We start from the raw sequence: 57,340 nt of genomic DNA, 5'->3' as shown, positions 1-57,340 counted from the left end.
GCCGGGCGCGACCACATTCGCGGTGATCGAACGCGAACCGAGTTCACGGGTGATGGAACGCGCCAGACCGATGACACCTGCCTTCGACGAGGCGTAGTTGATCTGGCCGGGACCGCCGCCGAGGCCGACGACCGAGCCGAGGAAGATCATTCGGCCCCAGCGGGCCCGCAGCATGGCACGGTTGGCCCGCTTGGCGCAGCGGAACGCACCGGTCAGGTTCGCATCGATGACCCTGGTGAACTGCTCCTCGCTCATCCGCATCAGCAGGGTGTCATCGGTGATGCCCGCATTGGCGACCAGCACCTCGACCGGCCCCTGCTTCTCCTCCACCTCGCTGAAGGCCGCGTCAACCGAATCCGCATCCGTCACATCGCATTTCACCCCGAACAGACCGTCCGGAACCCCCGACCCACGATGCGTGACGGCCACCTTGTGCCCGTCGGCAAGCAGACGCTGCGCGACCGCGAGTCCGATACCGCGGTTGCCACCGGTCACCAGGACCGACCGGGATGTGATGTTCGACATGAGGACCAACCTATCTGTTCGGGTTCGTGCGCCACGCCCGGGCCACACATAGGGCTCTATGGAGAACCGGGCGCGTCGCAACGGCAGGCATTGACGACTACGGCAGGCGTTGACGATAGAGCAAGCCGGTAACTACACCGGCAGCGACAACGAGCATGCCGAGCAAAAGCCATGGTCTGCTGGCATCGCCCCTGGTCATCTCATAACCGATCTGCTCTTCGAGCGTGTCGTAGACCGCGGTCAACTCGGTCAGACTCGAAGCGGTATAGAAGTCGCCGCCGGAGAGTTTGGCGATCTCGCGCAACGCATCGTCGTCGACAGGCACCTTGACGCGCTGAGCGCCCCCACCATCCTGGTCTGGAATTTCCACCGTCCCCCAGGAGGTGCCGAACGAAATCGTCGACACCGGAACGCCTTTATTCTTCGCGAGGCGAGCCGCGGTGAAACCGTGCCGTGGATTGTCGACATCCTTGTCATCGGGCACCGTCTGCTTACCGTCGGACATCAGCACGATGCGCGCGGGCGGCGGTGTTTCCGCACCACCGAGCACGGTGGCGATGGTGTCGATCGACTGCAGCGCGGTCAGAATGCCCTCACCGGTGGCGGTGCGCTCGGCGAGCTTGATGTTGTCGATGGCGGCCTTGACGGCCTCGCGGTTCGTCGTCGGCGGCACCATTACCGAGGCGGTGCCGGCGAAGGTGACAAAGCCGAGATTGATACCCGGCGGCAGTCCGTCGACGAATTCCTTACCGGCCTTCTGCGCCACCTTCAGTCGCGACGGCGGCACATCGGTCGCCTCCATGGACAGCGAAACGTCCATCACCAGAACGACTGTCGCGCGATTGCGCGCTACCTTCTTGACCGCCGTCGGCCCCGCGGCGGCGATGGTGAGGAATACGAGACCGACCAGCAGCAGCGCGATCGGCACATGCCGTATCGGACTCGGCCGCGACGGAGCGACCTTCTCCAGCAGCTCCATATTCGTGAACTGCAGCATGTGCCGGTGGCGGCTGCGCTGAACAAGGATGTATCCCAACGCGATCAGCATGACCACAGCGAGGAAGCCGAGCCAGACCAGCGCGGTGAAATGCGAAATACTCACTGGCGCGGCGCCCGTCCGCTCGGGGCGCCGAATGCATGGCGCCGGGTGGACACGAACCGGACCACATCGGAGATCCAGTCCCGGTCGGTCTGCAGGGTGAGCACCGGTGCGCCACAACTGCGCAGGGCCTGTTCGACCTGAACGCGATGACGTTCGGCGGCGGCCGCGAAATCGGCGCGAAGCGTTGGCGTCACGCTGAATTCGCGGGTGCGCCCGGTCTCGGGATCGTGCAACACCACATCACCCACATCGGGCAGCGACAGATCGCGCGGATCGAGCACCTCCACCGCGAGTAGATCGTGGCGCGCGGAGATGGCGCGCAGCGAGCGCTGCCAGTTGATATCACCGAGGAAGTCACTGATGACCACCGCGAGTCCACGCTTGCGCTGCGGGCGGCGCAAGGATTCGATCGCCTCGCGCAGATCGCCGCGCACACCGTCGCGGGCGTGCGGCGTCGTCGCGATCTCACGCAGCATCGACTGCGCGTGCACCCGGCCGCTGCGCGCGGGAATGCGGGTCAATTGCTCCCCGGTCGCGACGACAGCGCCGATCCGGTTGCCGCCGCCGCTGGTGAGGTGGGTGATCGCCGCGGCGGCCGCGACCGCGAGATCGCGCTTCTGGCACAGTGCGGTGCCGAAGTCGAGGCTGGCCGACAGATCGACCACCATCCAGGTCTCCAGTTCCCGGTCCGCGATCATCTGCCGCACATGCGGATGGGTGGTGCGGGCGGTGACCGACCAATCCATCTGCCGCACATCGTCGCCCGGCTGATACGTCCTGGCCTCGCCCGGCTCAGAGCCGGGGCCAGGAATCAGGCCGAGGTGATCACCGTGCAGCACACCGTCGAGCCGACGACGGACGGTCAGTTCCAGCGTTCGGAGCGCCGCCGTCAGCTTGGGGTCGGACAGTTCGCCCGATCGGAAAGACGGTGGTGCGTGCGGAGACATCGGCACTGGTGGAACCTCGTCGTCTGGCAAATCAGGCACAGCCGATGCCGAGGTCACTTCGGCTGGTTATTGCCGGCGGCCGGAGACATCTGCGCGACCGACGGCTGCGGCACCGCGTCCTGAGGTGCGGGCGGCTGCGGGATCGGCGACTGCCCGCCGTGCGGCCCCATGGCGGGCGGTGCGGCCGGAACGGGTGCGGACTGACCACCCGGGGCGACCGCCTGCGGTGCGACCTGCGGCAGGCCGACGGTCTGCAGCACGCGCTTGATCACGTCGTCGGGGCTGATCTCATCGGCGAGCGCGTCATAGGACAGCACAAGGCGGTGGCGCAGCACATCCGGAATCACCTCGACGACATCCTGCGGCACCACGTAGTCGCGGCCGCGGATCAGCGCCACGGCGCGCGCTGCGGCGATGATGCCGAGGCTGGCGCGCGGCGAGGCGCCGTAGGCGATCCAGCTCGCCACATCCTGCATGCCGAAATCGCCGGGCTTGCGGGTCGCCGCGATCACCCGGACCACGTAGTCGACCAGCGCATGGTGCACGAACGTATTAGCGGCCACCCGCTGCAGACGGATGAGCTCGGACGGTTCGAGGATCGGCTTGGCCTCCGGCGGGGTGACACCCATCCGGTAGATGATCTCGCGCTCTTCCTCCACTGACGGATAGTCGACGACCACCTTGAACAGGAAGCGGTCGCGCTGCGCCTCGGGCAGCGGGTACACGCCCTCGCTCTCGATCGGGTTCTGGGTCGCCATGACCAGGAACGGATCGGGCATCGGGTAGGTCTTGCCGCCGATCGACACATGCCGCTCGGCCATCACCTCGAGCAGTGCGGACTGCACCTTGGCCGGCGCGCGGTTGATCTCGTCGGCGAGCACGAAGTTGGCCACCACCGGACCGAGTTCGGTGTCGAACTCCTCGCGGCCCTGGCGGTAGATGCGGGTACCGATCAGGTCGGTGGGCACCAGGTCGGGGGTGAACTGGACGCGGGCGAACGAACCACCGACCACCTTGGCGAAGGTCTCCACCGCAAGGGTTTTGGCGATGCCTGGCACACCCTCGAGCAATACGTGGCCGCGTGCGAGCACCCCGACGAGCAGCCTTTCGACGAGCCGATCCTGGCCGACGATAACGCGCTTGACCTCGTATATCGCCTTCTCCAGGGTCTGGACGTCACGCTCCAGGGTGCTGGGTGCGGGAGCAGCGGCCTCTTTCGCCAAACTTGCCCCGCTCACACCGTCCGTCGAAGTCACCAACATCCCCGCTTTCGCTTTGGTCCTGTGCGTGCTGCCACAACTATTCCAGGTAATGGCCGCATATGCCGCAACCGGACCCGAGATCATGGCAAATCAACAGGTTCGCGGTCGGGTTCGCGGCGTGCGGCCCAGCCTAGGGGTTACCAGACGAGCCCAGGGGTCAGGTGACGATCCGCACCGCGTACGGCATGATGCCGCCCTCGCGCACCGGAGATACCCGTACCACCTCGCCGGATTGCGGCGCCTCCACCATCTTCCCGTTTCCGAGGTAGAGCGCGACATGTTCGCTGCCGTTCGGGCCCCAGAACAGCATGTCGCCGCGACTGCGCTCGGCGACGGGCACCCTGGTGCCCGCGTTGTATTGGTAGCCGCTGTAGTGCGGCAGTGAGACGCCGATACCCGCGAAGGCATAGATCATCAGACCCGAGCAGTCGAACCCGACCTTGTTGTAATCGCCGAAGCTGTCGGCGACACCGCCGTCGCGGATGCCGAGGGTCGGCCCGTCCTCGTCGCCACCGCCCCAGGCATAGATGACGCCGATCTGCGACATGGCCCGATCGACCACGGTTTCGATCGCCTCCGAGCCGGTAATGGACGGCATCGTCGGCCCGGTGACGCGCGGCCTGGTCTGGCGCGGCGGCGACGAATCATCCATTTGAATATGTGGCCGCTTTCCCGCACCTGCCTGCGCCGCCCGGTCCTTGGCGGCCTGGTCCTGGGCCGCACGTGCGGCGGCCGCCGCAGCGGCGGCGCGGATGGCGGCCTCCTCGGCCTTGCGCTGGTCGTCCCACGCCAGATAGGCCTCGCGTTGTCCTTGCAGTCCGGCCACATTCGCGCGCGCCTGGTCCAATCGGCCCTGCGCCGCCGTACGCTGGCGCAGTAGGCCCTCCCGCTGCGCCGCCTGCTGATCCTGTTCGGACTTCACCGCGGCGACGGCGTTTTCGGCGTCCGTCTTCTTCTGTTCGGCCACTGCGGCGGCCGCGTCGGCGGCCGATTTCGCTTGGCGCGCACTGGCATTCTTATTGCCCTGGGTGATCTGAGCACGCCGCAGCGAGTCGAGCACCGACTGCTGATTCTTCGATACCAGCGTGAATACCTGGGCGCGGTTGAGCGCGACATCCGGGGTGGCCGAGGACAGATAGGTGATCACGGAGTTCGCGGCGGGCCGGGTATACGCCTGCACCGCGAACTGGTCGAAGTTGCGCCTGGCCTGGTCGACCTGGATTCCGGCCTCGCTCAGTTCGCGCTGGGTCTGCACCACCGCGGCCGCGGCGGCATCGGCGGCGTTGCGGGCGTCTTGCAGATCAACCAGCGCTTTGTTGACTTCTTCGCGCTTCTGGGCGATAGCGGCGTCGAGTTCCTGCAGCTTCTGATCCGTCACCGCGACCTGGTTGATCAGCGCGCCGACCTCGGTCACTCTGGCGTCGACTTGTGCCCCCGCATCGGCGATCTGGCTATCGCTCGGGTTGGGTGGGGCAGGCGGCACGGCGGCGACCGGCCCGGCCGTGACGAGCACGGCGGCAGCAACCAGCAACCCTAGAGCGACCCACAGCGGATGCTGAGAACCGGCAACGCCGTTGTTGCGCATCGCACCTCCAAAGGACCCGATCAGACTTAACCTCACGAGCCCCCTGCGAACCATCACGCCCAGTGGTGCACAGATAGCTCTCTGAACACTCTTTCCCCATCAGCGATCATTCGAACCGTACGTCACATCATTCACCAAAGAAACTCCAGCAACAGAACTACAGCCGCGTAATTTGACTGTTGCTGAGAAATAGCCACATGAGTACGGGGGTTCGGCCGGAAAAAACAAACCGACCGGCAGGAAAGGTAACTGAGCGGATACTCGCTACGAGGTGAGATCCCGGCCGTCGCCGCGAGCCGAAACCTCTACCGGCACAGCGCGCTCGGCAGAACGGCGCGACTTCACCCAGTAGAGTCCACCGACCACCACCGCCGTGCCCACAAGCAACACGCTGGTGATCGCGGTCCACGAGAACTTTTCCGGCTGCTCGAGCCGATCGACGAAAATCTGCGCGGCCTGCGCCGAATGCCCCTGCGTGCTCTTGGACGCGTCCTCGGCCCACTCCAGTTTCACCCGGCTGATCGAATCACTGTAGGTGCCGACCCAGTCGTCGCTGAGCGCCACGACGGTTCCGTGCTCGGTCTTGCCGACCTCGGTGGCCAGGTCACGTAGATTGGAATCGTGACCTGGATTCCCGGGAATCACCACGATGCTGAGCTCGATGCCGTGGGCTCGGGCATCGGCGACGACCGCCTCGAGCGCGTCCTGATCCCTACCCTTCGGCGTGGCCACATGGTTGTCGGCCACATCCTCCTTGATCTGGGACAACGTCTTGTCGTCGATACCAGGGGGGAGTTCGGCGCGCATGGGCGTGAACACCGAGGTGTGCGAGACGGTCATCTTCCATCCGGTCTGTCGAGCCGCATCGGTACGCGAGGCGACGGGCATCCAACACTGCTGGGAGAACCGGCGCAGGCCCGCCGGTCACTCCGAACAACTCGAAAGCACAGTACGCGACGGAGTGTCGGAGCACCTTCGGGCCGCACCTCCAACGGCACCCGCGCGTTTCACAGGACAAGCGTACTGTTAGGCTCGGAGCCGCGAGGAGCCAGTGTGTTCCAGCGCTGGAATCCTCCGAACACGTAACCGTAGCGACTGCCTGCAGGTCGCTCGAAAAAACCAGCCGCGGGCACAGCCCCGCCCGCGGCCACCCTCACAGACGAGTGGAGCTGACGTGACGACAAGTATCGATACTTTCGGCGCCAAGGGCACCCTCGAGGTCGGAAGCAACTCCTACGAGATCTTCCGTCTCTCGGCCGTGCCCGGCACCGAAAAACTCCCCTACGCACTGAAGGTCCTCGCGGAGAATCTGCTCCGCACCGAGGACGGCACCAACATCACCGCCGATCACATCCGCGCCATCGCGAGCTGGGATCCGTCGGCTCAGCCGAACACCGAGATCCAGTTCACCCCCGCCCGCGTGATCATGCAGGACTTCACCGGCGTGCCCTGCATCGTCGACCTGGCCACCATGCGCGAGGCCGTCGCCACCCTCGGCGGCGACCCGGACAAGGTCAACCCGCTCGCCCCCGCCGAGATGGTCATCGACCACTCCGTCATCATCGACGTATTCGGCCGGGCGGATGCCTTCGAGCGCAACGTCGACATCGAATACCAGCGCAACGGTGAGCGCTACCAGTTCCTGCGTTGGGGCCAAACGGCTTTCGACGATTTCAAGGTCGTCCCGCCGAGCACCGGCATCGTGCACCAGGTCAATATCGAGCACTTGGCGCGCGTCGTCATGGTCCGCAACGGCCAGGCCTACCCGGACACCTGCGTCGGCACCGACTCGCACACCACCATGGTCAACGGCCTGGGCGTATTGGGTTGGGGCGTCGGCGGTATCGAGGCCGAGGCGGCCATGCTGGGCCAGCCGGTCTCCATGCTCATTCCGCGTGTGGTCGGCTTCAAGCTGACCGGTGAGATCAACCCGGGCGTGACCGCCACCGACGTGGTGCTCACCGTCACCGATATGCTGCGCAAGCACGGCGTCGTCGGCAAGTTCGTCGAGTTCTACGGCAAGGGCGTGGCCGAAGTACCGCTGGCCAACCGCGCCACCCTGGGCAATATGAGCCCCGAATTCGGTTCCACCGCAGCCATTTTCCCGATCGATGACGTCACCATCGAGTACCTGAAGCTGACCGGTCGCTCCGATGAGCAGGTCGCGCTGGTCGAGTCCTACGCCAAGGAGCAGGGCCTCTGGCACGACGCCGACAAGGAGCCCGCCTACTCGGAGTACCTGGAGCTGGACCTGAGCACCGTGGTGCCGTCCATCGCGGGTCCGAAGCGTCCACAGGACCGAATCCTGTTGTCGGAGAGCAAGACCGCCTTCCGCAAGGACATCCACAACTACACCAGTGACGCGGAGTCCGGTCCGGCCGCCACTACCCCGCACACCCACCTGGACGAGGCCATCGAGGAGTCCTTCCCGGCCAGCGATCCGGCGGTGCTGTCCTTCGCCGACGACGACGCCGTGCTGCCGTCAGCCGCGAACGGTGCGGTGGGCCGCCCGTCCAAGCCGATCAAGGTCTCCACCGAGGAGTACGGCGACTTCGTGCTCGACCACGGCGCGGTCGTGGTCGCCTCGATCACCTCCTGCACCAACACCTCCAACCCGTCGGTCATGCTCGGCGCGGCCCTGCTGGCCCGCAACGCCGTGGACAAGGGCCTGACCCGCAAGCCGTGGGTGAAGACCTCGATGGCCCCGGGTTCACAGGTCGTCAACGGCTACTACGAGAAGGCCGGTCTGTGGCCGTACCTGGACAAGCTGGGCTTCAACCTGGTCGCGTTCGGCTGTGCCACCTGCATCGGCAACACCGGTCCGCTTCCGGAGGAGATCTCCAAGGCGGTCAACGACAACGATCTGACCGTCACCGCGGTGCTCTCCGGTAACCGCAACTTCGAGGGACGCATCTCCCCCGACGTGAAGATGAACTACCTGGCCTCGCCGCCGCTGGTCATCGCCTACGCGCTCGCGGGCACCATGGACTTCGACTTCGAGAACGACGCGCTCGGCAAGGACACCGAGGGCAACGACGTATTCCTGAAGGACATCTGGCCCTCGCCGCAGGAAATTCAGGACACCATCGACCGGGTCATCTCCCGCGATATGTTCCTCGAGGACTACAAGGACGTCTTCAAGGGTGACGAGCGCTGGCGTTCGCTGCCGACCCCGGAGGGGAAGACCTTCGAGTGGGCCGAGGAGTCGACCTACGTCCGCAAGCCTCCGTACTTCGAGGGCATGCCGCAGACGCCGGAGCCGGTCACCGATATCAAGGGCGCTCGGGTGCTCGCGCTGCTCGGCGATTCGGTCACCACCGACCACATCTCCCCCGCCGGCAACATCAAGCCGGGCACCCCGGCCGCGCAGTACCTGGAGGCCAACGGCGTCGAGCGCAAGGATTACAACTCCTACGGCTCGCGTCGCGGTAACCACGAGGTGATGATCCGCGGCACCTTCGCCAACATCCGGTTGCGCAACCAGCTGCTCGACGATGTCTCGGGCGGCTACACCCGCGACTTCACCCAGGATGGTGGGCCGCAGGCGTTCATCTACGACGCCTCGCAGAACTACCAGGCCGCGGGCGTCCCGCTGGTCGTGCTTGGCGGCAAGGAGTACGGTTCGGGTTCCTCGCGTGACTGGGCCGCCAAAGGCACCTCGCTGCTGGGTGTCAAGGCCGTCATTACCGAGTCCTTCGAGCGCATCCACCGCTCGAACCTCATCGGTATGGGTGTTATCCCGCTGCAGTTCCCGGCCGGTGAGTCGGCCGCGTCGCTGAAGCTGGACGGCACCGAGACCTTCGATATCGAGGGCATCACCAAGCTGAACGAGGGTGTGACTCCGAAGACCCTGAAGGTCACCGCCACCAAGGAGAACGGCGATGTGGTCACCTTCGACGCGGTGGTGCGGATCGACACCCCCGGTGAGGCCGACTACTACCGCAACGGCGGCATCCTGCAGTACGTGCTGCGCAACATGATTCGCGGCTGAACACCTGTGCTGTAGTAGGTCCGCGCACCGCGTCACCCGCGGTGCGCGGACCTCTTCACATTGCATTGCCCGCTTCGCTCGGAGGAGCCCGCCGAAATGCCCAAAGTCAGTGATGATCACCTCGCCGCCCGGCGTAGTCAGATTCTGGACGGGGCGCGGGCCTGTTTCGCCGAATACGGGTACGACGGGGCGACCGTGCGGCGCCTGGAAGAAGCCATCGGCCTGTCGCGCGGCGCGATCTTCCATCACTTCCGGGACAAGGACGCCCTGTTCCTCGCTCTGGCCCAAGAAGATGCCGACCGGATGGCCGATGTCGCGGCCAATCAGGGTCTGGTGCAGGTCATGCGCGATATGCTCGCCCACCCGGAGCAATTCAATTGGCTCGGAACCCGTTTGGAGATCGCGCGCCGACTGCGCACCGATCCGGAATTCCGCGCGAGCTGGACCCAGCGCTCCGCCGAACTCACCGCCGCCACCCTGGCCCGCCTGGAACGCCGCAAGGCAGCAGGCGCTTTGCGCGACGACGTCCCGACCGACGTCCTCCTCGGCTACCTGGATCTGGTACTGGACGGGCTCATCGCCCGCATAGCCTCCGGCCACACCAACGAAAACCTGTCCGCGGTCCTGGATCTCGTTGAAGCCTCGGTCCGCCGGAAGGAGTGAGTCGGCCGCTGCATCCCGCGGGCGGATCGTCCGGCAGCGGCGCGAAATCCATCGTGCGCGACAGGGTCCAGGACTGACGGCAGCCGCCGGTCGCGGCGACACCGTGCGACCGCGGATACGTCACGGAATGCGGAATCTCGCCCATAATCCTCGACATGGAACTGAACGGAGCGCGCGTCCTGATCACTGGCGCGACGGGTGGGATCGGAGTCGCGATCGCCGCCGCGGTCACCGCACGGGGCGCGAACGTAGTGCTGTCCGGACGGCGAGCCGAAGCACTCGACCAGGTCGCGACCCGGTTCGGCGCGCGGGCGGTGGTCGCGGATCTCGCCGTGCCGGGTGACGCCGCGAAGCTGCTCGAGGAGGCCGGTGAGCTCGATGTCGTCATCGCCAATGCCGCACTGCCCGGTTCGGGCGACCTACTCGACTATTCGGTGACCGAGATCAATCGGGCGCTGGAGGTCAATCTGCGCGCCCCGATCTTGCTTGCCCGCCTTGCCGGTGCGCAGATGGCCGAACGCGGCAAGGGACACCTGGTCTTCATCAATTCCCTGTCCGGCAAGGCTGCATCCGGTAAGGCGGCGATGTACAACGCGACCAAATTCGGACTGCGCGGCTTCGCCTTGGCCCTGCGCGCCGACCTGCAAAGCCGTGGCATCGGTGTCTCCTCGATCTACCCGGGATTCGTCAGGGACGCGGGCATGTTCGTCAAATCCGGCGCGGCCGTACCACCAGGCGTCGGCACCCGAAGCCCGGAAGACGTCGCGAACGCCGTCGTCCGAGCGATCGAACGGAACATCGCCGAAACCGACGTAGCCCCCCTCCCGGTCCGCCTCGGCGCGACATTGGCCCTGATCGCCCCCCATCTCTCGACCCGCGTTCAGCGGCTCTTCGGAGCCGACAAGGTAATGGCCGAACTAGCCGCTGGTCATCGCGACATGCGTTGAGCCCGACGAGGGATGTGAGGCATTCCCGCGATACAGCGTCGCTCAGCTTCGTCGGCGGCACAAAAGCCGATCGTCGGCTCATATGGGCCGGTCAGTGGTGGGACAGGCGACTGAATACGATGCTGGCGCTGGTGAATCCCAGGGCGCCGAGGAGGACGCACCAGAGGAGGGCGAGCGGGGCGTGGTGGGCGGTGTCGATGGCGTTCAGGAGTCCGCGCACGGTTTCGATGATGGGGGTGGCGGGTTGGTAGTCGGCGAAGCCGCGAAGCCAGTGCGGCATGGTGGTGGTTTGGACGAAGGCGCTGCTGATGTAGGGGATGAACATGATGGCGTAGGTGAGGCCGCCCGCGGCTTCCGGGTTCTTGGCGACCAGTCCGAGGGCGACGGCGATCCAGGAGATAGCCGTGACGAACAGGGTGATGACCGCCAGGGCCGCGAGCCAGCCGAGCGGACCGGCCTGGGGCCGGTAGCCGAGTGTGAGCGCCACCATGACCGCGATCGCGATGGCCGCGAGATTACGGACAACGCCCTCGGCGACGTGGCCGGCGAGTACGGCCTGACGGAACATCGGCAGGGTGCGGAAGCGGTCGATGCTGCCCCTTGTCATATCGGTGGATACGGCGGTTGCGGTGATCGATGAGCCGAAACCCGTGCACAGCAACATGATTCCGGGCACTACATAGTCCAGATAGGGTCCACCGACATCGATGGCACCACCGAAAACGTAGGTGAAAAGCAGCATCACCAGAATCGGCATGAGCAGCGAAATGATCAGGGTGTCGCGGCTGCGCAGGGTGTGCCGGAGACAGCGGCGGAACATGACGAGGGTGTCGGCGAAGACGTCGGTCACCGGGCGGCGGCTTCGATGATATCGGCGGTGCGGGCGGCGGCGTTCTCGGTGCTCAGTGTCTTCGCGAATTCCACTGCGCGAGAGCGACTTTCGGATGTCAGCAGCGCCGCGACGCCTTGTTCCAGCCGCGCCTGTGTCAGTCGTGTGAACGGCAGATGCGCTCCCACACCGAGCCGTTCGACCTGCCCGCCCCACATCGGCTGCTCGAACGACACCGAGCACACCAAGGTCGGCAGTCCGGCGCGCAGGCTTTCGAACAGCGTCCCGATACCGCCATGATGCACCGCCGCGGCGCAATACGGAAAAACCAGGTCGTGCGCGAACGGACCCACAACCTTCACATCAGGTCCCGCCTGTGCATCGGCGATATCCAGATCACTCCATCCAGCGCTGACCAACGCACGCACACCCGAACGAGCGGACACTTCGGTAACCATCGCCAGCACCGCGGCCGTATCCCGAATTGGCATACTGCCGAATCCGAAGAACACCGGCGGTTCCCCCGCCTCGATCCACGACAGAATTCCCGCATGGTCGCCCGCCAAATCCCCAACGGCCTGTCGAGCAGCGTGATCGAGCGTCAGAAATCCGGTGAACGGCCTGCGCTCATCCCATTCTTCCGGCAGTCCCGGAACCAGCGCCGGATCGTAGATCTGCACTTCGGGAACATGCGCACGCGCCAATACCGCGGCGGTACTCGCCCGCGATTTCGGCAGTCCGAGTGTCGCGCGTAGATCGTTGAGATAGCGCATGAACACCACGCGGCGCAGATTTTCCGCGAACATCCAGGTCGCCTTATTGACGGCCGCGGGCGGATTCCACCGCGGCGGCAGCACACCAGGAAACGGATAGGCGCTATTACTCCGGCACGGGAAATAATGGAGGCTGACCAGCGGAACCCCCATAGCCTCGGCAACCGAACTGGCCCGATCCTCGGTGACAGTACTCGCCACGATCAGATCCGCGCCCGTGCAAACGTCGATGACTTCCCGATTCATCTGCTGGGCGTAATCGGCCATTTGCCGGGCGACCAATTGCATGAGCCGCAGGGTGTTGCCCGCCGCCAACGCCCGCTGTCCCGCGTCGGAACTGTAGAGCCGCTGCACATCCGGTCCGCAGGCGACGGCGGCAAGTCCGGTGGCGGTAGCGAATTCGACCAGATTCGGCGGCGCACCGAGCAGCACATCATGCCCGCGGCGGCGCAGTTCGAGTCCCAAGGCCACGACGGGCTGGACATCACCGCGGGTTCCAGTGAGCGGAATCGCTATTTTCACGGCACTCTTTCGTATCGGGGCCCTGACGCCGACCGGATAGTCCACAGAATTAAGGGCTCCGTACGGCGGCGATGTGTCAGTACAGTGCCATTGTGCACATAGCGATGTTCATGGACTACCACCCGGCCACTCTCGGTGGAGTCCAGACCGCGGTCGCTTCGCTGTGCCGTGGGCTCGAACGCGCAGGTCACCGCGTCACGCTATTCGTCGGACCGCAGCCGGGCGCCGACGAGCTCCCGAATGTGGTGCCGCTGCGCGCCGCAGGTGGCCTCGCGGTGAACGGATTCCCGGTCGTGCTGCCGACCAAGCGCAACGCCCAACTCATCGACGCCGCCTTCGCCGCACGTGGCCCGATCGACCTCGTGCACACCCACACCACCTACGGCGTAGCCATCGCTGGCATGAAAGCCGCACGCCGACACCGTATTCCACTCATCCATACCGCCCAGAGCCGCGATGACGCGTTCATCGAGAACACCTCGCCCGCACCGTATCCGGCGGCGCTGGCCCTGCGTGCACTGCACGGCCGGTTCGTACCGCACGATCAGCAGATGCCGCACCGCGCCGAAAGTCGTGCGGCACGCCATGCCTGGTGGACGATCGTCGGTCAGGCCCAAGCCGCGGATCGGGTCATCGCGCCGACCCAGCACTTCGCTGACCAACTGCTCGCGCACGGGCTGACCCGGCCGCTTCGGGTGGTATCAAATGGTGTCGATGACGATCTCATCGAGAACAGCGGCGGCACACCGGCTGTCGAGCGCGCCGCCGACGCACCACTGCGGCTGATCTGGTGCGGGCGGCTATCGGCCGAGAAGCGGCTGCTCACCGCCATCGAGGCCATGCGGTATCTCGACGACTGCACTCTCGATATCTACGGTGACGGCGACCAGCGAGCCGAGGCGGCCGCCGCCATCGCCGAGTATCGACTCGTGGACCGAATCCGTCTGCACGGCAGGGCCACTCGAGCCGAATGCCTGGCCGCCATGTCCGAAGGCGACGCACTGCTGTTCCCCTCCCATGGTTTCGACACGCAGGGCATGGTCCTGCTGGAGGCGGTCGCGGTCGGCCTGCCCATCATCTACTGCGATCCCGATCTCGATGAATCGGTTCCACCCAGGGGCGGCATTCGCACCGCCGATCCATCGCCCGTCGCGATCGCCGCCAGCATCGCCGAGCTCAACGCCGATCGCTGGGCGCTCGCGGAAATGCGTCAGATCCTCGGCAAATACGGCGACTCGGTGCGTCAGTCCCAGCACATCGGGGCGGTGCTCGAAATCTATCGACAAGCCCGGGCCGACTCCGCACGGAGCCCAGAACTGGTCATGCCACAATCGCTTTCGGAGGTTCCTACCGCACCCGGTCAGCTGCCACTGGTCGGCCACAGCCTGCGGGCCCTGCGTGGCGCTCCGGGCTTCGTCACTTCGCTGGCCGATCTCGGCCCGATCGTGCGCCTGAAGTTCGGCCAGAAGACCGGATATCTGCTCACCACACCGGATCTCGTCCGCGAAGTCGGGCTCGGTGATGCCGAACTCAATCGGGATGATCTGCGCGAGGCCATCGAGGATGTCGCGGGCGGATCGGTCAATGTCTTGCGCGGTGATGAGCACAAGCTGCGGCGGCGCATGATCTCACCAGCGCTGCGACAGAGCCGCCTTGCCGAGTACACGCGGGCGGCGGCCGATATCGCCGAAACCTGGTCGGCTAGTCTGCCTTCGGGCGGTCAGGTGAATCTGATGGATGAGGCACACGGCCTGATCCTCGACACGGTTTCCTCGACGCTGTTCACCGCCGATTTCAGCGATGACGCACGACGTGAGATCCGCGACAGTGTGCCGTGGCTGCTCAGTCAGGTTATTCTGCGCACGGCGCTCCCTCCGCAGGTGCGCCGACTGCGGCTCATTTCGAACTGGCGCTGGCGCACAAAGGCCCGACACCTGCGCACCGCCATCGGTGCGGTCATCGTCGAATACCGCCGCCGCGATGAGGATTTCAACGATGTCGTGTCGGCGCTGATCCGGCACACCGACAGCGAGACCGGTGCGACTCTGTCCGATGAGCACATTATCGATGAGGCGATTCTCATGCTGGCCGGTGGCGTCGGCTCGATGGCATCACTGACCGGCTGGCTCTGGCACGAGGTCATGCGCCGCCCACAGATCGCCGAGCGCTTGTACGCCGAACTCGATTCCGTCGTCGGAGCGGGCCGGGTGCGCGCCGACCATCTCGGCGCACTTCCGTACCTGAAACAAGTTGTGGCGGAAACACTTCGCTTCTGGGGCCCATGGATCAGCGCGGGCACCGCCGACGGCGATGTCACCATCGGCGGACTGACTGTTCCCGACGGCACGGCAATCATGTTCTCCCCCTATCTGGTTCAGCACAATAAGCGCTATTACGCCGATCCGGAATCCTTCGACCCGGACCGCTGGTCGCCCGAACGCGCCGCCGATATCGATAAGAAGGCCAACCTCTCGTTCGGCGTCGGCCGTCGCCGCTGCCTCGGCGACCATTTCGCCATGATCGAAATCGGCCTCGCCGCCGCGGCGCTGCTGGCCCGCTGGCGGCCGACACCCGACCCGAACTACACGGTACGTGCCTCCAATCGAGACTTCGTCCTGTCGCCGTCGGCGCTGCCCGTTACGCTGCATCCACGGTGAACACTTGCTTGGAGTGCACTCCAGGTCGCTAGCGTGGGTCCATGAGCAAAGTTTGGTTCATCACCGGAGTGTCACGAGGATTCGGCCGTGAATGGGCACTCGCCGCGCTGGAACGCGGGGATCAGGTGGCCGGTACGGCGCGCGATACCAGCACACTCGACGATCTCGTCGCGAAATATCCGGACAGCTTCCTTCCGCTGCGTTTGGACGTCACCGACCGGGACGGCGATTTCACCGCGGTGCAGCAGGCCGCCGAGCGCTTCGGGCGGCTCGATATCGTGATCAACAATGCCGGCTACGGCCAGTTCGGCATGATCGAGGAGCTCAGTGAGGACGAGTTCCGCGCGCAGTTGGAAACCAATGTCTTCGGCGCACTGTGGGTCACCCAGGCGGCACTGCCGATCCTGCGAGCCCAGGGCAGCGGCCACATCGTCCAGGTGTCGAGCATCGGTGGCATCTCCGCCTTCCAGAACCTCGGCGCGTACCACGCGTCGAAGTGGGCGCTGGAGGGTTTCTCCCAGGCGCTCGCGCAGGAGGTCGCGCCCTTCGGCATCCACGTCACCCTGATCGAACCGGGTGGATTCGGCACCGACTGGGCGGGCCCCTCGTCGCGGCATGCCAGCCCGCTTCCCGCCTACGATGCGGCCAGGGCCGCCCGAGCCGCCCAGCGTTCGGCGGTGCGCCAGGGTGATCCGGCCGCGACTCGCGCCGCCATCCTCGCGGTCGTCGACGCGCCCGAGCCGCCGCTGCGCATTTTCCTCGGCGAGGTGCCATTGACCATCGCTACCGCGGACTACGAATCCCGCTTGGCGCTGTGGCGCGAATGGCAGCCCATTTCCGCTGCGGCACAAGGTGATTGAGGCAGATAGTTCGAGCACGACGCCGCCGGGGAAGTGGGGATGATGGTGGACCCGTCCCCGGCGGCGCCGACTATCCGAGACCGCGCCCTCGCTGGCCGACGGCGCGGGTACAGGTCGACAAAGGGAACGACCTGTCGCCTCCCCGCCGTCGGAGGAAGTCACGGACGCCTCCATGACCCCTCGATCGAAACCCGATGACGCATCAGCGAATTCAGACTGTACGACGCGACCACCCCAATACACCGCATTTTTCGAACGAATTAGGGACTGTGACGCACGCTACTCCGCACAATGACGCAGGTAGTCACCGAAATACGCGTACCCGTCCGGCATTCTCGGACTCCAGGTACGAAATCACCCCGGGAGCGGATCAGTAGTTGGCGTTCAGATAGTTGGCGGCATGGGTCGTCCACAGGACATCCGTGCCGGGCATAGTGTGTCCGGAGTACAGAACGTGCTGGCCATCCGGCCATGGCGTCAGATAGCCGATGACACCGTTGACCGCGGCCGCATAGCGATCGAGATTGCCGATCGGATCGTTCATCAGGAAGCGCAGCAACTCGGCGAAGATCAGCGGGCCGACATTGCCGATGCGGGCACCCTCGACGAACGAGAACGGCGAAATTCCGATATCGATGATCCGCAGCGGCGAGTCACCCGGTGACGCGGTGATGATATCGCCCGGATTCGCGTACTCCTTGACATCTAGTGCGGGCCAAGCGCCGTGTTCGCCGTGCAAGCCGTAAGTCGTTGCCGGACAGAGATTGCCGACCGACTGGCCGCGTTTGCGCAGCGGGTTGGCGATATTGACGGCAAAGGCGATTTCCAGGGGCGAGCCGTCGGTGTTCTTGTACTGACCCGACCGCACCCCCTCCAGGATCTTGCTCGCGCAGATACTTCCGAGCGAATAACTCAAAAGTCCGCAGACGTTCGGCGAGTCCTGAATCGCTTTGACCCCCGCCGCGACACCGAGCCGGATCGAGGTGTCCAGCGAAGGGCCCCACAGTTCCGGGCTCGGCCCCACCGAGGCGGGCCAATCCGGCTCGAAGGCGGTGAAACGGTCGGGATCGAGCAGTTTCGTGACATCGCGCAGCATCCCGGCGGGCGTCCCATTGGTATTCCGCGGTTCACCCGTGCCGCGGAGGGTGATGATATCGATCATCACCCTATGGTGAACCGATGACCGTCGCACCACCCGAGTAGCGAACTACCTCATTTCGCGCCGCCCTCGAGGCTGCCGAGCAGTACCCGAGCGATCCGATCCAGGTCGCGACGATCCTTCGCCGAGAGCACCGACAACATCCTGGTTTCGTTCTCGGTATGCGCGGTGACGACTTTGTCGATCAGCGTGCGGCCCGCGCCGGTGAGCGCGACCCGGATGGCGCGGCGATCCTGGGCATCCGCGATGCGCCGGACCAGCCCGGCCGACTCCAAGCGGTCGAGCCGTCCGGTCATTCCGGCGCGCGACATCATCAGCGTGTCAGCGAGCACCGACGGGTTCAATTCGAACGGCTCGCCCGAACGACGCAGTGCGGCAAGTACATCGAACTCCCCGCGCTGCAGGTCGTGCGCGATGAACACCGCCTCGATATCCCGCTGCGCGACCACAAGCAGTCGACCCAGGCGTCCGATCACGCCCATCGCCTCCAACTCGAGGTCCGGCCGCTCCCGGCGCCACTGCTCGACGATCGCATCCACCGGATCCCGTTCGATCTCACCCATAGACAAGATTCTATTCGCCGTAATATAGTTCGGTAGCGAATTATCAAGCAGCGAACCGTTGGGAGTACATCGTGAACGCCACCACCGACCGCACCTTCGCCATCCGCCAGCCGCAGGATGCCGAAACCCTCATCACCCCGTCGGTCACCATGCGCCTGCTCATCGACTCGAACGAGGCTGGCGGCGCGGTCAGCCACCTGGAGGTCACCATGGATAAGGGCGCCGACGGTGCGGCGCCGCACTACCACACCAAGTCGGACGAGCTGTTCTACGTCGCGGACGGCGAACTGCAGGTACTGGCCGGAGATAAGATCGTCACCGTGGGCGCGGGCGGGTCGATTGTGGTACCCAAGCTCATGCCGCACGCCTTCGGCGCCGCCCCCGACAGCCCCGCGCGAATCCTGATCGCACTCATGCCCGCGGTGGAACGCTTCGGCTACTTCCGTCTGCTCGACCGGCTGGTCAAGGGCGAGGCCAGCTTCGAAGATCTGGCGGCATCGCAGGAGGAATTCGACAACTGGTTCGTCGAATCCCCCGAATGGTGGGCCGAGCGCAACGCCAACCGGCACGAGTGGTGAAGCGACGCAGATCTTTCGAATCCGCGAGGAGGTCGACACGTTCGACGGTACTGTCGCAGCGCAGGGGCATACGCACCGAATGCACGGCCGCCAATCCCGGGCAATATCCACCGCGCAGCACCACTCGAAAGTAGCTCAATGGTTGCCGATGCCCATTCGGGCCTGCGCCGAAAATCTTTCGGCGCAAGCGCATCCCGAGCCTGTATTCGGTTTGCCAGCGGCGGTCAAATCTCGCGATCCGAACCGTGCGAGACCCCTTGCGCGATATGATCCAGTTCCCGCTCGGGGGTCCTGGCAAATCGCGAGCAGATCGGAGAGCTCACTATGACCGACGCAATCCACCTCCCCGGTACCGGGCCGGCGGGTGACCGCGTCCCCGCGTTGCAGGGACTGCTGGTGGCCGAGTCGGAACGAGATTTCACGGTCAAAGTGACCGAAGGAACCTGGACCTTCCGTCGCGACGATGTGCTGCGGGTCCTCGACTGGACCGAAGGCGCGACCGCCGAACGCGACGGCCGCCCCGTGCTGATGGATATCCGCCCCGGCGCCACCGCCGACTTCACCCGCCGCCTGCGAATCGACCTCGTCGACCGTCCGATGACGCTGGCCGAGGAACCCTCCGCGGCGCTGGGAGATGAAGCGCTGCAACAACTCACCGCATCTTGGGCCGACAGCCTGCAACTCGCGGAGTGCTCGGGCGCCAGCGGAGCGACCTTCACCTACTGCCAAACCAAATCGCTCGCGACAAGCGACGACGGCATAAACTGCGACAGTCTCGACTGAACAGGACTGCGCATGGCGGCGCGCCGGACAGGTTCGGTCCTCATCGTCTCCGAATCCGATGATCTGCACGGCACCGCGATGGCGGCGACGTTGCGAGAACACCACGGGCTCAGCCCGATTCAGCTCGACCTGCGCGACTTTCCGCGCGAATCCGGAAGTTTCCGGCTCGATCGGCACGGCACCGGGCGATCGCTGTCGCATGTGATCGGGCTCGACGACGTCCGCTCGGTCTGGTGGCGCAGACCACATCCCGCGCAGGTTCCGGCCGGTGTGCGCGCCTCGGACGACGCCTACCGCCAAGCCGAATGCGATGGCTTCATCCAGGGCCTGCTGTGGTCGATTCCCGCGTATTGGGTCAACGATCCCGGCGCCGACCGCACCGCGAGCCGCAAAATCGTGCAGTTGGAGACCGCGCGGCGAGCCGGTTTCGTGATACCGGAAACGCTCATCACCAACGATCCGGACGAGGCGCGCAGTTTCATCGAATCACGTACGGGCTCGGTGGTTTACAAGAGAACCGGCACCGGACGCGCCGAATTCGCCGAGACCCGAATCATCACCAAGGCCGACTTCGGGCGCCTCGCGGGCATCCGCTCCGCGCCGACCACCTTCCAGGACTACGTCGAGGCGCGGTGCGATCTGCGGGTGGTGTGGATGGACGGCGTCGAATGGGCGGTGCGCATCGACTCGCAGTCGGGGGTCGGGCGGGTCGATTCCCGGCTCGATACCACCGTCGACTTCGCACCGGAGCATCTGCCGGCCTCGGTCAGCAAGTCGCTGGCCACGCTCATGGGCGCACTCGGCCTGAGCTTCGGCGTGCTGGATCTACGGCTTGGCCTCGACGGCGAGTACTACTTCCTCGAGGTCAACCCCCAGGGCCAGTTCGCGTATCTGGAGATCAAGACGGGCCTGCCGATGTTCCGCAGCCTCGCCAACCTGCTGGTCAACGGCGACGCTGCGGTGCCGGGCTATTAGCGCGCTCGATCCCCCCGGGTGTCGGCGAAACCGATTCGCCGACACCGGGATTCAGATCCAGAACGCTACTGGCTCTTGCGGCGGTTCGCACCGCCGCGACTGCGGAGTTGCACGTGTGACTCCACCAGCACGTTATGGACGAAACCGTAGGAGCGGCCGGTCGACCGGGCCAGCGATCGGATGCTGGCTCCCGCCTCGTACTGCTTCTTCAGCTGGGTTTGCAAACGGTCGCGTGATTTCCCCGTGACGCGTGTGCCCTTACCCAGTGTGGCCTTGACTTGTGTGGGCCTGTCGCTCATGGCTTCCTCCGAGTCGCCGAGCCGCGTCATTCCAGGCTAGACACTCGGGAAGCTGTGATCAACGGGTCTTTGTGATGAATATCACCGACGACGCGATCCAAGGCAGTGAAAACCCACCCCCCGCAATGAAACTCCGACCGGACGGTCCGGATCAGGCCAGCTGAATCAGCTCCAAATACTCCGCCGACCAGTGGTCTTCCTGGCCGTCCGGCAGCAAGATCACCCGTTCCGGGGACAGCGCTTCGGCCGCACCCGGGTCGTGGGTGACCAGGACAACCGCGCCCGCATAGGTACGCAGCGCATCGAGGACCTGCTCACGCGAGATCGGGTCCAAGTTGTTGGTCGGCTCGTCGAGCAACAGCACATTCGCCGCCGAGGACACCAGCCCGGCCAGCGCCAGACGGGTCTTCTCACCGCCGGAGAGGGTGCCTGCGGGCTGTTCCAGCTGCGGTCCGGAGAACATGAACGCACCGAGCAGGCCACGCAGCTCCTGCTCCCCCGCGTCCGGTGCGGCGTGGCGGATGTTCTCCCACACCGTGGCCTGATCGTCGAGGGTGTCGTGTTCCTGGGCGAAGTAGCCGATCTTGAGGCCGTGACCGGGCACGAGACCGCCCGCCGTCGGCGTCTCCACCCCGGCGAGCAAGCGCAGCAGGGTGGTCTTACCCGCGCCGTTGAGGCCGAGTACGACGACGCGGCTGCCCCGGTCGATGGCCAGGTCGACGCCGGTGAAGATCTCCAGCGAGCCGTAGACCTTGGTCAGGTTCTCGGCCATCAGCGGCGTCTTACCGCAGGCCGCGGGCTCGGGGAATTTGATCCGCGCGACCTTGTCGGCCACCCGAACCTCGTCGAGTTCGGCCATCAAGCGATCCGCGCGCTTGGCCATGTTCTGTGCCGCAGTGGCTTTCGTGGCCTTGGCACCGAGTTTTGCGGCCTGGGCGCGCAGAGCGCTGGCCTTCTTCTCGGCATTGGCGCGTTCGCGACGACGACGCTGTTCATCGGTGGCACGCGCGTCCAGGTATTTCTGCCAGCCCATGTTGTAGACGTCGGCTTCCCCGCGCACTGCGTCCAGGAACCAGACCTTGTTCACCACATCGCCGAGTAGTTCGACATCGTGGCTGATCACGATCAGGCCACCGTCGTGGTTCTGCAGGAAGCCGCGCAACCAGGTGATGGAGTCGGCGTCGAGGTGGTTGGTCGGCTCGTCGAGCAGCAGGATGGTGTCCGAGCGTCCGCCGCTGCCATCGGAGGCGGCGAACAGGATGCGCGCCAACTCGATTCGGCGGCGCTGACCGCCGGAGAGCGTGCGCAGCGCTTGGCCGAGCACACGATCGGGCAGGCCGAGGCTATTGCAGATGCGCGCCGCTTCGCTCTCGGCCACATAGCCGCCGAGCGCCGAGAAGCGCTCCTCCAGCCGACCGTATTTGCGCACCGCCTTCTCGCGTTCGGCATCATCGACCACCTCGGCCATCAGCGCCTGCTGCTTTTCCATATCGCGCAGCAGGGTGTCCAGGCCGCGAGCGGAGAGCACCCGATCGCGCGCCAGCACATCCAGATTGCCCTCCCGCGGATCCTGCGGGAGATAACCGATATCACTGGAGCGCAAAATCTTTCCGGCGTAGGGCTCGCCCTCGCCCGCCAGGATGCGCAGCGTTGTGGTCTTGCCCGCGCCATTGCGTCCGACCAGTCCGATCCGGTCGCCGGCCTGCACCCGCAGCGCAGGCCCGGGGGCCGACAGCAGGGTGCGGACTCCGGCCCGGACCTCCAGGTCCGTCGCGGTGATCACAGGCTTCTCCTACGGGTATGTGGTGCTGGTCGGTTGCTGCTCGATTGTGCGACGCGGAGGCGCACAAGAACCACCGATTTTACCCGGCTCAGGAGGTGCTCCTTACACCCGCGAGCCAGGTGTGACCGCACTAACTCTCCGATCGGCGCTAGACCGACACCCCGGCCAGGCTCGACGCGATGCTGTTGGCATTCGCGACGCGCTGACCACGGGCCTCACCGGAGCTGCGTTCGTAGTACTGATCGAACGCTGCCGCCGCCGCACCTGGCGAGGTCGCCGATGTGAGATGACTGTACGCACCCGACTCACTGCCCTTCAGCTCGTGAATCATGAAATCGACTTGGAGACTCCAGTCGGTGACGGGCCGGTGCTGGGGGTCGCTCGCGGCGAAAGCCTCGAGATTCGCCCGTCGACCACCTTCCCACTGGCAGAGGCCGATGGCTCCTTCGCCTGGGTTGTAGGCACCGGTATCGAAACCGGATTCGACTTGCATGTTGCCCAAAATGCCCGCTGCTTGCGCCGGTGTGAAGCCCTTCTTCAGGAGGTACTGGTAGATTTCGCTGGCCGTCGCTTTCTTACCGCCACTGATCGGTTGAGCACTCGCGCGGTTGCCGAGACCTGCGGGTCCGCTGCTGTTGCGACTGTTTCCACCGCTACCGGTATAGGTGGGGAACTGGTTGCCGCTACCGATCGAATTCGGGGCGCTTCCGCTGTCGGTCGACTCCGGGTCGGTGATCTTTCCAGCGTGTTCGTCCAATGCGTTGTACGCATCCTTGACAGTCTTCGCCGTTTGGTCGACCTCTTTATCGATCTTGTCGATGGTGTTCATCTGCAACTCGATGCTGCGCGGCAATGGCACATCGGTCAGATTCGGCAGATTGTCGTAACTCAGCTCCTGCTTGACAGTGGCCACCAGGCTTTTTACTTCTTTGTTCACGGTGTTGGCTACGTCGGCCGATTCCGAGGCGATCTGGGCGATATTGCTGTCCAGCGAGTTCAGATCGTCTCGATATTTTGCGTCGTCGCTTTGTTTGGCATGGTATTTCGTGACGAGCTCGCCGGACTTCAGCTGCGACTCCCCTAGGCCCTTCAAATCCTCGACGGTAATCGACTTCGCCGAGCCGTCGCCCATCGCCTTCACCAACTTCGCCAGCGTCGTCTCTATGCGGCTGATGTAGGCGTTGACGATAGGCGCATCCGGGCGCGATGGCAGCGATGTATCGATAGATGTATCGCCAGCCATTGCTCCACACCTTCCGCCGAAACCCTGTCCGGCAGCGTAATCCGATGCACTCCGACGTCTGTGGTTCGTACTCCCGGCGCTGGGAACACCGAGCTCGAGCGCTGTCCGGCGTCCGCGGGTTCGACGATCCGGCTACTGCGGTAGCGTGCCATCACATGACGACCGATCTGTTGGGCAAGAGCGCACTCGTTTCCGGAGCCAGCCGGGGCATCGGCAAGGCCGTCGCGGCGGAACTGCTTCGGCGCGGCGCCAATGTGCTGATCACCGCCCGTAAGCCGGAGCCGCTGGAGGCGGCCGCCGCCGAACTGCGGGCGCTCGGTCATCCGGGCGAGGTCAGCACGCTGGCGGGCAATTCCGGTGATCCGGACAGCCGGGCCGCCGCGGTGGGTCGGGTGGTTTCGGAATTCGGCTCGTTGGACATCCTGATCAACAACACCGGCATCAATCCCGTCTACGGCTCGCTCATGGATGCCGATCTGGAGGCGGTGCGCAAGATCTTCGATGTCAATGTCGTCGCCGCACTCGGCTATATGCAGGAGGCATACCGGGCGTGGATGCGCGATCACGGCGGTGCGGTGGTGAACGTGGCCAGTGTTGCCGGGCTCCGCTCGACCGGAGTGATCGCGGCCTACGGCGCCTCCAAGGCCGCGCTGATCCGGCTCACCGACGAACTGGCCTGGCAGCTGGGTCCGAGTATCCGGGTGAACGCGGTGGCGCCGGGCGTGATCAAGACCAAGTTCGCCGATGCGCTGTACTCGGCGGATGAGGAGCGGGCCGCGAGCGTGTACCCGATGAAGCGACTCGGCACGCCCGAGGATGTGGCGCAGCTGATCGGATTCCTGGTTTCGGATGAAGCCAAGTGGATCACTGGTGAGACGATCCGCGTCGACGGCGGATTGCTCTCGACCGGCGGAATCTGAGACGCACCAGGGTAATCCGCTGAGCAACGGCGGAAACCAACTTTCCCAAGAACATCGATGGCCGTGCGGCGAATACCGCACGGCCATCGGCATTTCTACACCCGGGCGGGCTGGCGCAGGGCGTCCGGATCGGGCAGCGACGGCGCGGACGGTCCTTCGTCGAATCCGAAGCGCTCGTGCAGCTTTTCGAGCGGGCCGGGTGCCCACCAGTTCCAGTCGCCGAGCAGCTTCATCACCGCGGGCAGCAGGAAGCCGCGGACCAGGGTCGCATCGACCAGCACCGCCAACGGCAGACCGATGCCGAACGACTTCATGAAGGTGATATCCGAGGCCAGGAATCCCAAGAAAACCAAGGAGATCAGGACCGCCGCCGCGGTGACGATTCGACCGATCTTCTCCAGGCCATGGGCAACGGCGGATTCGTTCTTGCCGGTGCGTTCATATTCTTCGAGGATTCGCGACAGCAGGAATACCTGATAGTCCATGGCCAGACCGAAGGCGACACCGAAAAGCATGACCGGCACGGTCGGCGGCAGATCGCCGGTCACGGTGAAATCGAGCAGCCCGGACAGATGCCCGTCCTGGAAGATCCAGACCAGCGCGCCGAAGGTGGCGGTGAGGCTGAGTGCGCTGAGCACGATCGCGACCAGCGGCAGTACCACACTGCCGGTCAACAGGAACAGCACGACCAACATGATGATCACGACGTACGCCAGCGCCACGGGCAGGGCCGAGGTCACCGCGTCGAGGGAATCGGCGCTCGCGGCGGCGATACCGCCGACCAACCGCTGCGAGGGTGCGGGCACCGCGCGCAACTCCTTGGCCACCCGGTCCAGCAGCGCCGGATCGCTGGTATCCGGTGTCACCGAAAGATATGCGGCATCCTTGGTTTCGAACCGCGCGTGCTGTGCCGTGGCCGGGGTGAGCTGCCCGCCGTGGGCGTAGCTTCCGGTGGCGGTGTCGACGCGGCGGACATTGTCGACTTCGGAGAGCTTCCTGGCATAGGCGTCCAGGCCGGACTTGCCGTCGGGCAGCACCACGAAAAGTCCGTTGGTGTCGGTGGCGGCGAACTCACGCTGGATGGTCTCGGTGATCTGCCGGTTGTTCATCGACTCCGGCAATGCCCGCTCGTCCGGGAAGCCGAGTTTCACACCGAGGAACGGCGTCCCGAGCAGCAACAGGAGGGCCGCGACGGCCAGACCGATCGGCACCGGCTTGCGCATGACGAATACCGCGAGCCGATGCCAGAAACCCTCCCCCGGCGCGGGACGCTGTGGACGGAAGAACCAACCCAGTTGGCCACGATCGATGCGGCTACCGAGCAACAGCAGAATCGCGGGCAGCACCGTCAGCGATACCGTGGCAGCGATCGCCGCGACCGCCAGACCCGCATACCCCATGGAACGCACCGCGAGCAGCGGGAAGAACAGCAGTCCCGACAGCGCGACCGCGACCGTGACGGCCGAGAAGGCGACGGTGCGTCCGGCTGAACGCATGGTCGCCGCGACGGCCGGAGCGGTCGCGGCGCCTGCGGCCAATTCGTCGCGGTAGCGGCTGATGATCAGCAGGCTGTAATCGATCGCGAGACCGAGGCCGAGCAAAGTGGCCACATTGGTCGCGGTGGCGGCGAGATCGGTGAACAGGGTGATCAGCCACAGCGCGCCCATGGTGATCATCACGGTCACCGCGGCGATGACCAGCGGCAGGCTGGCCGCCACCAAACCGCCGAATACGAATAGCAAGGCGATCAGGGTGATCGGGAAGGCAATGGATTCGCCGAGGACAGCGTCGGTCTCGCTCTGCTGCACCGTTTCGTGCAACAACATCGCGTAACCGCCGACGCGCACCTGCACCGGGCCGTGCGTGCCGCCGTAGCGGTCCGCCAGACCCCCGACCTTCTGGTCGACCGCACCCTCCTCGCCGAGAATGCTCGCGACGATCAGCCCCGATTTACCATCGGCGCTGCGCAGCGCGGGCGAGGAGTCCATCCAATACGACATGACACCCGCGACGCCCGGCTCATCCTCGAGTTTCAGTGCCAATTTCACTGCGGCCGTAGCTGATTCGGGATCGTCAATCGAGGTGTCGGTGTGCACGAGCAGCACGAAGTTCGGCGGCGCCTGACCGAAGGTATCCCGCAGCATCTCGGTGGCCCGGCTGGATTCGCCGCCGGGATCGCTGTAGCCCCCGCCCTGCACCTTGTCGAACAACGTCGAGCTGAGCATTCCCATCACCAGCGCAAGCCCGACAAAGATGCCGAGAATCCATGTGCTGCGCCGCGTAGCGACTGCTTGCAGGTCGCTCGAAATGGTCAGCTTGGTCAGTCCGAACACCGCCACACCCTCATCACTCGTTAAGCCGCGCCGCGTTCGCTGTCCGACGAATCCACGACGTGCCCGGTTCGCACCTGCCTGGCCACCACCCGCATCGGCAGATACTTCGGATGCACCAGGGCGCCGATCACCGTCTCTTGCACCGCGATACCGGGCATCGGACGCAGGCGCCAGCGCCCGCCGATCGTAGCAACCTGTAGGGCAACCTCGGTGAGCGAGAACGCATTTCCGGGACACTGCCGGGTGCCCATACCGAACGGCAGGTACGCGCCCTTGGGCCGGGACTCCATTGCCGCAGGCAGCCAGCGGTCCGGGTCGAATTCATCGGGGTTCGGGAAGATGGCCGGATCCCGGTGCACCGCAACGGGACACACAAGCAACATGGCGCCCTTCGGCAACGCCTTGCCGCCGAGTTCATAGTTCGCGGGCACATCGCGAACGGTCAGCCACGGGGAGTACATGCGCAGGGTCTCTGTGACGATCCGCTTGGTCAGATCGAGCCGACCGAGATCGGCGAATTCGGCCGGGCGACCGCCGAGCACCGCATCGATCTCGGCGTGGAAAGCGGCTTCCAGCTCGGGATTTCGACCCAGCTCATGGAATACCCACGACAGCGTCATACCGGTTGCCTCGGTGCCACCGACCAGGAAGTTGATCAGCTCGTCGTGCACCTGGGCATCGGTGAGTGCGACACCGTCCTCATCGCGGGCCTTGATCAGGGTGTCGAGCAGGTCGCCGTGATCCAGATTCGGATCGGCCGCCAGATCCGCGCGGTAAGCGGCGATGATCTTGCTGGTCGCCGACTTCATACCGGCGACAAGGCCGTCGAAGTGACGGTTGCTGGGCAGTGGCAGCTTGTCGATCCAGGCCGGACGGGTGACGCGGCGGGCGAGCAGCGTCATGACCGGTGTGAGCATCTCGTGTATTTCCGCGCCGGTTTCCGCGCCGAGGTCGCCGCTGAACAGCGCCCCCGCGACGGTGCGCAGCGCGAGATCGTGCATCTCTGTATTGACGACCACCATTTGACCGTCGCGCCAGGCATCGGCCTGTTCGGCGCCCAGACGCGTCATCACGGTGGCGTACTGCGCGATGCGACCGCGAGCGAAAGCAGGGGCGATCATGCGACGTTCCCGCTTGTGCTGCGGACCCGACAAGACGGTGACGCCCGCGCCGAGCAGCGCCTGCGCCCGATCGATCATCGAACCCTGATCGGACAGCCCGACGAACGCCTCGCGGATCAGCTCCGGTTCGGTGACGACATAGGTGTCGTAGCCCGGAATCTTCACCCGCACCACGGGTCCGAGATCCGACAGCGTCTGCAGGAACCGATAGGGCCTGCGGGCGAGGCGGTGGGAATGTCCGATCAGGGGTAGGGCGCCCGGTGCGGTCGGCACCTCGGCGGTGCCGGTCGGGCGGCTGGCGAGTCGGGTGGTCATCATGCGAATCTCCTGAGCGTGCATCGACTTTCGCTCGACTGCGTGGCGTCGTCCGTCGGTCATCCGCGGGCGATGACGGCGTCGACGCCGCCGACCTGTCCGACCCAGTCGACGTAGGCGGTCAGTCCGTCGGTCAGCGAGACCGTCGGCGCGTAGCCGAAATCCCGGGTGGCGGCGCTGGTGTCGTAGGTGCTGGAGACGGTCAGCGCCGCGGTGGTCCAACTTGACAGCGGCGGCGCGTAGCGCTCCCTGATCGCGGGAACCCGCCATATGGTGTCGAAAACCGCGATGGCGGCGTCGAAAACCGGTTTCGGGATGGTGCGGGTGGGTGGCGTCAGGTCCAGCGAGACGGCGAGATCCTTGACGAACTTCCATAGGTCGACGTCTTCGGGATCGGCGAGGAAGTAGGCATTGCCCGCGACCTGATCCGAGCGCGCCGCCTGCAGACAAGCCTGCGCGGCATGTTCACAATAGGTGATCGACACCAAGACGTTCTTGCCGCCGGAGAGGTCGGGCAGCTTGCCGGATTTCAACTTTCGTAGCAGCAGCGTCATCCAGCCCGAGGAACGCGGTCCCCAGATCATCCGCGGTCGCAGCGCGCAGGTCACGAAATCGGCGGTGTTGCTGGCCAGTACGAGCTGTTCGGCGGCGGCCTTGGTTTCCACGTACAGACTCTTCGGAGCACTCACGTACGGCTCGGATTCGTCGATGCCGAAGCGGTCGGTGTCATAGGAGGTCGCCACCGAGGGGCTGCTGACGAAGACGAACCGGCCGACACCGGCCTGCTGGGCGGCCTGCATCAGCCGCCGGGTGCCCTCGACATTGGCCTCCCAGAACTGCGCGCGGCCGCCGACCTCGGCGACCAGCCCGGCGCTGTGATAGACCACATCTACGCCCTTACACGCGGTGATCAGCGATTCGTAGTCTCCGAGATCGCCTGCCACCGTTTCGAGTTCGGGCACCGTCGACAGGTAGCCGAGATTGCTCGACGGCCGGACGATGGCGCGCACCTCATCGCCCGCGGCCACCGCGGCGTCGACGATATGACTGCCGAGGAATCCGGTTGCTCCGGTGACCAATGCCTTCATCGCGTCATACTCTTTCCGGCCCATACGGCCAATTCCTCGCGCCCGATCTTGGCGTTGTGCCGGATGTCGACCGGAAATCCGGGATGGGCGCGAAACACCTTGATCGGCCTGGTGAATTCGCGCTCGCGCGCGATCGACCACAGCTCCCGCTGCACCCGCGGAATCTCGGATTCCGCAACCCCGGACCGCAATTCGAAGCACAGCACCGGGATCTGCGCACCCGCCTCGCCGACACCGACGAGCGCGGTGCGGTGCACATCCGGATGGGTGTTGAAGATCTGCTCGCACTGCACGGTGAACAGGTCACCGGCCGCGGTGCGGACCCGCTGGGCCGAGCGGCCGCAGAACCACAGCCGACCGGAGTCGTCCTGCCAGGCCAGATCGCCGACGCGATGCCAGCGGCGCACAGTGCCGTCCGGTCGTGTCTCGTCGATCTTGTTGCGGGCATCGGCGGCCGGGTTGCGGTGATAGGCGCTGCTGACTTGCGCACCGGTGGCGACGATTTCGCCGATCTGCCCCTGCGGTAGCACGAGACCGTCATGCCAGGCGGGAATGTCGTCATCGGAGATGGCGATGATTCGCACCCGTGTATCACCGTCGGATTCCGCGATCGGGCGCCCGACGCACGTGCCCGCGCCTTCTGCGGTCTGCTTGCGGGTTTCGTCGAGTTCGGACCACTCGAGGGTGGTCAGCGGCAATGCCTCGGTGGCGCCGTAGGTGGTGAAGACGCGTGCCGACTCACCGAGCGCGGCTCTAACACCTTCCAGCGCATCGAGATTCGCGGGCGCACCCATCGAGATCACCCGGACCAAACTCGGCAGCCTGGTCCCGGTTCTGCTCAGGTATTCGCCGAGCGGACCGAGCAGCGCGGGCGATGCGGTGACATCCGTGGCCTGGAAACTCTGGACCACATCGGTGAGCAATGCTGGATCTGCCTTGGACACCCGCACCGGATCGACGGGCCCGAGCACCACATGCGCACCCTGCAGCAAATCGAAGATACCGAACAGCGGCACCGAGGTGAGCGAGACGAAACCTGTTGGACGACCATGCAATTGCTCGATCACCCGCAGCGAGGCAGCGAATCCGGCCCTGGTGAACTCCACTCCCTTGGCTGGTCCGGTACTGCCGGTGGTGAAGGCGATCATCAACAGATCGTCGGGCGCATGGGCCAATTCGGGTGCGACGGCACCGGCCGTCTGCCGCATGGCGAGCAACGTGTGCCCACCCCAGAACGAGCGTCCGGCCGTCACATGCAGCCGCACCGAAGCGAAGGTGCGCCGCGCCACCAACCGCACCAGATGCGCCAGCGGTATGCCGATGAACGCCTCCGCACCGACACTGCGAAAGCAATGCAGCATGCGGCGAACGCCCATACCCGGATCCACCACCACCGGTACCGCACCGACCCGGAACAGCGCGAAGATCACCGCGAACAGATCGGGATCGGGTTCGACCATGACAATGGTCTTGACACCCTTGCTGATTCCGATTCGTTCGAATGCGGCGGCATAGGCCTCGACCCGCGCGCCGAGTTCGGCGAAGGTCAGCACCGAGAAGTCGAGATCCGTTGCGCGCTGGGCACGTTCTGGATGCGCCACCGTCGGATAGCTGATGGCGGGCAGGTCGGCGCGCTGTCGGATCTGGTGCTCCAGCAGCGCGCTCAGATCCGCGATCTCCTGACTCACCCCGCACCGCCCGCGGGCACGGTGTAGCTCACGCAGCCCGCGATCGGACCCGATCCGGCGGCGACCAGGAGCAATTCGTCACCGGCCGACAGCTCACCGGCCTCGAGCAACTGGTGGTAGCCGATGATCAAGCCCGAGCTACCCCCGTCCAGTTCGCCTTTCGCTGCCTGATGCGTTCGGGCGAAACCGAATTCGCTCGCCAGGGTGGCCGCGAACTCGGGCACCGGATTATTGGTGACCAGCACACGCTGCCGCTCGCGACGTTCGGCGAGATACGAACGAACGGCGGCAAACGCCGCGCCACTGACCAATTCGGCGTAGTCGTCGGCGACATCGATGGTGATCGAGCGCTGGCCGTCGTTCCCCATAGACTTCAGATCGAGGTACCCGGCGACACCGGGATGGGTGCCGACCGCGCGCGGCAGCGGCGCCGGAATGTGCACGCGATCGAAGCCGGTGCCCTCATCGATCCCCTTGGTTACCAGCAATGCGGCACCGACCGCGGCATAGCGGAAGTCGGCCGGCGCGTGTGCGATGCCACCCGGGTGAGCATCGCTGCTGACGATCAGTACCCGCTCGACGGTGCCGTTCTCCAGCAGCCCACCCGCGGCCTGCAATGCGTTGAGTACGCCGCACGCCCCGTTGCGCAGATCGAGCGAGAAACCAGCCCGTGAGGAGCCGACCTGGTAGTCCAGATGCATCCCCAATTCCTTCTGGATAAGGGCGGCATTGGACGGTTCGACGATATTGCTGTCACGGTAGACGCCGACATTGATCAGCACGTCGATATCGTTCGGCTCGACACCCGCGCCGGAGAGGCACTCAGCGGCCGCCCGCACGGCATGGTCGATGGAACCAAGGGTGGGGTCGGCGCTGACGGCGGACCGCCGAATAATGAACGTCATATCATCCCACCAATGCACTGATAGTTGCCGAAAGGACACCGAAGACCATTCCGGAGGCGGTCGGCACGAAACAGATCTTGGACCCCTTCGGGAGCTCGCCTCGGGAAATGTAGTCGTGCAGTACCAGGAAATGCGTACTCGCCCCGGTGTTGCCATACTTTTCGACGGTCGCCAACCGTGGCGGCAGCTCGGTGCCGTGAATCTTGCTGCCGGATTCGGCTAGTTTCTCCGTGAATCCGACGCCGAGCTGATGGAACACGATGAAGTCGAACTTCTCATCGGCGAATGTGGTTCCGCGCTTTGCGAGGATATCGCGGTGGAATTTCGCCCATGTTTCCCGGCGCGGCGCGGCCTGCATGGTGAGATTGTCGGTCAACATGATCATGTTCTCGCTGGCATCGCTCGGTTTGGCGATGCACAATGGCGAATACTCGGCGCACGTTGTCAGATCGACGTAGTGCAGCACGTCTTCCTCGTCGACCGCGGGGTCGAGGATGACCGCGACCGCGGCATCCGCGAGAGTGAGTGCGGCGAACTGTGGATCGCGCGCATCGACGGCTTCGGCTAGTGCGCCTTCGGTTACCGGCGAGATCACCTCGGGCGTGACGACCATGCCATTGCGCACCACACCGGCGCGAATCAGATTGTCCAGCAGATAGATTCCCGTCATAGTGCCGCCGCAGGCATTCGCCACGTCATAGCCGGAGGCATTGACCGCGCCGATGCGCCGGGCGATCTCCTGGGCTGCCGACGGCTCGAACACCATATGGAATCCATCGTGCACGGTGGTGCCGCCGCAGATGATGATATCCAGTTCAGCGGCGCCCAAACCGGACTTCGCCAGCGCATCCTGTGCGGCCCGCGCACCAAGGGTCAGGGTGTCCTCGCTGGTGCGGTCGACCATGTAGCGATGACCGATGCCAGTAATTCGCTCGACGTCGAAATCGCCGCCGCTCGTCATCCGACTCAGTACTTCCGAAGTGGTGTATTCGCCGGCCGGGAGGGCGGCGCCAAGGGCGCGTAATCGGGAAGAATTCACCGTAGCGGTCCTTTCGAAGGAGACGGGCAGCACGAACTCCCCGGCTGGCACGACAATGGCCGCGGGCAGACGATGCGGGAATTCCGTTCACAGGATCGAGGGAACGGAAAGTTCCGAAATCAACATTGATTTCGGCAATCGGATCCGAATTGCCCGACCCTGGGCAATTCGTTCGACAGCGCCGAGCATACGGCGTACAGGACATGGTGACCAGCCGGACGACGACACGGCGCTACTGGCGAGTCACATCGTTGCTGGAAAAGCGAGATCTGACATGATCGCATTATGAAGAATGTCACCGTCGATATCCGTGAACTATCACAGCGCAACGGTGACGACAGTAAGCTCCGCACGACCGACCAACCGCGCCGACCACGAAGGGCCCACCCTGCACACCACCGAACTCGCTGCGCCACACCAACATCCACGTTCCGTATGGGATATGCGATGAGCGTGGACCTCATCGTCTGTGGGCTCGGCCCCGCCGGTCGCGCACTCGCACATCGCTGTCTCGCACACGGAATGTCCGTCACCGCAATCGATCCGGTGCCTGATCGCCGCTGGTCGGCGACGTATGCGGGCTGGCACGACGAGCTGCCGGGATGGCTGGATCCGTCGGTTATCGCCACCACCGTGGCGCATCCGACGGCCTGGGGCACCAGACCGCATCGACTCGACCGAACCTATATCGTCTTCGACTCCGCGCGGTTGCGGGATGCACTGAATCTCGACGGCGCACAAATAGTTACCGATCGCGTTGTCGAAATTCGGCACAACACAGTGACTTTGGCTTCGGAAACAAAAATCAGCGGCAAACGTGTTATCGACGCACGAGGAATTCACCGCTCCCCCGCACTCGCCGAGCAAACCGCGTACGGCGTAATCGTGGAACGTGACGCCGACAGCACACCTCTGTTCATGGACTGGCGCGCTGACAACGGCGCGGAACCCGGTGCGCCACGGTCGTTTCTGTACGCGGTGCCGTTGAGCGCGGAGACGATGTTGCTGGAGGAGACCTGCCTCGCCGGTCGCCCCGCCCTCGACACCGCCGTGCTGTGCGACCGACTGCACCACCGGTTGCGTTCGCGCGGAATCGAACTCACCGGGACCGAGCCTGTGGAACGCGTACGGTTCCCGGTGCAGGGCGGCCGCCCCGGACGGCGGCGGTTCGGCGCGGCGGGTGCATTCACCCATCCCGCAACGGGATACAGCGTCATCGCATCCCTCGCCGCCGCCGACACCGTCGCTCTCGATTCGTCGGCATGGCCCGCTCAGGCGCGAGCGGTATACGCGTTGCGGTCCGCGGGCCTGCGCGCGCTGCTCGCGCTACCGCCCGACGACCTCCCTGTGTTCTTCGATGCCTTCTTCACCCTGCCGCCGCGAATGCAACGGGCCTATCTCTCGGGCCGCACCGATCTCGGCGGCACCGTCGCCGCCATGCGCACCCTCTTCGTCGCCCTGCCCGCACCACTGCGTCGGCGCGTCGCGACCGCGACACTCGGGATTCCGATTCGCTCGCCTATTCGAATGGGTTCGTCCATGATGGAGTAATGGCACGAGCTATCTGGAAGGGCTCGATTGCGTTCGGGCTGGTAAACGTCCCTGTCAAGGTGTATACGGCCACCGAGGACCACGACATTCGGTTCCACCAGGTGCATGCCAAGGACGGCGGGCGGATCAAATACGACCGCGTCTGCACGGTCTGCGGCAAGTCCGTGCAGTACGCCGATATCGATAAGGCCTATGAATCCCCGGAGGGTGACAAGGTCATCTTGACCGACGAGGACTTCTCGAAGCTGCCCGCCGCCGAGAAGCATGAGATTCCGGTGCTGCAGTTCGTTCCCAACGACCAGATCGACCCGATCCTGTTCGAGAAGAGCTACTACCTCGAACCCGACTCGAACACGCCCAAGGCCTACGTGCTGCTGGCGACGACGCTCGAGCGCATCGATCGGACCGCGCTCGTGCATTTCACGCTCCGACAGAAGACCCGCCTCTCGGCGCTGCGAGTACGCGACGGTGTACTGGTGCTTCAGACGCTCCTGTGGCCCGATGAGGTCCGCTCCGTCGATTTCGAATCCCTGGACGGTGTCGCCGAGCCGAAGCCGCAGGAGATCAAGATGGCCGAGACGCTGGTGGAGACCATGTCCGACGACTTCGATCCCGAGCAATACACCGACGAGTACCAGATCGAGCTGCAGAAGGTGCTCGACGAGGCCATCGCCAGCGGCACCGGGAAGGTGGTCAGTCAGCCCGAGGAGGCGCCCGCCGCGATGGACGCGGAGGTCGTCGACCTGGTAGCCGCACTGCAACGCAGTCTGGAGGCCAGTGGGCGGCGGACTGCGGAGAGTTCGGGCAAGGCCGCCGCCAAGCCCAAGGCAAAGGCGGCACCGGCGAAGAAGGCCACCAAGACCGCAGCCAAGAAGACCGCCGCCAAGCCCGCCAAGAAGACCGCGAAGAAGGCGGCGGCCCGCAAGGGCGCATAATCGCCCGCCGCCTCGTCGATATCTGTTCGGAGGCGCTGTTCGCTCGCGATGCCAGGCGCGTCGTCACCAATATCGCGCAGCGCGATGCCGCCTCGGCGGCGCTGATGAGCCGCAAGGGTTCCTCCCCGCCGCATCGGTGACGCTGTTCGTCCGTCCTTTCGGAATGAGCCCCGAGGACGCCGCCCTGCCCGCGGCGGCGCCGGGCACCCAGCGGGGCGCTGATCCGCCGCGGCCGATTGGCCGATGCGGGCGCCCGCTAGCCCGGATCAGAACATGCCGTGCGGGAGCTGGTCGGCGTCGGGCACCGGTTGTACGACATCCCAGTGCTCGGTGATCACGCCGTCGACCAGCCGCCAGATATCCACCACCGCCACGCCACGATCATCGTCGGGCGCGATCATGTGGTAATGCACGACGGCGTATTCGGCATCGGTGATGACCCGTTTGATGTCGAGTCGGGCGGTGGCCACGGGTGCGTTCGCGGTGAACTCGATGAAGGCGTCTCGGCCGGACGGATTGCCCGGACTGTGCTCGATGAAGTTCTCGTGCAAGAGGTTTCGCAGTATTTCGATATTGCCCCGACTGAATTCGGCGAGGCCGTGCAGTAGGAGATCCTTATTGCGGGTTGCCAGGTTGTTCGTCATGCCGGTTACCGTCCCAAGAGCGTGGTAAGCCTGTCCATTACCCGACATGTAATGGCGGCGCCCCACCCGGCGTGGCGATACTGGCCGGGTGAATAGCGAACGACCCGTCGGGGCGCTGTTGCGCGAGTGGCGGCTGCGGCGCCGGCTCAGTCAGCTCGATTTATCCGTGCAATCGGGCATTTCGACACGGCATGTGAGTTTCGTGGAGAACGGGCGCACCATTCCCAGCCCGGCGATGGTCGAGCGGTTCGCCGAACATCTGGACATCCCGCTGCGTGAACGCAACCGGCTGCTGGTCGCGGCCGGGTATGCGCCGACATACCAGCATCGCGCACTCGACGATCCGGATCTTGTGCAGGCGCGGACCGCGGTCCGGCGGGTACTCGATGCCCACGAACCGTTTCCGGCGCTTGCCATCGATCGACAGTGGAATCTGTTGTTCGCCAATACGGCGGCGGACGTGTTCTTCGAGGGCGTGGCCGCGGAACTGCTGGAGCCACCGATCAACATGATGCGAATCGGTCTGCATCCCAAGGGATTCGCGCCGCGTGTGCGGAATATCGAACAGGTGCGTGGGTTCCTGCTGCCACGCCTCGCGCGGCAGGCGGAACTGTCCGGCGACCCCGTATTGGCAGCGCTGCACAGGGAACTGAGTGCGTTCACATCGGAAGGCGTTTTTCCGCAGGTCGATCCGTCCGAGGTAGCGCTGCCGATCCAGCTCGAGCATCGCGGCACCCAGCTGTCGCTGTTCAACACAATCATGCGGTTCGGCGCCGCCTTCGATGTGACGCTCGACGAGATCGCCATCGAGTCCTACTTTCCCGCCGATCAAACCACCAGCGCATACCTGCACGCGCTCGCCAGGTGATCTTCAGGACTCGGCGGCCCGCGCTTTGCCTTCCTCGAAGAAGTCGAGCAGGGCGGCAGCGTTGTCGACCTCCTCGCGCGCACGCACCGCGCCGAACGGGGCATTCCAGAATTCGCCGGTGCGCGGTGTCCACGGGCCGACATAGGCGTACGGTCCCGGATGCACCGAATCTCCGGGCGACACACCGTAATTGACCTCATTGACGGTGCTCGACAGATCGAAATGCTCCGGCCACAGCACCGGGATGACATCGGGCGCCGTGCAGCGCAGCGTCGAATCCCCGAGCGCGAACCAGTCCGCGATGATGCGCGCGGCCTCTGGATCGACAGCGAGCTGATCACCGGGGTCGACTCCGGTGGTGTCGGCGTAGACAGCGGCCGGCGACTCGGGTTGGAAGCCCGCGGTGGCGGCGACCTTGTCGAAGGTGCCCGCGAGCGCGACCCGGCCTTCCGGCCACACCAGATCGGTGCCGACCACCGACACCGGCCACTGCGCACCACCGAAACCACCGTGCACCACCCGTAGTCGGATGGTCCCGTACCGCCGATATTGTGGGCCCGCGATCAACAACTCCCCCACCGCGTGCAGCGCGAGCCGGGTGTCCTGATAGGTGATGTCGTCCACTCGGAAATCATCGCCGCTGCGGCCCGCTCGCGCTGCCGAATCGCGCCAGCGAAATCAGCGGGGGACGGTGATGACCAGCGGATCTCGGCGGTGCAGGCTGCTCATGCAGCTGGATTCGAACCACTCGCCGATGTGCTGACCGGGTTCGATGTCGCCTGAACTGTTCGGCCGCATACGCGGCGCCCGGCCGACAGCGGCATCGGGGCGACCGGGATCAGCGCACCTTCGTCGGCGCGCATGCCCCGGGCGTCGGGTGCGGGCAGCAGATCGCCCTGGGCCGAGTGCCGTGGCCCAGCCGATATGGGCTCATCATCAAGGGCGTGCCGACCATCTGGCTCAGGAAGGGCTGTCTCATCCCGGCCCGCATGGCGAGATCAGCAAATTCTGATTGCTGTCGCTTATCATCGATATGTTGTCGAGGGAAGGACACGGTAGTGGAATTCCGAGTGCCGGTCATCGATATCTCGCCCTACGTCGGCGATGGTTCCGCGGCCGAGCGGCGGGCCGTCGCCCGCGAAATCGACACCGCCGCAAGCACCGTCGGCTTCATGCAGATCACGGGCCACGCCATCCCACAGCCGGTGCTGGACGACTTCGCGTCCGCTATCGACAGTTTCTTCGAACTCGACCCAGCGATAAAGCAGGGCTATCGCACTCCGCCCGAAATCAATCGTGGCTACTCCCCGCCCAAGAGCGAGAGCCTCAGCCTGAGCCTCGGCGTCACATCCGCCACCCGCATGAACGATTATTTCGAGGCCTTCAATGTGGGCATCCCGGCGGCCGCCTATCCGGAGGTCGAGTTGTCCGCGAGCGACTATGCCGAAAATCTCTGGCCGACAGAGGTTCCCGGCTTCCGCTTACCCGTGGAGACCTATTTCGCGCACGCCGCCCGCATCGCTCGGACCCTCACGAGCATCTTCGCCGACGCCCTCGAGCTGCCTCCGGGCTACTTCACCCGGTTCACCGACCATTCCCTCGACGTCCTGCGGATGAACAACTACGCGTTGCCGCCCGGCACCGTGCAGCTGGACGGCGAACTCACTGGTATGGGCGAACACACCGACTACGGCATCGTCACCGTCTTGTGGGCGGATCAGGTCCCCGGCCTTCAGGTTGTCGGCGCCGATAACCGGTGGCACGATGTGCAGCCCGCCGACAATGCCCTGCTGGTCAATCTCGGCGATGTGATGGCGCGTTGGACCAACGAACGCTGGCTGTCCACTCTGCATCGGGTCATGCCACCGATCACCGACGGCACCATCCAAAGACGCCGCAGCGCAGCGCTTTTCCACGACGGCAATCCGGATGCCGTCATCGAAACGCTGCCCTCCTGTCTCGGCGAGGGCCGCAAATACGCCCCGATCACCGTCGCCGAGCACCTGCGCACGAAACTCGCCGGTTCTCGTGCCCTGCAACCCAATACCAATGCCACCTGGGAGGCGTCACGAGCCCTCGCGGTGGCAGGCACCGAACATCCCAAGGAGTGAGCGCGCCACTCACTTGCGGAATTCGGTCTCCAACTCTGCCAGCGTGGCTTGCAGATCTGCCGCAGTATTCGTCTTGAAGATGCCCTGGAATCCGGCCTCCGCCCGAATGGCCGCCTCCACCTCGGGATCGTGGTAGAGCTGCACCAGCGCGAGCAGTTTCGGGTTGTCCTTGTCTTCGGCGCGGGCGGCGAAGATATTGATGTACTGCTGGAGTTCCGGGCGTTCCGGATCATCGGTGAAGATGGTCTCGTTCTTGGTGAGACCCGCGGGGCGGGCGAAGGTGTCGTCGACGAATGCGGCGTCGACACTCTCGAGGGATTGCGCGGTCAGCGTCGGATCGATGGTCTTCAGCGTCACCCGCGACGCCTCGGTGTCCACATCCTCGATCTTCGAATTCCAGCTCGCACCGCCCTTCAGCACGATCAGTCCGGCGGCGGCCAAGCCGAGCAGCGGGCGGACCTGGTTGGCGGGGTTGTTGCTCAAGGTGATCTGGCCGCCCTTGGGGATCTCCGCGACCGACTTGTGCTTGCGCGAGTACAGCGTGAGCGGGTAGATCTCGGTCGCGCCGATGGGCACCAGGGTGTCGTTGTTGCGGACGTTGTAGTTGGCCAGATACCGCACGTGTTGGAACTTGTTGAGATCGAGGCGGCGTTGTGCCAGTGCGGGATTCGGCTGGTTGTAGTCGGTGAAGTTGACGAATTCGACGTCGATACCTTGTTCGGCGGCCTTTTTCTTGTAGACATCCCAATGCGGCAGCGAGATGTCGTTCACACCGATGCGCACGACATCGTCGTGGTGCTCCCGACCGCACCCGCCACCGCCGGCCGCCAGGGCGAGAGGCAGGAGAATCATCAGAACACGGCGCAGCAATCGCATTACCAGCAACCTAGACGCTCGTCCAGCTAGTTGCCAGGGTTTCGCTCAGCACAATCCAAACCGTTGTCCGCCTGCTGGACGCATCGCTTGGATTACCGGGTTCATATTGCGACAAGCATTCGGGAGCACGAGTGAAATTCCATCGGGTACTGGCGATCCCGGTCCTGGTAGCCACCGCGGCCCTCACCCTGACGGCGTGCGGCAACAACGACAAGGCTTCCTCCGACAACGTAGTGCGCATCGGCACCACCGACAAGGACCACGCCTGGGACGTCTTCGAGGAGAAGGCCAAGGCGCAGGGCATCAACTTGCGAATCACCAACTTCTCCGATTACAAGCAGCCGAATCTCGCACTGTCACAAAAGCAGATCGATCTCAATCTGTTCCAGCATCTGCAGTTCCTCGGCGCCTACAACGTCGCCAATAACGACACCCTGACGCCGATCGCCGCCACCTACATCGTGCCGCTCGGGCTCTACTCCAAGAAGCACAAGTCGCTCGCGGATCTGCCGCAGGGCGCCGAGATCGCGATCCCGAACGATCCGACCAATCAGGCGCGGGCGCTGTTCGTGCTGCAAGCTGCCGGTTTGCTGAAGCTCTCCGGCGACAGCAAAGCGCCGACGCCCGCGGATATCGATAAGGGCGCATCCAAGGTCAAGGTGACCCCGGTCGACGCGGCGCAGACCGCGCTCTCGCTGGCCTCTGTCGACGGATCGATCATCAACAACACCTTCCTCGATCGCTCCGGCATCGACCCCAATTCGGCGCTCTACAAGGATGATCCGAAGAATCCGGCGGCCGAGCCGTACATCAATGTCGTGGTGTCCAGGGCCGAGGACAAGAACAACGAGCTGTATCAGAAGGTGGCCCAGCTCTGGCACGATCCGCAGGTGCAGCAGGCACACGCCGAGGTCACCAAGAACACCGCGGTCGAAGTGAAGCGCAGCGGTCCCGAGCTGGAGCAGATCCTGGCCAGGGTGCAGCAGACCATCAAAGACGGCAAGTGAGCGAGCAGCAGGTTCCCGCGGTCGAATTCCGCTCGGTCACCAAGGTTTTCGGCAAGGGGACGGATAAGCAGGTCGCGCTCGACGATATCGATCTGCGTATCGAGCAGGGCGAAATCTTCGGTGTGATCGGCTATTCCGGTGCGGGCAAGAGCACGCTGGTCCGGCTGATCAACGCGCTGGAAAAGCCGACAACCGGCACCATCGAGGTCTCCGGCACACCCATCACGGGTGTGCGGGAGGCGCAGGTGCGCCGCATCCGCCGAGATATCGGGATGGTGTTCCAGCAGTTCAACCTGTTCCGGTCGCGCACGGCCGCAGGCAATATCGAGTATCCGCTGAAGGTCGCGGGCTGGAAGCGCGCCGAACGCAAGGCACGGGTCAAGGAGCTGCTCGAGTTCGTCGGGCTCGAGGATAAGGCCCGCAGCTATCCTGATCAGCTCTCGGGCGGTCAGAAGCAGCGAGTCGGCATCGCCCGGGCGCTGGCAACCTCGCCGTCGCTGCTGCTCGCCGACGAATCGACCTCGGCGCTGGATCCGGAGACCACCGGTGAGGTGCTGCGACTGCTGAAGAAGATCAATCGCGAACTCGGCGTCACCATTGTGGTGATCACGCACGAGATGGATGTGATCCGCGCGGTGGCTGATCGCGTCGCGGTGCTGGCGGAGGGCAAGATCGTCGAATTGGCCAGCACATTCGAGGTTTTCGCGACCCCGCAGGCGATGCCGACGCAGTCGTTCGTGGAAACCGTGCTGCACAATCGGCCCGATGCCGAAGAACTGCGGCGCCTCGGTGAGCTGCACGGTGGGCGGTTGGTCACCGTGGATATCGATGACAAGCGCGGGATCGGTGCGGCGCTGGCCGCGGCCGCGCGTGCGGGTGTCGAGTTCGAAGTGGTGTACGGCGGAGTGAGTACGTTGCAGGACAAGACATTCGGCAGCGTCACGCTGGCATTGCATGGATCGGATGACGATGTGGACAAGGTGGTCGAAACGTTCGATCACCGGGTCGGTGGATAGGGGGACTCGTGCATACGGATTGGGACAAACTCCGGCCGGTACTGACCGAGGCCATCGGCACCACCATCTATCTGGTGCTGCTCACCTTCGTGGTCGGCGGATTGATCGGGCTGTTCCTCGGCACCGCCCTCTACACCACCCGCAAGGGCGGACTGCTCGCGAATGCGCCGATCAATGTGCTGCTCAATGTGGTGGTGAATGTGGTCCGGCCGATTCCGTTCATCATCCTGCTGGCGGCACTCGGCCCGGTCACCCTCGAAGTGGTCGGGACGACGATCGGTACAGAGGCCGCGGCCTTCGTCATGATCGTGGCGGCATCCTTCGGTATCGCCCGCATCGTGGAGCAGAATCTGGTCACGGTGGATCCGGGCGTGATCGAGGCGGCCAGGGCCGTCGGCGCCGGTCCGCTGCGGATCATCCTGACACTGCTGATCCCGGAAGCGTTGGGGCCCTTGGTGCTCGGCTACACCTTCGTGGTGATCGCCATCGTCGATATGTCCGCCATGGCGGGCACGGTAGGCGGCGGTGGGCTGGGTGATTTCGCGCTGGTCTACGGGTATCAGCGCTTCGACTGGCAGGTCACGCTGGTCGCGACGTTGATCATTATCGTCGGCGTGCAGGGCATCCAGTTCATGGGCAATTTCATTGCCCGAAAGGTGTTGCGCCGCTGATCCCTCGGCGCGGCCACAACCGAGTGCGCTCTCGACGCGGATCGTGTCGAGAGCGCACTCGGCTTACCTCAGCTCGCGTTCGCGGTGCACTGCGAATCGACGATGCGGGGTTCGCGCGGCGCCGAGCTGCCGAAGTTCAGCAGCGGCGGCGGTGCCGTCGGCCCGGCATTGGCGATCGCCTGTTGCTCGGCCTCGGCCCGTGTCGGCGCCCAAGCCCAGCCCAAGTGATCATCGCCATTGCGGGCCACGGCCGCGCACGAATTGGCGAACTGCACGATGACATGGCAGCTGGACAGTCCGCATTGCTGCACCGCGGCACGATCCGAATCCGCCCAGTTCGAGTAGTTGTACGCCCATCCGAGAGTCGCATCGCCGCGAGCGGACACCGAAATCGCCAGCGAGCCGTAGAGACCATCCTCCGCCTGCGCGGCACCGGCCCCGCCAGCGACGAACGCACCCGCGGACGCGGCCACCAGACCCATGGCAGCCTTGGACGATAGTGACATGTGTTGCGCTCCCCAGTTCCGAAAATAGCTTCGCTCGAATCCTGACCGCTCCGATCCGAATTGTCCAAATCTTTGTATCACCAGGGCTGGACATCGGTTGGGCAGCGACCTCGCAACGCCACAGTATCTCGCGCCGGCGATGTCATACGGCGGCTCCACGGCGGCAGCACCTCTCGCCAGTCCGCAGCGAATTCGCCAGCGCGACGACCATCATGATCACCAGGTGGATCGGCGCCAAGTGCCCTGCCAGACGGCGCGTCATCAATCAGATGTGTGGTCACGCGCCGGTCGGCACCAGTACCAGCATGGCCGCGCCCGAGACGCTGCTCGCCCGGCGCCGAAGCACCAGCAGCACGGCAGCGATCAACTCCAGCCCGTCGACCACGAACCGCGTTTTCGGAGGAAATCCCCACTCCACGAACTTCTCCGAATAGTCCGACCCGAAAACATAGGCGCGGGCCGGAACTTGGTTGGGAAGCCCCCGGTCCGCCGCGACACCCCTGCCGACGCGCCGATATAGTGACACCTTTTGTCGCCAAAACCCTGCTCTTTGAGTGCCTTTCGGATTCTCGCGGGACGTCCGTGATGAATACCGTTGGGAGGTCGACTGTGCAGGCGAGATGGAGGGTGACCCTCGATGCTGGTTGTCAACGAACGGGACATACAAGGGGCCGAACAGTGCGTGCTCGAATGGATACGGACTTGGAATGGTCAATACGTCATTGTGGGGCTTGCTGTTTCGGGGTATCCCATCCCCGATGACGACACACGTGACGCAACACGGCAGACGGACGTGGTGGTCATCACTCCGCGCGCCGTGGTCGTGATCGAAGCCCAGAACACCGATGCGGAGTCTGTTCCGCTGCGCGACGATGATCCACTCGACCTGAGCCGGCTGGTGCGCGGGCAGCATCCGGATGCCTTCGTCGATCGGCTGGTCGTGGCCGTGCCGCCCGGAGAAGCGGCCGTCACAACGGAGCGCGAATCACGGAAGTCCGGCGGTACCGTGGTCGGCTCGTCGACGGAGCTGCGCGCCTGGTTCCTTCGAACGGCGAACCGGAAGCTGATCTGGACCGCGGAGCAGGCATACGAATTGCTCGGCGAGCTCGGCCTTTCGCATGTGGTCACGGTCGAAGAGCTGGTGGCCGAGGGGTTTCCGTCGCAAACCGGACGACCCAAGCGTTCCGCGTCGAAGGTGCTGGTGCCAGCCTATGCGTCGGCCGCGGTCGGTGCCGCGGCACTTCCCAACGACGCTCGTATGTCGTCGGAGCGCTCAGCTGCATACCCACCGTGGCTGCCGACCGAGATCGACGAAGCGCCGCCGGAAAACGAGGCACTATCGCGGCCCGAAATCGAGCAGCACGCCCTGGTATCCGCCCCGCCGCAGGCAGAGTCGCAATCGCTGGACCATCCAGACGCGATGCAGGCGCAGTCGGATGCCCAGTTGTCCTCGGCATTCACCGACAGTTGGTCGTCGTGGATCGAGTCCGATGAATCGTTGGACGAGCCTGCGCCGCGCCGTGGTCTCGACCGCCGAGGTCGTTCGCACCGAGAGCCGCGCCTGCGGAATTGGCTGCCGAAACCGATCTCACCGATTCTTGTGGCAACGGCGGCAGCGAGAAATCAGCCTCCGGCTTCGGTCGCGCAGGCAAAGGGGCCGCAGCGTTCGACCGAGACCGGGTCCTTGCCGGACATTGAGCCGCAGCCCGTATCACCGAAACAGACCCAACCTCCGGTGATCGTTGAGGCGCAGCCGGTTTCGGCACAAGCACCACCGCTTTCATCGGCGTTCGAGGCGCAACCGCCGACGAAGGCCCAGCCGCGACCGGTGCGATTGTCGCAGCCGGGCAACGCTCCCGCCGCGCGTCCGCATCGGGCTTCGGCTCCTCGGCTGGCGGCCGCGGTGCGCCGCTGCTTTGTCGCCGTGGCTGCCACCGGGATGAAACTCATCGCGGGCCTGCCGCAACTGCTTGCGACGGCGGTGGTAGTCGGGGCGATAATCGCCACGAGCTGGTTACTTATCTCCGAAGGGATGCACCCGAAACCAGCTGTCGTAGAGCCCCGGCCGGAATCGAGCACGGAACCGGCAGGGCAGCTGAAACTGCCAGCCACATCCGAGCCACCTGCGGCACGGTGTTTCCCATTCCAACAGCAGTGCTGATCAGCGCTGCTGTCGCCGCAGTGAGTTAGCGGTCCTAGACCGTGAAGCCCAAGGCGCGCAGTTGCTCGCGACCGTCTTCGGTGATCTTGTCGGGCCCCCACGGGGGCATCCAGACCCAGTTGATCTTGAGGTCTTCGACCAGACCGGAGCGGACCAGCGCGTTGCGGGATTGGTCCTCGATGACATCGGTCAGCGGGCAGGCCGCCGAGGTGAGGGTCATATCGAGGGTGGCGATATTGTCCTGGTCGACGCTCATGCCATAGACCAAGCCGAGGTCGACGACATTGATGCCGAGTTCGGGATCGACGACGTCGCGCATCGCCTCCTCCATATCCTCGAGCTGCTTGATGTCCTCGGCCGAAAGTTCGACCTGCTCGGTCGTTTCGGTAGCCGGTGTCTCACTCATGACGTTTTTCCATTCGTGGAGATATCGCTGCCCATGGTCCGTTTGGCCTCTTCCGCGGAGCTTATCCGGATCACCGCGTCCTTGAACGCCAGCCAGCCCAGCAGTGCGCATTTGACCCGCGCCGGGTACTTGGACACCCCGCTCAGCGCGATACCATCGCCGATCATGTCCTCGTCGCCTTCGACGGTGCCGCGGCTGGAGATCATCTCGTTGTAGGAGTCGACCACCTTCAGTGCCTGCTGCACCGGCAGTCCGATCACCTGATCGGTGAGGATCGAGGTGGCGGCCTGACTGATCGAACAGCCCTGACCGTCGTAGGACACATCGGCGACGTCACCGTTGTCGTCGAGTTGGACGCGCAAGGTCACCTCGTCACCGCAGGTCGGGTTGACGTGGTGCACCTCGGCGCCGAACGGCTCCCGTAGCCCGCGGTGATGCGGGTGCTTGTAGTGATCCAGGATCACTTCCTGGTACATCTGCTCCATGCGCATGTCTTATGCAACTCCGAAGAAGTTCTGGGCCTTCCGCACCGCGGCTACCAGCTGATCTACCTCATCGAGAGTGTTGTAAACAGCGAAGGACGCACGCGCGGTGGCCGCAATGCCGAGACGACGCATCAGCGGCCAAGCGCAGTGGTGGCCAACGCGCACGGCCACACCCTCGTCGTCGAGAATCTGCCCGACATCATGGGCGTGGATGCCCTCGACCACGAACGACACCGCGCCGCCCCGATCGATATTCTCGGTCGGTCCGACGATCCGCACGCCCGCGATCCCCGCGAGTCCCTCCAGCGCCGCACCGGTGAGCGTCTGCTCGTGTGCCGCAACGGCTTCCATGCCGATCTGTTCGAGATACCGCACGGCCGCGCCCAATCCGACCACCTGTGAGGTCATCGGCACACCGGCCTCGAAACGCTGTGGCGGCGGCGCGTAGGTGCTGCCCTCCATGGTGACGGTCTCGATCATCGAACCGCCGGTAATGAACGGCGGGGTCTCCTCGAGCAGCGCGCGCCGCCCGTAGAGCACGCCGACACCGGACGGGCCGAGCATCTTGTGCCCGGAGAACGCGGCGAAATCGACCCCGAGCTCACGGAAGTTCACCGGCATATGCGGCACCGACTGGCAGGCATCCAGCACCGTGAGCGCGCCGACTTCCTTTGCCCGACGCACCAGTTCGGCGACATCGGTGACCGCACCGGTCACATTCGACTGGTGGGTGAACGCGACAACCTTCGTGGCAGGTGACAATTCGAGCGAATCTAGATCGATCCGGCCGTCCTCGGTGATGCCGTACCACTTCAGAGTCGCACCGATACGGCGCGCGAGTTCCTGCCACGGCACGAGATTCGCGTGGTGCTCGAGCTCGGTGATGACGACCTCGTCGCCGGGGCCAACGTGATACGGGAACCGGTCGTCGGCGAACGAGTAGGTCACCAGGTTCAGCGATTCGGTCGCGTTCTTGGTGAATACGATCTCATCGGCGTCCACGCCGACGAATCGGCCGATATCGGCACGCGCGCCCTCGTACGCGTCGGTCGCCTCCTCGGCGAGCTGGTGCGCACCGCGGTGCACGGCCGAATTGCTCTCGATCAGGAACTGCCGTTCCGCGTCCAGTACCGCGAGCGGACGCTGCGAGGTCGCGCCGGAGTCCAGGTACACCAACGGCTTCCCGTCCCGAACCGTGCGGTTCAGGATCGGGAAGTCGGCCCGGATCCGGGCGACGTCGAGGGTGCGGACCATGGCGGTCATATCAGGCTCCAGCGGTAGCGGTCTGGGTAAAACGTACGTAGCCGTTCGCGTCGAGTTCTTCGGCCAGCTCGGCGCCGCCCTCGGCGACGATGCGGCCGCCGACGAAGACATGCACGAATTCGGGCTGGATGTAGCGCAGGATGCGGGTGTAGTGCGTGATCAGCAGCACGCCGCCGTTCTCGCGCTCCTTGTAGCGGTTGACGCCCTCGGAGACGATGCGCAGTGCGTCGACGTCCAGGCCGGAGTCCGTCTCGTCGAGGATGGCGATCTTCGGCTTGAGCAGGCCCAGCTGCAGGATCTCGTGGCGCTTCTTCTCACCACCGGAGAAACCCTCGTTCACGCTGCGCTCGGCGAAGGCGGCGTCGATTTCCAGCTCGTTCATCGACTCCTTCACCTCCTTGACCCAGGTGCGCAGTTTGGGGGCCTCGCCGCGGACCGCGGTGGCCGCGGTGCGCAGGAAGTTCGACATCGAAACACCGGGGACCTCGACGGGGTACTGCATGGCCAGAAACAAACCCGCGCGCGCCCGCTCGTCGACGGACATCGCGAGGACGTCCTCGCCGTCGAGAGTGATCGAACCGGAGGTCACCTTGTACTTCGGGTGCCCGGCGATCGCGTACGACAGGGTCGACTTGCCGGAGCCGTTGGGGCCCATGATCGCGTGGGTCTCACCGGAGGAGATGGTGAGGTTCACGCCCTTGAGGATCTTGATGGGCTCGCCGGACTCGTCCGGGTTGGCGACCTCGACGTGCAGGTCCTTGATTTCCAGGGTGGTCATCGAATTCGAATTCCTTTGTGGGGAGTGGTTTTCAGTCGGTTAGACGCCGATCGCGGCGAGTTCGGCCTCGATGGCCGCCTCCAGCCGCTCCCGGATCTGGGGGACCGCGATCTTCTGGATGATCTCGTGGAAGAAGCCGCGCACGACCAAGCGGCGGGCCGCATCCTCCGGGATGCCGCGAGCGCGCAGGTAGAACAGCTGCTCGTCGTCGAAACGACCGGTCGCGGAGGCATGTCCGGCACCGACGATCTCACCGGTCTCGATCTCCAGGTTCGGCACCGAATCGGCGCGCGCGCCGTCGGTGAGCACCAGATTGCGGTTCACCTCGAAGGTGTCGGTGCCCTCGGCGGCGGCGCGAATGAGCACATCACCCACCCACACCGTGCGGGCATCGCCCTTGCGCGAATGCGGGTCGCCCTGCAGCGCACCCTTGTACAGCACATTGGACTTGCAGTGCGGCACCGCGTGATCGACGAGCAGGCGCTGCTCGAAGTGCTGACCGGCGTCGGCGAAGTAGAGGCCGAGCAGTTCGGCGTCGCCGCCGGGACCGTCGTAGCGAATGTTCGCGGTGAGGCGGACCAGATCGCCGCCCAGTGTCACCGCGATATGACGAAGGGTGGCGTCGCGACCGAGCTTGGCGTGGTGCGCGGTGGTATTCACGGCGTCGTCGGCCCAGTCCTGGACCGCGACGACGGTCAACTTCGCGCTGTCACCGAGCACGAATTCGACATTCTCGGCGTAGGTTCCGCTGCCGCGCTGGTCGATGACCACGGTGGCGACGGCGAAATTGCCGAGGCGAATCTGCAGGTGCCCGTAGGCGGTCTTACCCTCGCCGGGACCGGTGACCGTGAGGACGACCGGCTCGGCGACCTCGGTCTCCGAGCCGACCGACACGACCGTCGCCGATTCGAAACCCGAATACGCCTGGGCGGCAACACGATCCGACGGCACGCCGGCCGCACCGAGGCGAGCATCGGTGCGCGCCACGGTCTCCACCCGCACGCCATCGACCGAGGAGACCTCGACCGTCGCCCGACCGTCGCGGACCGCGGTTCCATCGTGCAGACCACGCAGACGCCGCAGCGGGGTGAACCGCCACGCCTCGTCCTTGCCCGAAGGCACCTCGAAGGCGTTCACGTCGTAGGAGGTGAAGACCTCCCCCTTGTTGGTCGCGGCTCCTGCGCCCGGGTTCTGAATCGGCTTGGCCGTGGGATTCTCGCCCTCGACCGCTCCAATTACGCCAGTCGCCATCAGCCAACGGCCCCTTCCATCTGCAGCTCGATGAGCCGGTTCAGTTCCAACGCGTATTCCATCGGGAGCTCCTTGGCGATGGGCTCGACGAAGCCGCGCACCACCATCGCCATGGCCTCGTCCTCGGTGAGGCCGCGGCTCATCAGATAGAACAGCTGATCCTCGGACACCTTCGAGACGGTCGCCTCGTGGCCCATCGTCACGTCGTCCTCGCGGATATCGACGTAGGGGTAGGTGTCGGAGCGGCTGATCGTATCGACGAGCAGCGCATCACATTTCACGGTCGACTTGGAGCCGTGCGCACCCTTGTTCACCTGCACCAACCCGCGGTAGGAGGCACGACCACCGCCACGCGCCACCGACTTGCTGATGATGGTGGAGGAGGTGTGCGGCGCCAGGTGCAGCATCTTCGCGCCGGTGTCCTGATGCTGACCGGGACCGGCGAAGGCCACCGACAGGACCTCACCACGGGCGTACTCACCGGTCATCCAGACCGCCGGGTACTTCATGGTGACCTTGGAGCCGATATTGCCGTCGACCCATTCCATGGTCGCGCCCGCCTCGGCCTTGGCCCGCTTGGTGACCAGGTTGTAGACGTTGTTCGACCAGTTCTGGATGGTGGTGTAGCGGCAGCGGCCGCCCTTCTTCACGATGATCTCGACCACCGCCGAGTGCAGCGAATCGGATTTGTAGATCGGCGCGGTGCAGCCCTCGACGTAGTGCACGTAGGCATCCTCGTCGACGATGATCAGCGTCCGCTCGAACTGGCCCATATTCTCGGTGTTGATCCGGAAGTAGGCCTGCAGCGGAATGTCGACGTGCACGCCCGGCGGCACGTAGATGAACGAACCACCCGACCACACGGCGGTATTCAGCGCGGAGAACTTGTTGTCACCGGCCGGGATGACCGTGCCGAAGTACTGCTCGAAGATCTCCGGGTGCTCGCGCAGACCGGTGTCGGTGTCGAGGAAGATGACGCCCTGCTTCTCCAGATCCTCGCGGATGGAGTGGTAGACGACCTCGGACTCGTACTGCGCGGCGACACCGGCGACCAGACGCTGCTTCTCCGCCTCCGGGATGCCCAGCTTGTCGTAGGTGTTCTTGATGTCCTCGGGCAGGTCTTCCCAGCTTTCCGCCTGCTTCTCGCTGGAGCGCACGAAGTACTTGATGTTGTCGAAGTCGATGCCGTCCAGGTTCGATCCCCAGTTCGGCATCGGCTTGCGATCGAAGATGCGCAACGCCTTGAGCCGGTGCTCGAGCATCCACTCGGTCTCGTTCTTCTTGGCCGAGATGTCGCGGACGACAGCCTCGGACAGGCCTCGTTGCGCACTGGCACCGGCCACATCCGAATCGGCCCAGCCGTAACCGTATTTGCCCAGGGAAGCAATGGTTTCTTCCTGAGTGAGCGGTTGCACCTGGTCGGTGGTCGTCGTCATTCGGCACTCCTTCCGGAGTCGTTCGTACGTCCCGCTACGGGCTGTGCAGCGGTTTCATGGGAAGCGTTATCGGTGATAGGGAGAACGAACAGCGGCACATGGGTCGTGCACGCGCAGTCGCCGTTGGCGATCGTCGCAAGTCGCTGTACGTGAGTTCCGAGCAGGTCCCGGAAAGCCTCCAGTTCGGCCTCGCACAACTGCGGGAATTCCTCGGCGACGTGGGCCACCGGGCAGTGGTGCTGGCAGATCTGTACACCGGCGCCGACCTTGCGGGTAGATGCGGCGAATCCGGCGTCGGTAAAGGCATCGGCGATCTCGTCCGCCTTGGCCGTGGTGGATTCGGCGGTGTGTTCGGCGACCGGTTCGATGCCTTTGACAATGGTGCGCGCCCGCGTGCGCGCGAAATCGGCGATGGCCTGCTCGCCACCGATCTCACCGAGCTGGCGAATAGCCGCACCGGCCAGATCGTCATAGGCGTGGCCGAGCCGTCCCCGACCCGCGGCGGTCAGCTGATACTGCTTGGCGGGGCGGCCGCGTCCCTTCTGCTGCCACGGCGCCGAGTGGCTGGCCCGTGCCTGACCGGATTCGATCAGCGCGTCCAGATGCCTACGGACACCGGCCGGCGTCAGACCGAGCTTGGTGCCGATCGCGGTCGCCGTGATCGGCCCCTCTTCGAGCAGCAGCTTGACCACGGCGGCGCGAGTATGTCCCTCACCGCCCGTGACCAGGGGCGCGGGCGCAGCAAGGGACTCGGCACCGGTACGGCGACCGGCCCCTCGATCCTCGTCGTGCGGCAAACCCATGGTTTTCACAACACCAGTGTGACGGAATTCGTTCCCGGAATCTAATAAGGGTGCCCTGAGTTGACGGGACCGATGACCTGCACCGGAGCGTTTTTCGGGCGGCGTTCGGATGCGACAGGTTCACCACCTGCGAGTCTTGCGCGACGACCAGCCCGAGCCCGCGACAGAATTACGAGTGCGATTTAGGCCACACATCGGTGACGAAAATTCGTCAGCGCACCGTGAACAGCTTCATCGGGACCGAGCGCAGCGCTTCCACGGCGTGATCCGATCGGGGACGAGCGACGGCCGAACGCAGCGCGAACAAGCGCCGCGGTCCGTTCCGCGGGGCACCTGATACACCGGTGCTATCGGCTACGCTGACCGCGTGATGTCAGGCGAACACGGCGAACCGGGTGTCGAACGCAGCCGGTCGACCACCTCTGGCACCCTGACTCGCCTGCGTCGGACCGCGCCGATCAATACCGCTGTCGCGCTGGGGCGTCGGATCATCGGCCTGGATGTTGCACCCGACCACACCGTCGGCGACACCCTGCACATCAACGAACCCGAAGCCGCGGAACTCAACCCGCAGGAGACCGCGCAATTGCGCCGGGTCCGCCTGTTGGGCGCGACGGGTTCGGTCATGATGGCCATCGGCGCTCTCGGTCTCGGCGCCCAACCCACGCTGCAGAATCCGACTTACGGCAAGGCGATTCTCGGGCTGCCAGCGCGGGTGCACAATTCGGGGCTGGCGACGACCATGGTCGGCACGGTCATCGTGATGCTGGCCTGGCTGCTGCTCGGCCGATTCGCACTCGGCTTGCAGTCCAACCGCATTCGCCGCATCAGCCGATCTCAGCTGGACCGCACGCTGCTGCTGTGGATCATCCCGCTGTCGGTCGCACCGCCGATGTTCAGCCAGGACGTCTATTCCTATCTGGCCCAGGGGGAAATCGCGGCGAGCGGACTGGATCCTTACGATGTCGGCCCGGTACAGGGACTCGGCCAGGACCACATTCTGACGCGCAGCGTGCCCAATATCTGGCAGAATTCGCCCGCGCCATATGGCCCGCTCTCTATCTGGCTGGGCAAGGGCATCGCCGAGATCGTCGGCGACAATATGCTCGCCGGAGTTCTGCTGCACCGAATGCTGGCGCTGTTGGGTGTGGCCTGCATCGTTTGGGCACTGCCGCGACTGGCCCAGCGATGTCGAGTATCGCCCGTGGCCGCATTGTGGCTCGGCGCGGTGAACCCACTGGTGATATTCCATCTGGTATCCGGTGTGCACAACGAGGCCATGATGCTCGGCCTGATGCTGGTCGGATTGGAATATTGTCTGGCGGCCCTGGGCAATATCGGCCCGATACGCGGACACGCACTCGTCCTGCTTTTATCGGGCACCACCCTGATCGCGCTGTCCGCGATGGTCAAGATTCCATCGATGCTGGCACTGGCATTCGTCTGGATGGCCTTGAGCCGAAAATGGGGCGGCGATTGGCGTGCGGTGCTCAGAGCCGCGCTATTCCTCGGTTGTGTCACCGGCGCCGTCATGCTGGCGGTATGCCTGGGCAGCGGACTCGGTTTCGGCTGGATAGACACCCTGACCATGGCCAACTCGGTGCGCAGCTGGATGTCGCTGCCCACCGCGCTCGGTGTCGCTACCGGATTCGGCGGCGTGCTATTGGGATTGGGCGACCACACCACGGCACTGTTGAGCATCACCCGACCGATCGCGGCGCTTGCCGCCTCGCTGGTCGTGGTGCGGCTCATGGTGGCCACCTGGCGGGGTCGGCTGCATCCGGTGGGTGCACTCGGCGTCGCATTCGGCGCGGTCGTCCTGCTGTTTCCAGTGGTGCAACCCTGGTATCTGCTCTGGGGCATCGTCCCGCTGGCGGCATGGGCCAGCCGCCCCGCCTTCCGCGTGCCAGCCACGATCGCTTCCGCGGCAATCAGCGTCATGCTCATGCCATCGGGTAGCGAAATCCCACCCTTCGTCCTTATCTATGCGGCCTGCATCACCGTTCTCACCTGCACACTGATGATTCTGGCCACCCGCAAGTCGCTGCCGTGGCGGCTACACCAGCTAGGCGCGGATACGGCGCCCACCGCGGCCGGTCCTGCCGGACCGCAGAGTTGACGAGGCAGGGGTGTCGTCCGGGTCACATCCGTCGACGGCTTACGGTGTGACACCGTGAGGGAGCGAAGCGAGCGAACAATGGGCACAGCACCCTTGGACGCGACCGAGCCGAGCACCGAGGCGCGATGGTGACCGCAGCCTCGGAACCCGCCGTCCGCATCGACGGCGTCGTCAAGCGTTACGGCGAGACCATCGCCGTCGACCGGATCAGCTTCGTCGTCGAGCAGGCACAGGTGCTGGCCCTACTCGGCCCCAACGGCGCGGGTAAGACCACGACGGTCGAAATGTGCGAGGGATTCCTGACCCCGGATGCCGGTTCGGTGCGGGTGCTCGGGCTGGATCCGATTGCCGACTCCGACCGATTGCGGCCGCGCATCGGCGTCATGCTGCAAGGCGGCGGCGCCTACCCGGGTGCGCGGGCAGGCGAGATGCTCGACCTGGTCGCCGCCTACTCCGCCGATCCGCTCGACCCCGAGTGGTTACTGAAAACCCTTGGCCTACAGGACAATCGGCGCACGCCGTACCGACGTCTCTCCGGCGGCCAGCAACAGCGGCTCGCCTTGGCCTGCGCGCTGGTCGGGAAGCCGGACATCGTCTTCCTCGACGAACCCACCGCGGGTCTGGACGCACAGGCCCGGCTCATCGTGTGGGAGCTGATCGACGCACTGCGCCGCGACGGCGTTACGGTGCTGCTCACCACGCACATGATGGACGAGGCCGAGCAACTGGCCGACCAACTGGTGATCATCGATCACGGACAGATCGTCGCCTCCGGGACACCCGCCGAAGTGACCGCACACGGCGCGGCCGGCCAACTGCGCTTCACCGCGCCACCCAAACTCGATCTGCACCTGCTGAAAACCGCCCTGCCGGAAGGCTTCTCGCCGCGCGAGACGACTCCCGGACAATATCTCGTCGAGGGCGAGATCGATCCGCAGGTGCTGGCGACGGTGACCGCGTGGTGTGCGCAGCAGAATGTGCTGGCGACCGATATCCGGATCGATCAGCGTCGGCTCGAGGATGTCTTCCTGGAACTCACCGGACGGGACCTACGCGGATGAACCAGCCGGAGCTCGCCGGAAACCGCTTCGCGCCGGGCACTTTCACCCCCGATCCGCGTCCGAGCGGTCGCGTCGCCATGATGACCGCGCAGACCCGGCTCGAGTTGATCCTGCTGCTGCGCAATGGCGAACAGTTACTGCTCACCATGTTCATTCCGATCACACTGCTGGTCGGGCTCAGCCTCTTGCCGTTTGGGGATCTCGGGGAGGACCGCGTCGACAAGATCGTGCCCGCGGTCATGATGGTCGCGGTCATGTCGACCGCCTTCACCGGACAGGCCATCGCGGTCGGATTCGACCGGCGCTATGGCGCGCTCAAGCGACTCGGCGCTACCCCACTCCCCCGCTGGGGCATCGTGGCTGGCAAGAGCGCCGCAGTACTGATTGTGGTCGTACTGCAGGCAATTCTGTTGGGGGCCATCGGATTCGGGCTCGGCTGGCGACCGGAACTCGCTGGACTCGGGCTCGGCGCGCTGGTGATCGCGCTGGGCACAGCGGCTTTCGCGGCAATGGGCCTGCTGCTCGGCGGCACACTCAAGGCGGAAATCGTGCTGGCCTTGGCGAATATCCTCTGGTTCGTCATGCTCGGCATCGCGAGCATCGTGTTCGCCTCCGATGGTCTGCCCGCAGCGGTGAATGTGCTGGTGCGGTTGGTGCCATCCGGAGCGCTGGCCGACACGCTGGAAGACGCCATGCGCACCACCATCGACTGGTTCGGCATCGCCGTCCTCGCCGCATGGGGCGGCATCTCCGCCTTCCTCGCCACCCGCTTCTTCCGCTTCGACTGACCCGATCAAGATCAGGTGGCAATGGTGGCGCGGGCTTCTCGCGACGCCGCCATAGTGTGCACCTGATCTTGATCGAGGGGCAACGACGGAATGTAGTAGACCGGGTGCGGGGGGTGGGAGGGGCCCCGCTACGATTGTTGGGTGCTGTATCGCGCGTTTCTGCGGCTCGTCGATTTACTTCCGCTGCCCTCGTTGCGGGTGCAGCGATTGATTGCTGTCGCGGTCATCGTGTCACAGGCGGGAATCGCCGTCACGGGGGCGATCGTGCGGGTCACGGCGTCTGGGCTCGGGTGCCCGACTTGGCCACAGTGTTTCCCGGGCAGCTTCACTCCGACCGGGGTGGCCGAGGTTCCGGTGCTGCATCAGACCGTCGAGTTCAGCAATCGCATGCTGACCTTCGCGGTGACGCTGTGCGCGGCGCTCATAGTGCTCGCCGTCACACGGGCCCGTCGCCGTCACGAGGTGCTGGTGTACGCGTGGTTGATGCCCGGCGGCACGGTACTGCAAGCGATCATCGGCGGCATCACCGTGCGCAGCGGTTTGCTGTGGTGGACGGTGTCGGTGCATCTCTTGGCGTCGATGCTGATGGTGTGGGTCGCGGTGGTCATGTTCGCGAAGGTGAGCGAACCCGATGACGGCATCGAGGTGATCCAGGCGCCCGCACCTCTGCGCTGGCTCACCGGACTGAGCGGTGTCGCGCTCGCCGGTGTCCTCATCGCGGGCACGCTGGTCACCGGCGCGGGACCGCACGCCGGCGATAAGAGCATCGAACGACCGGTCGAACGCCTGCAGGTCGAGATCGTCACCCTGGTGCATCTGCACGCGCAGCTGCTTGTCGGCTATCTCGCACTGCTCATCGGATTGGCCTTCGGACTCTTCGCCGTCGGCATCGCCCCCGCCGTCCGCACCCGTCTGTTCGTCCTGCTCGGGCTGGTCAGCGCCCAATCCCTGGTCGGCGTAATCCAGTACTTCACCGACGTTCCCGCCGCCCTGGTCGCCACTCACGTCGGTGGCGCCGCAGCCTGCACCGCCGCCACCGCCGCCCTCTGGGCGGGCCTGCGCACCCGCGAACGCGTCTCAGCCCCGATCCCCAACTCCACCGAACAGTTGGCATAGCGCCTCGCACACGCTGTGCGGATGGGCCCATCA

52 protein-coding genes and 1 pseudogene (2 of these 53 cut by a window edge) are annotated in these 57,340 nt (G+C 65.0%); 22 read left to right on the top strand and 31 right to left on the bottom strand.

Features of this window, described 5'->3' with window-relative positions; translation table 11 throughout:
* From fabG1 to ACIBG0_RS03930, 6 genes are all read right to left on the bottom strand, one after another.
* A protein-coding gene (gene fabG1 / locus ACIBG0_RS03955) for a 3-oxoacyl-ACP reductase FabG1 (RefSeq protein ID WP_397028960.1) crosses the window boundary here: on the bottom strand, positions 1-525 show its 5' portion. It extends 192 nt beyond the left edge of the window; 525 of the gene's 717 nt are visible here — the first part of the coding sequence; it begins with the start codon at positions 523-525; its stop codon lies off the left edge, out of view.
* A 97-nt stretch (positions 526-622) separates the two neighbouring features.
* Positions 623-1,627: a VWA domain-containing protein gene (locus tag ACIBG0_RS03950; protein WP_397028958.1), complete on the bottom strand. Its 1,005-nt coding sequence runs from the start codon at positions 1,625-1,627 to the stop codon at positions 623-625.
* Positions 1,624-2,574 (bottom strand): DUF58 domain-containing protein, encoded by a 951-nt coding sequence (locus ACIBG0_RS03945; protein WP_062989694.1) that lies wholly within the window; start codon positions 2,572-2,574, stop codon positions 1,624-1,626. Before ACIBG0_RS03945 ends, ACIBG0_RS03950 begins: the two co-directional genes overlap by 4 nt.
* 53 nt (positions 2,575-2,627) lie before the next feature.
* Positions 2,628-3,836, bottom strand: a complete 1,209-nt coding sequence (locus ACIBG0_RS03940; protein ID WP_397028956.1) for an AAA family ATPase — start codon at positions 3,834-3,836, stop codon at positions 2,628-2,630.
* A 157-nt stretch (positions 3,837-3,993) separates the two neighbouring features.
* A complete protein-coding gene (locus ACIBG0_RS03935; protein WP_397030190.1) occupies positions 3,994-5,385 on the bottom strand; it encodes an NlpC/P60 family protein in 1,392 nt (463 codons plus the stop codon).
* Between the two features lie 300 nt (positions 5,386-5,685).
* On the bottom strand, positions 5,686-6,261 hold the full coding sequence (locus tag ACIBG0_RS03930; RefSeq protein WP_397028954.1) for a DUF6676 family protein: 576 nt from the start codon (positions 6,259-6,261) through the stop codon (positions 5,686-5,688).
* 334 nt (positions 6,262-6,595) lie between these two features.
* On the opposite strand from ACIBG0_RS03930, the gene ACIBG0_RS03925 reads away from it, so the two are divergent.
* The 3 genes from ACIBG0_RS03925 (at position 6,596) to ACIBG0_RS03915 (ending at position 11,022) form a co-directional block, all read left to right on the top strand.
* Positions 6,596-9,412, top strand: coding sequence for an aconitate hydratase (locus tag ACIBG0_RS03925; RefSeq protein ID WP_397028952.1), 2,817 nt, complete (start codon positions 6,596-6,598; stop codon positions 9,410-9,412).
* A 96-nt stretch (positions 9,413-9,508) separates the two neighbouring features.
* A complete protein-coding gene (locus ACIBG0_RS03920) occupies positions 9,509-10,075 on the top strand; it encodes a TetR/AcrR family transcriptional regulator (RefSeq protein ID WP_040691943.1) in 567 nt (188 codons plus the stop codon).
* 155 nt (positions 10,076-10,230) lie between these two features.
* The gene (locus ACIBG0_RS03915) at positions 10,231-11,022 is read left to right on the top strand and encodes an SDR family NAD(P)-dependent oxidoreductase (protein ID WP_397028950.1); all 792 of its coding nucleotides are present in this window, start codon (positions 10,231-10,233) and stop codon (positions 11,020-11,022) included.
* Between the two features lie 91 nt (positions 11,023-11,113).
* Here the strand turns inward: ACIBG0_RS03915 and ACIBG0_RS03910 are convergent, their stop codons facing one another.
* Positions 11,114-11,842, bottom strand: coding sequence for an ABC transporter permease (locus ACIBG0_RS03910; RefSeq protein WP_397030188.1), 729 nt, complete (start codon positions 11,840-11,842; stop codon positions 11,114-11,116).
* A gap of 26 nt (positions 11,843-11,868) precedes the next feature.
* A complete protein-coding gene (locus tag ACIBG0_RS03905) occupies positions 11,869-13,146 on the bottom strand; it encodes a glycosyltransferase (protein WP_397028948.1) in 1,278 nt (425 codons plus the stop codon).
* 92 nt (positions 13,147-13,238) lie between these two features.
* On the opposite strand from ACIBG0_RS03905, the gene ACIBG0_RS03900 reads away from it, so the two are divergent.
* Together ACIBG0_RS03900 and ACIBG0_RS03895 are read left to right on the top strand one after the other, a co-directional pair.
* Positions 13,239-15,803, top strand: a complete 2,565-nt coding sequence (locus ACIBG0_RS03900) for a cytochrome P450 (protein ID WP_397028945.1) — start codon at positions 13,239-13,241, stop codon at positions 15,801-15,803.
* Positions 15,804-15,844: 41 nt separating this feature from the next.
* Positions 15,845-16,663 carry an SDR family oxidoreductase gene (locus tag ACIBG0_RS03895; protein ID WP_397028943.1) on the top strand — a complete coding sequence of 273 codons (819 nt, stop codon included), beginning with the start codon at positions 15,845-15,847 and terminating at the stop codon, positions 16,661-16,663.
* 370 nt (positions 16,664-17,033) lie between these two features.
* Here the strand turns inward: ACIBG0_RS03895 and ACIBG0_RS03890 are convergent, their stop codons facing one another.
* Positions 17,034-17,825, bottom strand: a complete 792-nt coding sequence (locus ACIBG0_RS03890; RefSeq protein WP_397028941.1) for a hypothetical protein — start codon at positions 17,823-17,825, stop codon at positions 17,034-17,036.
* A gap of 50 nt (positions 17,826-17,875) precedes the next feature.
* The gene (locus ACIBG0_RS03885) at positions 17,876-18,385 is read right to left on the bottom strand and encodes a MarR family winged helix-turn-helix transcriptional regulator (protein ID WP_397028939.1); all 510 of its coding nucleotides are present in this window, start codon (positions 18,383-18,385) and stop codon (positions 17,876-17,878) included.
* A 149-nt stretch (positions 18,386-18,534) separates the two neighbouring features.
* On the opposite strand from ACIBG0_RS03885, the gene ACIBG0_RS03880 reads away from it, so the two are divergent.
* The 3 genes from ACIBG0_RS03880 (at position 18,535) to ACIBG0_RS03870 (ending at position 20,721) form a co-directional block, all read left to right on the top strand.
* A complete protein-coding gene (locus tag ACIBG0_RS03880) occupies positions 18,535-18,963 on the top strand; it encodes a cupin domain-containing protein (protein WP_397030186.1) in 429 nt (142 codons plus the stop codon).
* A 324-nt stretch (positions 18,964-19,287) separates the two neighbouring features.
* On the top strand, positions 19,288-19,746 hold the full coding sequence (locus ACIBG0_RS03875) for a hypothetical protein (protein ID WP_397028937.1): 459 nt from the start codon (positions 19,288-19,290) through the stop codon (positions 19,744-19,746).
* Positions 19,747-19,758: 12 nt separating this feature from the next.
* Positions 19,759-20,721: a hypothetical protein gene (locus ACIBG0_RS03870; protein WP_397028935.1), complete on the top strand. Its 963-nt coding sequence runs from the start codon at positions 19,759-19,761 to the stop codon at positions 20,719-20,721.
* A 65-nt stretch (positions 20,722-20,786) separates the two neighbouring features.
* Here the strand turns inward: ACIBG0_RS03870 and ACIBG0_RS03865 are convergent, their stop codons facing one another.
* The 3 genes from ACIBG0_RS03865 to ACIBG0_RS03855 all read right to left on the bottom strand — a co-directional run bounded on the left by ACIBG0_RS03865 (position 20,787) and on the right by ACIBG0_RS03855 (position 24,046).
* Positions 20,787-21,020: a helix-turn-helix domain-containing protein gene (locus ACIBG0_RS03865; RefSeq protein WP_040692003.1), complete on the bottom strand. Its 234-nt coding sequence runs from the start codon at positions 21,018-21,020 to the stop codon at positions 20,787-20,789.
* Between the two features lie 151 nt (positions 21,021-21,171).
* Positions 21,172-22,803, bottom strand: a complete 1,632-nt coding sequence (locus ACIBG0_RS03860) for an ABC-F family ATP-binding cassette domain-containing protein (protein WP_062991893.1) — start codon at positions 22,801-22,803, stop codon at positions 21,172-21,174.
* A 148-nt stretch (positions 22,804-22,951) separates the two neighbouring features.
* Positions 22,952-24,046 (bottom strand): phage tail tip lysozyme, encoded by a 1,095-nt coding sequence (locus ACIBG0_RS03855; RefSeq protein ID WP_397028932.1) that lies wholly within the window; start codon positions 24,044-24,046, stop codon positions 22,952-22,954.
* Between the two features lie 155 nt (positions 24,047-24,201).
* On the opposite strand from ACIBG0_RS03855, the gene ACIBG0_RS03850 reads away from it, so the two are divergent.
* Complete coding sequence (locus tag ACIBG0_RS03850) at positions 24,202-24,966, top strand: SDR family oxidoreductase (RefSeq protein ID WP_397028930.1); 765 nt, start codon at positions 24,202-24,204, stop codon at positions 24,964-24,966.
* Positions 24,967-25,061: 95 nt separating this feature from the next.
* Here the strand turns inward: ACIBG0_RS03850 and ACIBG0_RS03845 are convergent, their stop codons facing one another.
* The 6 genes from ACIBG0_RS03845 to ACIBG0_RS03820 are packed head-to-tail and all read right to left on the bottom strand — an operon-like array spanning position 25,062 to position 33,455.
* Positions 25,062-27,299, bottom strand: a complete 2,238-nt coding sequence (locus ACIBG0_RS03845; protein ID WP_397028928.1) for an MMPL family transporter — start codon at positions 27,297-27,299, stop codon at positions 25,062-25,064.
* 20 nt (positions 27,300-27,319) lie between these two features.
* Positions 27,320-28,738, bottom strand: coding sequence for a cytochrome P450 (locus ACIBG0_RS03840; protein WP_397028926.1), 1,419 nt, complete (start codon positions 28,736-28,738; stop codon positions 27,320-27,322).
* A gap of 56 nt (positions 28,739-28,794) precedes the next feature.
* The gene (locus ACIBG0_RS03835; protein WP_397028925.1) at positions 28,795-29,847 is read right to left on the bottom strand and encodes an NAD-dependent epimerase/dehydratase family protein; all 1,053 of its coding nucleotides are present in this window, start codon (positions 29,845-29,847) and stop codon (positions 28,795-28,797) included.
* Positions 29,820-31,511: a fatty acid CoA ligase family protein gene (locus tag ACIBG0_RS03830; protein WP_397028923.1), complete on the bottom strand. Its 1,692-nt coding sequence runs from the start codon at positions 31,509-31,511 to the stop codon at positions 29,820-29,822. Before ACIBG0_RS03830 ends, ACIBG0_RS03835 begins: the two co-directional genes overlap by 28 nt.
* A complete protein-coding gene (locus tag ACIBG0_RS03825; protein ID WP_397028921.1) occupies positions 31,508-32,416 on the bottom strand; it encodes a hypothetical protein in 909 nt (302 codons plus the stop codon). The genes ACIBG0_RS03830 and ACIBG0_RS03825 overlap by 4 nt, the downstream gene beginning before the upstream one ends.
* Before the next feature lies 1 nt (position 32,417).
* Positions 32,418-33,455, bottom strand: a complete 1,038-nt coding sequence (locus ACIBG0_RS03820; protein WP_397028920.1) for a 3-oxoacyl-ACP synthase III family protein — start codon at positions 33,453-33,455, stop codon at positions 32,418-32,420.
* 447 nt (positions 33,456-33,902) lie between these two features.
* On the opposite strand from ACIBG0_RS03820, the gene ACIBG0_RS03815 reads away from it, so the two are divergent.
* Together ACIBG0_RS03815 and ACIBG0_RS03810 are read left to right on the top strand one after the other, a co-directional pair.
* Positions 33,903-35,006 carry a lycopene cyclase family protein gene (locus tag ACIBG0_RS03815; RefSeq protein ID WP_397028918.1) on the top strand — a complete coding sequence of 368 codons (1,104 nt, stop codon included), beginning with the start codon at positions 33,903-33,905 and terminating at the stop codon, positions 35,004-35,006.
* The gene (locus ACIBG0_RS03810) at positions 35,006-35,941 is read left to right on the top strand and encodes a Ku protein (protein ID WP_397028916.1); all 936 of its coding nucleotides are present in this window, start codon (positions 35,006-35,008) and stop codon (positions 35,939-35,941) included. Before ACIBG0_RS03815 ends, ACIBG0_RS03810 begins: the two co-directional genes overlap by 1 nt.
* Before the next feature lie 266 nt (positions 35,942-36,207).
* On the opposite strand, the gene ACIBG0_RS03805 is transcribed toward ACIBG0_RS03810, so the two are convergent.
* Positions 36,208-36,585, bottom strand: coding sequence for a nuclear transport factor 2 family protein (locus ACIBG0_RS03805; RefSeq protein WP_397028914.1), 378 nt, complete (start codon positions 36,583-36,585; stop codon positions 36,208-36,210).
* Between the two features lie 88 nt (positions 36,586-36,673).
* Between ACIBG0_RS03805 and ACIBG0_RS03800 the strand changes: the two genes are divergently transcribed.
* Positions 36,674-37,453 carry a helix-turn-helix domain-containing protein gene (locus ACIBG0_RS03800; protein ID WP_397028912.1) on the top strand — a complete coding sequence of 260 codons (780 nt, stop codon included), beginning with the start codon at positions 36,674-36,676 and terminating at the stop codon, positions 37,451-37,453.
* Positions 37,454-37,456: 3 nt separating this feature from the next.
* On the opposite strand, the gene ACIBG0_RS03795 is transcribed toward ACIBG0_RS03800, so the two are convergent.
* A complete protein-coding gene (locus tag ACIBG0_RS03795) occupies positions 37,457-38,077 on the bottom strand; it encodes a hypothetical protein (protein WP_397028910.1) in 621 nt (206 codons plus the stop codon).
* Between the two features lie 434 nt (positions 38,078-38,511).
* Here ACIBG0_RS03795 and ACIBG0_RS03790 point away from each other — a divergent pair, with 434 nt between their 5' ends.
* Positions 38,512-39,564, top strand: a complete 1,053-nt coding sequence (locus tag ACIBG0_RS03790; RefSeq protein ID WP_397028908.1) for an isopenicillin N synthase family dioxygenase — start codon at positions 38,512-38,514, stop codon at positions 39,562-39,564.
* A 9-nt stretch (positions 39,565-39,573) separates the two neighbouring features.
* On the opposite strand, the gene ACIBG0_RS03785 is transcribed toward ACIBG0_RS03790, so the two are convergent.
* Complete coding sequence (locus tag ACIBG0_RS03785) at positions 39,574-40,440, bottom strand: MetQ/NlpA family ABC transporter substrate-binding protein (protein ID WP_397028907.1); 867 nt, start codon at positions 40,438-40,440, stop codon at positions 39,574-39,576.
* A 131-nt stretch (positions 40,441-40,571) separates the two neighbouring features.
* On the opposite strand from ACIBG0_RS03785, the gene ACIBG0_RS03780 reads away from it, so the two are divergent.
* Genes ACIBG0_RS03780 through ACIBG0_RS03770 form a run of 3 tightly spaced genes read left to right on the top strand, consistent with a single transcriptional unit; the run spans position 40,572 to position 43,134 of the window.
* Positions 40,572-41,447: a MetQ/NlpA family ABC transporter substrate-binding protein gene (locus ACIBG0_RS03780; protein ID WP_397028905.1), complete on the top strand. Its 876-nt coding sequence runs from the start codon at positions 40,572-40,574 to the stop codon at positions 41,445-41,447.
* On the top strand, positions 41,444-42,463 hold the full coding sequence (locus tag ACIBG0_RS03775) for a methionine ABC transporter ATP-binding protein (RefSeq protein ID WP_397028903.1): 1,020 nt from the start codon (positions 41,444-41,446) through the stop codon (positions 42,461-42,463). The genes ACIBG0_RS03780 and ACIBG0_RS03775 overlap by 4 nt, the downstream gene beginning before the upstream one ends.
* An 8-nt stretch (positions 42,464-42,471) precedes the next feature.
* Positions 42,472-43,134: a methionine ABC transporter permease gene (locus tag ACIBG0_RS03770; protein WP_397028901.1), complete on the top strand. Its 663-nt coding sequence runs from the start codon at positions 42,472-42,474 to the stop codon at positions 43,132-43,134.
* Between the two features lie 68 nt (positions 43,135-43,202).
* Here ACIBG0_RS03770 and ACIBG0_RS03765 read toward each other — a convergent pair whose 3' ends face one another.
* Complete coding sequence (locus ACIBG0_RS03765) at positions 43,203-43,640, bottom strand: DUF4189 domain-containing protein (RefSeq protein WP_397028899.1); 438 nt, start codon at positions 43,638-43,640, stop codon at positions 43,203-43,205.
* Between the two features lie 277 nt (positions 43,641-43,917).
* Positions 43,918-44,166: a hypothetical protein gene (locus tag ACIBG0_RS03760; RefSeq protein ID WP_397028897.1), complete on the bottom strand. Its 249-nt coding sequence runs from the start codon at positions 44,164-44,166 to the stop codon at positions 43,918-43,920.
* Between the two features lie 111 nt (positions 44,167-44,277).
* Between ACIBG0_RS03760 and ACIBG0_RS03755 the strand changes: the two genes are divergently transcribed.
* The gene (locus ACIBG0_RS03755; RefSeq protein WP_397028895.1) at positions 44,278-45,801 is read left to right on the top strand and encodes a hypothetical protein; all 1,524 of its coding nucleotides are present in this window, start codon (positions 44,278-44,280) and stop codon (positions 45,799-45,801) included.
* Between the two features lie 34 nt (positions 45,802-45,835).
* Here ACIBG0_RS03755 and ACIBG0_RS03750 read toward each other — a convergent pair whose 3' ends face one another.
* The 7 genes from ACIBG0_RS03750 to ACIBG0_RS03720 are packed head-to-tail and all read right to left on the bottom strand — an operon-like array spanning position 45,836 to position 52,223.
* Entirely contained in the window at positions 45,836-46,207 is a 372-nt protein-coding gene (locus ACIBG0_RS03750) for a metal-sulfur cluster assembly factor (protein WP_397028893.1), read from the bottom strand.
* Complete coding sequence (sufU, locus tag ACIBG0_RS03745; RefSeq protein ID WP_397028892.1) at positions 46,204-46,698, bottom strand: Fe-S cluster assembly sulfur transfer protein SufU; 495 nt, start codon at positions 46,696-46,698, stop codon at positions 46,204-46,206. Before sufU ends, ACIBG0_RS03750 begins: the two co-directional genes overlap by 4 nt.
* 3 nt (positions 46,699-46,701) lie before the next feature.
* Positions 46,702-47,955, bottom strand: coding sequence for a cysteine desulfurase (locus ACIBG0_RS03740; protein WP_397028890.1), 1,254 nt, complete (start codon positions 47,953-47,955; stop codon positions 46,702-46,704).
* A 1-nt stretch (position 47,956) separates the two neighbouring features.
* A complete protein-coding gene (gene sufC, locus ACIBG0_RS03735) occupies positions 47,957-48,733 on the bottom strand; it encodes a Fe-S cluster assembly ATPase SufC (protein ID WP_397028888.1) in 777 nt (258 codons plus the stop codon).
* 39 nt (positions 48,734-48,772) lie between these two features.
* Positions 48,773-49,984 carry a Fe-S cluster assembly protein SufD gene (gene sufD, locus ACIBG0_RS03730; protein WP_397028886.1) on the bottom strand — a complete coding sequence of 404 codons (1,212 nt, stop codon included), beginning with the start codon at positions 49,982-49,984 and terminating at the stop codon, positions 48,773-48,775.
* Complete coding sequence (gene sufB / locus ACIBG0_RS03725; RefSeq protein ID WP_397028884.1) at positions 49,984-51,420, bottom strand: Fe-S cluster assembly protein SufB; 1,437 nt, start codon at positions 51,418-51,420, stop codon at positions 49,984-49,986. Before sufB ends, sufD begins: the two co-directional genes overlap by 1 nt.
* Positions 51,417-52,223, bottom strand: a complete 807-nt coding sequence (locus ACIBG0_RS03720) for a helix-turn-helix transcriptional regulator (RefSeq protein WP_397030184.1) — start codon at positions 52,221-52,223, stop codon at positions 51,417-51,419. The genes sufB and ACIBG0_RS03720 overlap by 4 nt, the downstream gene beginning before the upstream one ends.
* Positions 52,224-52,593: 370 nt before the next feature.
* On the opposite strand from ACIBG0_RS03720, the gene mptB reads away from it, so the two are divergent.
* From mptB to ACIBG0_RS03695, 5 genes and pseudogenes are all read left to right on the top strand, one after another.
* Entirely contained in the window at positions 52,594-54,342 is a 1,749-nt protein-coding gene (gene mptB, locus ACIBG0_RS03715) for a polyprenol phosphomannose-dependent alpha 1,6 mannosyltransferase MptB (protein ID WP_397030182.1), read from the top strand.
* A gap of 128 nt (positions 54,343-54,470) precedes the next feature.
* Positions 54,471-55,403 (top strand): ABC transporter ATP-binding protein, encoded by a 933-nt coding sequence (locus ACIBG0_RS03710; RefSeq protein WP_397028882.1) that lies wholly within the window; start codon positions 54,471-54,473, stop codon positions 55,401-55,403.
* Positions 55,400-56,191 carry an ABC transporter permease gene (locus ACIBG0_RS03705; RefSeq protein WP_397028880.1) on the top strand — a complete coding sequence of 264 codons (792 nt, stop codon included), beginning with the start codon at positions 55,400-55,402 and terminating at the stop codon, positions 56,189-56,191. The genes ACIBG0_RS03710 and ACIBG0_RS03705 overlap by 4 nt, the downstream gene beginning before the upstream one ends.
* Positions 56,192-56,332: 141 nt before the next feature.
* Positions 56,333-57,307, top strand: a complete 975-nt coding sequence (locus ACIBG0_RS03700) for a heme A synthase (RefSeq protein ID WP_397028878.1) — start codon at positions 56,333-56,335, stop codon at positions 57,305-57,307.
* Positions 57,308-57,328: 21 nt separating this feature from the next.
* A pseudogene (locus ACIBG0_RS03695) lies at positions 57,329-57,340 on the top strand (alpha/beta fold hydrolase); its annotated part runs 333 nt beyond the window's last position; the annotation flags it as partial.

Origin of the sequence: Nocardia sp. NPDC050630 (assembly GCF_044457245.1) — a bacterium.
Taxonomy (GTDB): Bacteria; Actinomycetota; Actinomycetes; order Mycobacteriales; family Mycobacteriaceae; genus Nocardia.
This window is presented reverse-complemented; position numbering and strand designations above follow the sequence as displayed.

Bases quoted from the DNA above. Each gene is read 5' to 3' on its own strand.
- ACIBG0_RS03945 (WP_062989694.1), bottom strand. From the start codon at position 2,574: ATGTCTCCGCACGCACCACCGTCTTTCCGATCGGGCGAACTGTCCGAC.
- ACIBG0_RS03940 (WP_397028956.1), bottom strand. From the start codon at position 3,836: ATGTTGGTGACTTCGACGGACGGTGTGAGCGGGGCAAGTTTGGCGAAA.
- ACIBG0_RS03930 (WP_397028954.1), bottom strand. From the start codon at position 6,261: ATGACCGTCTCGCACACCTCGGTGTTCACGCCCATGCGCGCCGAACTC.
- ACIBG0_RS03920 (WP_040691943.1), top strand. From the start codon at position 9,509: ATGCCCAAAGTCAGTGATGATCACCTCGCCGCCCGGCGTAGTCAGATT.
- ACIBG0_RS03915 (WP_397028950.1), top strand. From the start codon at position 10,231: ATGGAACTGAACGGAGCGCGCGTCCTGATCACTGGCGCGACGGGTGGG.
- ACIBG0_RS03910 (WP_397030188.1), bottom strand. From the start codon at position 11,842: ATGTTCCGCCGCTGTCTCCGGCACACCCTGCGCAGCCGCGACACCCTG.
- ACIBG0_RS03895 (WP_397028943.1), top strand. From the start codon at position 15,845: ATGAGCAAAGTTTGGTTCATCACCGGAGTGTCACGAGGATTCGGCCGT.
- ACIBG0_RS03890 (WP_397028941.1), bottom strand. From the start codon at position 17,825: ATGATCGATATCATCACCCTCCGCGGCACGGGTGAACCGCGGAATACC.
- ACIBG0_RS03885 (WP_397028939.1), bottom strand. From the start codon at position 18,385: ATGGGTGAGATCGAACGGGATCCGGTGGATGCGATCGTCGAGCAGTGG.
- ACIBG0_RS03880 (WP_397030186.1), top strand. From the start codon at position 18,535: ATGCGCCTGCTCATCGACTCGAACGAGGCTGGCGGCGCGGTCAGCCAC.
- ACIBG0_RS03875 (WP_397028937.1), top strand. From the start codon at position 19,288: ATGACCGACGCAATCCACCTCCCCGGTACCGGGCCGGCGGGTGACCGC.
- ACIBG0_RS03870 (WP_397028935.1), top strand. From the start codon at position 19,759: ATGGCGGCGCGCCGGACAGGTTCGGTCCTCATCGTCTCCGAATCCGAT.
- ACIBG0_RS03865 (WP_040692003.1), bottom strand. From the start codon at position 21,020: ATGAGCGACAGGCCCACACAAGTCAAGGCCACACTGGGTAAGGGCACA.
- ACIBG0_RS03855 (WP_397028932.1), bottom strand. From the start codon at position 24,046: ATGGCTGGCGATACATCTATCGATACATCGCTGCCATCGCGCCCGGAT.
- ACIBG0_RS03850 (WP_397028930.1), top strand. From the start codon at position 24,202: ATGACGACCGATCTGTTGGGCAAGAGCGCACTCGTTTCCGGAGCCAGC.
- ACIBG0_RS03840 (WP_397028926.1), bottom strand. From the start codon at position 28,738: ATGATGACCACCCGACTCGCCAGCCGCCCGACCGGCACCGCCGAGGTG.
- ACIBG0_RS03835 (WP_397028925.1), bottom strand. From the start codon at position 29,847: ATGGGCCGGAAAGAGTATGACGCGATGAAGGCATTGGTCACCGGAGCA.
- ACIBG0_RS03825 (WP_397028921.1), bottom strand. From the start codon at position 32,416: ATGACGTTCATTATTCGGCGGTCCGCCGTCAGCGCCGACCCCACCCTT.
- ACIBG0_RS03815 (WP_397028918.1), top strand. From the start codon at position 33,903: ATGAGCGTGGACCTCATCGTCTGTGGGCTCGGCCCCGCCGGTCGCGCA.
- ACIBG0_RS03810 (WP_397028916.1), top strand. From the start codon at position 35,006: ATGGCACGAGCTATCTGGAAGGGCTCGATTGCGTTCGGGCTGGTAAAC.
- ACIBG0_RS03805 (WP_397028914.1), bottom strand. From the start codon at position 36,585: ATGACGAACAACCTGGCAACCCGCAATAAGGATCTCCTACTGCACGGC.
- ACIBG0_RS03785 (WP_397028907.1), bottom strand. From the start codon at position 40,440: ATGCGATTGCTGCGCCGTGTTCTGATGATTCTCCTGCCTCTCGCCCTG.
- ACIBG0_RS03765 (WP_397028899.1), bottom strand. From the start codon at position 43,640: ATGTCACTATCGTCCAAGGCTGCCATGGGTCTGGTGGCCGCGTCCGCG.
- ACIBG0_RS03755 (WP_397028895.1), top strand. From the start codon at position 44,278: ATGCTGGTTGTCAACGAACGGGACATACAAGGGGCCGAACAGTGCGTG.
- ACIBG0_RS03750 (WP_397028893.1), bottom strand. From the start codon at position 46,207: ATGAGTGAGACACCGGCTACCGAAACGACCGAGCAGGTCGAACTTTCG.
- sufU (WP_397028892.1), bottom strand. From the start codon at position 46,698: ATGCGCATGGAGCAGATGTACCAGGAAGTGATCCTGGATCACTACAAG.
- ACIBG0_RS03740 (WP_397028890.1), bottom strand. From the start codon at position 47,955: ATGACCGCCATGGTCCGCACCCTCGACGTCGCCCGGATCCGGGCCGAC.
- sufC (WP_397028888.1), bottom strand. From the start codon at position 48,733: ATGACCACCCTGGAAATCAAGGACCTGCACGTCGAGGTCGCCAACCCG.
- sufD (WP_397028886.1), bottom strand. From the start codon at position 49,984: ATGGCGACTGGCGTAATTGGAGCGGTCGAGGGCGAGAATCCCACGGCC.
- sufB (WP_397028884.1), bottom strand. From the start codon at position 51,420: ATGACGACGACCACCGACCAGGTGCAACCGCTCACTCAGGAAGAAACC.
- ACIBG0_RS03720 (WP_397030184.1), bottom strand. From the start codon at position 52,223: ATGGGTTTGCCGCACGACGAGGATCGAGGGGCCGGTCGCCGTACCGGT.
- mptB (WP_397030182.1), top strand. From the start codon at position 52,594: ATGTCAGGCGAACACGGCGAACCGGGTGTCGAACGCAGCCGGTCGACC.
- ACIBG0_RS03705 (WP_397028880.1), top strand. From the start codon at position 55,400: ATGAACCAGCCGGAGCTCGCCGGAAACCGCTTCGCGCCGGGCACTTTC.